General features: G+C 42.6%; 49 protein-coding genes and 4 tRNA genes (1 of these 53 running past the window's edge). 41 read left to right on the forward strand and 12 right to left on the reverse strand.

Translation table 11 applies throughout. From position 1 onward, the window contains the following. Window positions 1-135 precede the first annotated feature (135 nt). Window positions 136-666, forward strand: a complete 531-nt coding sequence (locus WCG05_03000) for a hypothetical protein (protein MEI8320963.1) — start codon at window positions 136-138, stop codon at window positions 664-666. Here the strand turns inward: WCG05_03000 and WCG05_03005 are convergent. Then, the gene (locus WCG05_03005) at window positions 663-1,631 is read right to left on the reverse strand and encodes a hypothetical protein (protein ID MEI8320964.1); all 969 of its coding nucleotides are present in this window, start codon (window positions 1,629-1,631) and stop codon (window positions 663-665) included. The genes WCG05_03000 and WCG05_03005 overlap by 4 nt on opposite strands. 193 nt (window positions 1,632-1,824) lie before the next feature. Next, window positions 1,825-3,495 (reverse strand): POTRA domain-containing protein, encoded by a 1,671-nt coding sequence (locus WCG05_03010; GenBank protein ID MEI8320965.1) that lies wholly within the window; start codon window positions 3,493-3,495, stop codon window positions 1,825-1,827. Between the two features lie 204 nt (window positions 3,496-3,699). Here WCG05_03010 and WCG05_03015 point away from each other — a divergent pair, with 204 nt between their 5' ends. From WCG05_03015 to rpoD, 3 genes are read left to right on the forward strand one after another with little or no spacing between them, the layout of a single operon-like run. Then, window positions 3,700-4,161, forward strand: coding sequence for a GatB/YqeY domain-containing protein (locus WCG05_03015; protein ID MEI8320966.1), 462 nt, complete (start codon window positions 3,700-3,702; stop codon window positions 4,159-4,161). An 11-nt stretch (window positions 4,162-4,172) separates the two neighbouring features. Further along, entirely contained in the window at window positions 4,173-5,954 is a 1,782-nt protein-coding gene (gene dnaG / locus WCG05_03020; GenBank protein ID MEI8320967.1) for a DNA primase, read from the forward strand. A gap of 44 nt (window positions 5,955-5,998) precedes the next feature. After that, window positions 5,999-8,023 (forward strand): RNA polymerase sigma factor RpoD, encoded by a 2,025-nt coding sequence (gene rpoD / locus WCG05_03025; GenBank protein ID MEI8320968.1) that lies wholly within the window; start codon window positions 5,999-6,001, stop codon window positions 8,021-8,023. A gap of 100 nt (window positions 8,024-8,123) precedes the next feature. Here the strand turns inward: rpoD and alr are convergent, their stop codons facing one another. After that, window positions 8,124-9,200: an alanine racemase gene (alr, locus tag WCG05_03030; protein ID MEI8320969.1), complete on the reverse strand. Its 1,077-nt coding sequence runs from the start codon at window positions 9,198-9,200 to the stop codon at window positions 8,124-8,126. Window positions 9,201-9,297: 97 nt separating this feature from the next. On the opposite strand from alr, the gene addA reads away from it, so the two are divergent. From addA to WCG05_03085, 11 genes are all read left to right on the forward strand, one after another. After that, the gene (gene addA / locus WCG05_03035; protein MEI8320970.1) at window positions 9,298-12,519 is read left to right on the forward strand and encodes a double-strand break repair helicase AddA; all 3,222 of its coding nucleotides are present in this window, start codon (window positions 9,298-9,300) and stop codon (window positions 12,517-12,519) included. Then, complete coding sequence (locus WCG05_03040; GenBank protein MEI8320971.1) at window positions 12,516-13,544, forward strand: aminoglycoside phosphotransferase family protein; 1,029 nt, start codon at window positions 12,516-12,518, stop codon at window positions 13,542-13,544. The genes addA and WCG05_03040 overlap by 4 nt, the downstream gene beginning before the upstream one ends. 75 nt (window positions 13,545-13,619) lie before the next feature. Continuing rightward, window positions 13,620-14,807 carry an ATP-binding protein gene (locus tag WCG05_03045; GenBank protein ID MEI8320972.1) on the forward strand — a complete coding sequence of 396 codons (1,188 nt, stop codon included), beginning with the start codon at window positions 13,620-13,622 and terminating at the stop codon, window positions 14,805-14,807. A gap of 97 nt (window positions 14,808-14,904) precedes the next feature. Further along, window positions 14,905-15,489, forward strand: a complete 585-nt coding sequence (locus WCG05_03050) for a hypothetical protein (protein ID MEI8320973.1) — start codon at window positions 14,905-14,907, stop codon at window positions 15,487-15,489. Window positions 15,490-15,544: 55 nt separating this feature from the next. Then, a complete protein-coding gene (locus tag WCG05_03055) occupies window positions 15,545-16,312 on the forward strand; it encodes a VacJ family lipoprotein (GenBank protein MEI8320974.1) in 768 nt (255 codons plus the stop codon). Next, window positions 16,305-17,222, forward strand: a complete 918-nt coding sequence (locus WCG05_03060) for an ABC transporter substrate-binding protein (GenBank protein ID MEI8320975.1) — start codon at window positions 16,305-16,307, stop codon at window positions 17,220-17,222. Before WCG05_03055 ends, WCG05_03060 begins: the two co-directional genes overlap by 8 nt. A gap of 101 nt (window positions 17,223-17,323) precedes the next feature. Next, entirely contained in the window at window positions 17,324-18,910 is a 1,587-nt protein-coding gene (gene murJ, locus WCG05_03065) for a murein biosynthesis integral membrane protein MurJ (protein ID MEI8320976.1), read from the forward strand. Then, the gene (trpS, locus tag WCG05_03070; GenBank protein ID MEI8320977.1) at window positions 18,907-19,902 is read left to right on the forward strand and encodes a tryptophan--tRNA ligase; all 996 of its coding nucleotides are present in this window, start codon (window positions 18,907-18,909) and stop codon (window positions 19,900-19,902) included. Before murJ ends, trpS begins: the two co-directional genes overlap by 4 nt. Window positions 19,903-19,965: 63 nt before the next feature. Next, window positions 19,966-20,721 carry a hypothetical protein gene (locus WCG05_03075; GenBank protein MEI8320978.1) on the forward strand — a complete coding sequence of 252 codons (756 nt, stop codon included), beginning with the start codon at window positions 19,966-19,968 and terminating at the stop codon, window positions 20,719-20,721. Window positions 20,722-20,733: 12 nt separating this feature from the next. Continuing rightward, window positions 20,734-21,558 (forward strand): ABC transporter substrate-binding protein, encoded by an 825-nt coding sequence (locus WCG05_03080; protein MEI8320979.1) that lies wholly within the window; start codon window positions 20,734-20,736, stop codon window positions 21,556-21,558. 2 nt (window positions 21,559-21,560) lie between these two features. Beyond that, window positions 21,561-22,808: a cation:dicarboxylase symporter family transporter gene (locus WCG05_03085; protein MEI8320980.1), complete on the forward strand. Its 1,248-nt coding sequence runs from the start codon at window positions 21,561-21,563 to the stop codon at window positions 22,806-22,808. Window positions 22,809-22,813: 5 nt separating this feature from the next. On the opposite strand, the gene WCG05_03090 is transcribed toward WCG05_03085, so the two are convergent. Then, a complete protein-coding gene (locus WCG05_03090; protein ID MEI8320981.1) occupies window positions 22,814-23,593 on the reverse strand; it encodes a BPL-N domain-containing protein in 780 nt (259 codons plus the stop codon). A 278-nt stretch (window positions 23,594-23,871) separates the two neighbouring features. Here WCG05_03090 and WCG05_03095 point away from each other — a divergent pair. From WCG05_03095 to WCG05_03145, 11 genes are all read left to right on the forward strand, one after another. Continuing rightward, window positions 23,872-23,945: transfer RNA gene (locus WCG05_03095), tRNA-Gln, on the forward strand. Window positions 23,946-23,965: 20 nt separating this feature from the next. Beyond that, window positions 23,966-24,535: a biotin transporter BioY gene (locus WCG05_03100; protein MEI8320982.1), complete on the forward strand. Its 570-nt coding sequence runs from the start codon at window positions 23,966-23,968 to the stop codon at window positions 24,533-24,535. Then, window positions 24,519-24,749, forward strand: a complete 231-nt coding sequence (locus tag WCG05_03105) for a BolA/IbaG family iron-sulfur metabolism protein (GenBank protein MEI8320983.1) — start codon at window positions 24,519-24,521, stop codon at window positions 24,747-24,749. Before WCG05_03100 ends, WCG05_03105 begins: the two co-directional genes overlap by 17 nt. 9 nt (window positions 24,750-24,758) lie before the next feature. Then, the gene (gene grxD / locus WCG05_03110; GenBank protein ID MEI8320984.1) at window positions 24,759-25,088 is read left to right on the forward strand and encodes a Grx4 family monothiol glutaredoxin; all 330 of its coding nucleotides are present in this window, start codon (window positions 24,759-24,761) and stop codon (window positions 25,086-25,088) included. Between the two features lie 16 nt (window positions 25,089-25,104). Then, the gene (gene lysS / locus WCG05_03115; GenBank protein MEI8320985.1) at window positions 25,105-26,592 is read left to right on the forward strand and encodes a lysine--tRNA ligase; all 1,488 of its coding nucleotides are present in this window, start codon (window positions 25,105-25,107) and stop codon (window positions 26,590-26,592) included. Window positions 26,593-26,609: 17 nt separating this feature from the next. Continuing rightward, window positions 26,610-28,274, forward strand: a complete 1,665-nt coding sequence (locus WCG05_03120; protein MEI8320986.1) for a phospholipid carrier-dependent glycosyltransferase — start codon at window positions 26,610-26,612, stop codon at window positions 28,272-28,274. An 8-nt stretch (window positions 28,275-28,282) separates the two neighbouring features. After that, the gene (locus WCG05_03125) at window positions 28,283-29,458 is read left to right on the forward strand and encodes a DegT/DnrJ/EryC1/StrS family aminotransferase (protein MEI8320987.1); all 1,176 of its coding nucleotides are present in this window, start codon (window positions 28,283-28,285) and stop codon (window positions 29,456-29,458) included. Next, window positions 29,455-30,417 carry a glycosyltransferase gene (locus tag WCG05_03130; protein ID MEI8320988.1) on the forward strand — a complete coding sequence of 321 codons (963 nt, stop codon included), beginning with the start codon at window positions 29,455-29,457 and terminating at the stop codon, window positions 30,415-30,417. Before WCG05_03125 ends, WCG05_03130 begins: the two co-directional genes overlap by 4 nt. Next, window positions 30,414-31,457 (forward strand): bifunctional UDP-4-keto-pentose/UDP-xylose synthase, encoded by a 1,044-nt coding sequence (locus tag WCG05_03135; GenBank protein ID MEI8320989.1) that lies wholly within the window; start codon window positions 30,414-30,416, stop codon window positions 31,455-31,457. The genes WCG05_03130 and WCG05_03135 overlap by 4 nt, the downstream gene beginning before the upstream one ends. After that, complete coding sequence (locus WCG05_03140; protein ID MEI8320990.1) at window positions 31,450-32,352, forward strand: DMT family transporter; 903 nt, start codon at window positions 31,450-31,452, stop codon at window positions 32,350-32,352. Before WCG05_03135 ends, WCG05_03140 begins: the two co-directional genes overlap by 8 nt. Window positions 32,353-32,398: 46 nt before the next feature. After that, window positions 32,399-33,586 (forward strand): TraB/GumN family protein, encoded by a 1,188-nt coding sequence (locus WCG05_03145; protein ID MEI8320991.1) that lies wholly within the window; start codon window positions 32,399-32,401, stop codon window positions 33,584-33,586. Between the two features lie 218 nt (window positions 33,587-33,804). Here WCG05_03145 and WCG05_03150 read toward each other — a convergent pair. From WCG05_03150 to WCG05_03160, 3 genes are all read right to left on the reverse strand, one after another. Beyond that, a tRNA-Asp gene (locus WCG05_03150) sits at window positions 33,805-33,881 on the reverse strand. A 17-nt stretch (window positions 33,882-33,898) separates the two neighbouring features. Then, a tRNA-Val gene (locus WCG05_03155) sits at window positions 33,899-33,973 on the reverse strand. A 58-nt stretch (window positions 33,974-34,031) separates the two neighbouring features. Beyond that, window positions 34,032-34,307, reverse strand: a complete 276-nt coding sequence (locus WCG05_03160; protein MEI8320992.1) for an HU family DNA-binding protein — start codon at window positions 34,305-34,307, stop codon at window positions 34,032-34,034. A 401-nt stretch (window positions 34,308-34,708) separates the two neighbouring features. Between WCG05_03160 and WCG05_03165 the strand changes: the two genes are divergently transcribed. The 3 genes from WCG05_03165 to WCG05_03175 all read left to right on the forward strand — a co-directional run bounded on the left by WCG05_03165 (window position 34,709) and on the right by WCG05_03175 (window position 36,704). Next, window positions 34,709-34,783 (forward strand) — tRNA-Gln (locus WCG05_03165). 38 nt (window positions 34,784-34,821) lie between these two features. Beyond that, window positions 34,822-36,072, forward strand: a complete 1,251-nt coding sequence (locus WCG05_03170; protein MEI8320993.1) for a cation:proton antiporter — start codon at window positions 34,822-34,824, stop codon at window positions 36,070-36,072. Beyond that, window positions 36,051-36,704, forward strand: coding sequence for a ribonuclease HII (locus WCG05_03175; protein MEI8320994.1), 654 nt, complete (start codon window positions 36,051-36,053; stop codon window positions 36,702-36,704). Before WCG05_03170 ends, WCG05_03175 begins: the two co-directional genes overlap by 22 nt. A gap of 83 nt (window positions 36,705-36,787) precedes the next feature. Here the strand turns inward: WCG05_03175 and grxC are convergent, their stop codons facing one another. Genes grxC through WCG05_03195 form a run of 4 tightly spaced genes read right to left on the reverse strand, consistent with a single transcriptional unit; the run spans window position 36,788 to window position 41,237 of the window. Continuing rightward, the gene (gene grxC, locus WCG05_03180) at window positions 36,788-37,045 is read right to left on the reverse strand and encodes a glutaredoxin 3 (GenBank protein ID MEI8320995.1); all 258 of its coding nucleotides are present in this window, start codon (window positions 37,043-37,045) and stop codon (window positions 36,788-36,790) included. A 9-nt stretch (window positions 37,046-37,054) separates the two neighbouring features. Next, on the reverse strand, window positions 37,055-37,765 hold the full coding sequence (locus WCG05_03185) for a ComF family protein (GenBank protein ID MEI8320996.1): 711 nt from the start codon (window positions 37,763-37,765) through the stop codon (window positions 37,055-37,057). Beyond that, entirely contained in the window at window positions 37,765-39,036 is a 1,272-nt protein-coding gene (locus WCG05_03190) for a CNNM domain-containing protein (GenBank protein ID MEI8320997.1), read from the reverse strand. The genes WCG05_03185 and WCG05_03190 overlap by 1 nt, the downstream gene beginning before the upstream one ends. A gap of 20 nt (window positions 39,037-39,056) precedes the next feature. Next, a complete protein-coding gene (locus WCG05_03195) occupies window positions 39,057-41,237 on the reverse strand; it encodes a ribonuclease E/G (GenBank protein ID MEI8320998.1) in 2,181 nt (726 codons plus the stop codon). 259 nt (window positions 41,238-41,496) lie between these two features. Between WCG05_03195 and WCG05_03200 the strand changes: the two genes are divergently transcribed. The 6 genes from WCG05_03200 (at window position 41,497) to gatB (ending at window position 50,832) form a co-directional block, all read left to right on the forward strand. Further along, window positions 41,497-42,675, forward strand: coding sequence for an N-acetylmuramoyl-L-alanine amidase (locus WCG05_03200; GenBank protein ID MEI8320999.1), 1,179 nt, complete (start codon window positions 41,497-41,499; stop codon window positions 42,673-42,675). Next, a complete protein-coding gene (locus WCG05_03205; protein MEI8321000.1) occupies window positions 42,668-45,013 on the forward strand; it encodes a PBP1A family penicillin-binding protein in 2,346 nt (781 codons plus the stop codon). The genes WCG05_03200 and WCG05_03205 overlap by 8 nt, the downstream gene beginning before the upstream one ends. Window positions 45,014-45,097: 84 nt before the next feature. Beyond that, on the forward strand, window positions 45,098-47,497 hold the full coding sequence (locus WCG05_03210; GenBank protein ID MEI8321001.1) for a hypothetical protein: 2,400 nt from the start codon (window positions 45,098-45,100) through the stop codon (window positions 47,495-47,497). A gap of 62 nt (window positions 47,498-47,559) precedes the next feature. Next, window positions 47,560-47,856, forward strand: coding sequence for an Asp-tRNA(Asn)/Glu-tRNA(Gln) amidotransferase subunit GatC (gatC, locus tag WCG05_03215; GenBank protein ID MEI8321002.1), 297 nt, complete (start codon window positions 47,560-47,562; stop codon window positions 47,854-47,856). 8 nt (window positions 47,857-47,864) lie between these two features. Next, window positions 47,865-49,340, forward strand: a complete 1,476-nt coding sequence (gene gatA / locus WCG05_03220; protein ID MEI8321003.1) for an Asp-tRNA(Asn)/Glu-tRNA(Gln) amidotransferase subunit GatA — start codon at window positions 47,865-47,867, stop codon at window positions 49,338-49,340. Between the two features lies 1 nt (window position 49,341). Next, window positions 49,342-50,832 (forward strand): Asp-tRNA(Asn)/Glu-tRNA(Gln) amidotransferase subunit GatB, encoded by a 1,491-nt coding sequence (gene gatB / locus WCG05_03225; protein ID MEI8321004.1) that lies wholly within the window; start codon window positions 49,342-49,344, stop codon window positions 50,830-50,832. An 8-nt stretch (window positions 50,833-50,840) separates the two neighbouring features. Here gatB and WCG05_03230 read toward each other — a convergent pair whose 3' ends face one another. Then, window positions 50,841-51,563 carry a hypothetical protein gene (locus WCG05_03230; GenBank protein ID MEI8321005.1) on the reverse strand — a complete coding sequence of 241 codons (723 nt, stop codon included), beginning with the start codon at window positions 51,561-51,563 and terminating at the stop codon, window positions 50,841-50,843. A 131-nt stretch (window positions 51,564-51,694) separates the two neighbouring features. Here WCG05_03230 and WCG05_03235 point away from each other — a divergent pair, with 131 nt between their 5' ends. From WCG05_03235 to WCG05_03260, 6 genes are all read left to right on the forward strand, one after another. After that, window positions 51,695-52,819, forward strand: a complete 1,125-nt coding sequence (locus tag WCG05_03235; GenBank protein ID MEI8321006.1) for a putative peptidoglycan glycosyltransferase FtsW — start codon at window positions 51,695-51,697, stop codon at window positions 52,817-52,819. Then, entirely contained in the window at window positions 52,803-53,900 is a 1,098-nt protein-coding gene (murG, locus tag WCG05_03240; protein ID MEI8321007.1) for an undecaprenyldiphospho-muramoylpentapeptide beta-N-acetylglucosaminyltransferase, read from the forward strand. Before WCG05_03235 ends, murG begins: the two co-directional genes overlap by 17 nt. A gap of 74 nt (window positions 53,901-53,974) precedes the next feature. After that, window positions 53,975-55,363, forward strand: a complete 1,389-nt coding sequence (gene murC / locus WCG05_03245) for a UDP-N-acetylmuramate--L-alanine ligase (protein ID MEI8321008.1) — start codon at window positions 53,975-53,977, stop codon at window positions 55,361-55,363. A 3-nt stretch (window positions 55,364-55,366) separates the two neighbouring features. Further along, the gene (gene murB / locus WCG05_03250; GenBank protein ID MEI8321009.1) at window positions 55,367-56,272 is read left to right on the forward strand and encodes a UDP-N-acetylmuramate dehydrogenase; all 906 of its coding nucleotides are present in this window, start codon (window positions 55,367-55,369) and stop codon (window positions 56,270-56,272) included. Beyond that, window positions 56,269-57,213, forward strand: a complete 945-nt coding sequence (locus WCG05_03255; protein MEI8321010.1) for a D-alanine--D-alanine ligase — start codon at window positions 56,269-56,271, stop codon at window positions 57,211-57,213. Before murB ends, WCG05_03255 begins: the two co-directional genes overlap by 4 nt. Further along, on the forward strand, window positions 57,192-57,671 hold the 5' portion of the coding sequence (locus WCG05_03260) for an FtsQ-type POTRA domain-containing protein (protein ID MEI8321011.1). 303 nt of this gene lie beyond the right edge of the window; only the first 480 of its 783 coding nucleotides appear in the window; the start codon lies at window positions 57,192-57,194; its stop codon lies beyond the right edge, outside the window. Before WCG05_03255 ends, WCG05_03260 begins: the two co-directional genes overlap by 22 nt.

Raw genomic sequence — 57,671 nt, forward strand, 5'->3', positions numbered from 1 at the left:
AAATCCTGGTATAAATCATCTAAACATTAATCCTTAGCTACTTCAGCCCCTAAATCTTTAAGTGACAGCGGTTTCAGAAAAAACCACTGGGATCTTTCCGAGAGTGCTCATTTAACTGTTGCTGTAAACGATAGCATGAGAAAAGTGTGTCTTGCTTATCATGGAATTCCAGGGCCAATTGATGTCCATGCTGGAGTGACACTTGGAAATTTATATAAGGCGTTAAGAATAGACCAACATGTTTATCAAAATTTTTTGACATTGAAAAAAGTCCCCTCTATGTGGAATGATCGCCTTCTTTTTCCGCTCATCAGAGTTCAAGAGTTTATGCATTTGGATCAAGGAATTTTTACCTTTATAGATTCCCCTGAGGGCTTTACAAAAGTCTGGGTAACAGCCGGTATTGGCAACGTCCCTGCTTTGCTAGCACTAAAGGCTTTTATCTTGGGATGCACCAAAACTCACTCTCCATATTTTCCCGTAAGTTGTGTTTTATTTGGACGTCTAACTCATGATGCTGAAGAGTTTTTTACTAGAATTGGTTTGAATTTTTCTATGTTTGATCATACGAAAGAATCAGTCGACCATACTTTGTTACATCACTTTCCTGTGCTTCATACGACACTGCTCGCAGAACGGAAAATGGTGCAGGCTTCTCATCACTAGAACGCGTTAGGGTCAAGAGTTCCCTGATCTATTTGCTGTTGCCTCTGATAATCAAGATCAGCCTGACTTAATCCCTGGCTATTACTATTCTGACTATTCTTCTGCGTCTTCGGGTCGATCGCAATACAATAGGCCTGGGTGGGGTCGGTATAGCAGTTGAGCTGCTGATGCAGATAAGTCATAATCTGCTGGGCGCGGGGGTATTTTGAATCCAATCCCACCAGCTCGTCGGGCAGGTTTTGAATCAAATTGGGACTACTGTTCAGCAAATTACTAAACCCAGACAGCAAGTTTTGCAGCTGTTTCAATTTCGCCATAATCCAATCCCGATTAATGATAATATTCGGTGACGACCCACTGGACATTTTTACGCTAGGGTCCTCATTCGTTTGGCTGGAGGTCAAAGCAAAAATTAGGTTCGGCAAACTGGTCTTTTGGGCCGATTCAACCTCTTGAATCACCACTTTCATTTCAACCAAATTCAGCAGCTGCTGTACTTTTTGGGCATTTGTAGGGTCAGCTGTTTGGCTGTTAATGAACTTTGTCAAAATATCCCGGTCTTTTTTGATGGCTGCATAGGATGCTGTAAAGTCAGTGACTGCATCATCTTGAGTTTTGTTATTTTCCCAGCGAGCAATGACCTTATTGGCCTCAGTCACCAAGAAATTGTTTTGGCTTGAGGGATCAACCATAGGCCCGCCCCCTTGGCCATAGTTGCCGCCCTGACCGTATCCACCTTGACCATAGCCTCCACCCATTCCCATGCCACCACCTGGGTAGCTATAACTGGGGGGCATCATTCCGGGTTGGTTCATATTCATGCCCATCGTATAGCCAGGAGGCGCATACATGCCAGGACCTCGCACAACGCCGTAGCCTCCGCCATAAACACCAGGCATGATCATAGCCGCACTGTTCAAGGCAATTGCCGTTATGAATAAGAATACGATGTAAGTTTTAGACACGGACGTTTCCTCCCTTTGGTATTTTTTGGTTTATCTATCCAGTATAATCTACTTTTTTCAAAAAACCATAGAAAAAATTATGGGGAAGGCGTTGGTCCTCGGGTCAAGCCCGAGGAAAGCAAAAAAAAAGAGCCCAAGGGATTCAATTGGGACGAAGCCGTTTCATGAAATACTCGGCCAAAAAGCTAGGTTTTTAAATGGTGTAGTTAATCCCGAAGTAGAACTTATCCTTCACCGGACTTCCCACAAGCATATGCCGCATAGGACGACCGTAAATTAAGTACATGCTGCCCCTAGCCCCCAGGCTTACACGCACACCACCACCCAGACCTTTAGCGCTGTCTGTTGAGGATTCATCCGTGCTGGGAGCCCGATTCCAAATGTGCGAATTGCTATAAAAGGCCAAAAACATTATATCCCTAAAGAAGGAATCAAAGGGAATACGGTACTGCAGCTCAAGCCGCCCTTGCAAGCCGCTATCTCCAGTTAATGCTCCTGGTGCATAGGCCCGGTTTTCAGAGCCCCCTACCCCGAACCGTTGGGCTGATAAAAGAGTTGCCCCTGCATATTGCCCCTGCATGGAAAAGAGTAAGGCCAGGTTATCCATCAGGAAATTAAGCTGTTGCAGCCTGTCGAAAGAAAAAGTCAACCGCGTATAGTTGGCCGTTCCATTCAGGCGTGATCGTAAAGGCCCCTGATCACTGGCCCCTATGGCATTCAACCCATAGGAAAATTCAGCGTCCAACTGGTTGCTGCCTAAAAAGGCATCACTTAGCTCGTACCGCATGCCAAATAACAAAGACCTTGTTTTATCTGTGTACCTTGAAATACCGGTAGCTGACATTGACTTAACGTTTTGCGCCCCCATTCCCCCTTGGAAAGATAACATCTGATCCCGTTCTAAGATCACTGGTTTTCTAAAAACTACCTTGCCATCCATTTCTCTGCTGACAATATCGTTAGGCGCCAGGGTACCACTAGGGTTCGACCGAGCTTGGTTTCCTTGAATCTTAACTGTTTCTCCGCCATACCCTACAGGCACCTCATACTTCGCGAAAAGCGCATGAAAGTCTGTGGTATTGGGGGAACTTGCCCCCCCTGCCTCAAGATAATCATGATGGTTGGTTACGTTGTTGATCCGACTTTGCGCAATGCCCATCCAGGGCCCTAAACTGTTGACCTGATCATTGTTCGCAGCCACTGTGATTGTAGTTTTTTGCCGGGAAAGCTTCACAATCAAATCCGTGGCATTTAAGGCTTTAGTCGATGGCGTAAAGGTTGTTTGAACCTCAACCCCGAACAGATGCCGAATCAACAAAAGATTATGTTCTAAAACATCTTGATGCAATGGCTTGGAACGAAGGATTTGATTCAAATAATACTTAATCTTTTCGTCGCAAACTTTTTGAGGATCATCGAGTACATACTGGGCAACATATCCTTCCACCACCTTGATAACAATAATCCCCCTTTCAACCTCTTGCTTAGGGACCATGGCATAGGATAACACATACCCATTTTTGCGATATTTTTTCGTAATTTTTTGGGTGACTTCGTTTAGGTCAGAGAAAGAGATATCTTTATTGATATATTTTTTATAAAAAGGAAGAAATTCTGCGTCAGAATACAGGGTGTTCCCTGTTAAAATAATAGACTTTAAGGTAAAGCGAACAGAACTTGCTTTTTGCGCCTCTGTCAGGCCCGATTCCTCTGATTCTTTGGGTCGGGGAACTGTTTCAAACTTCAGGGGTTCGGCCTCTAGAGTATCCAAAACCTGGGTAATCTTTGTTTGCTCTATGTCCGCAAAGGCCACAGACTGAAAAAACAGCAAAAAGACAACCAACCGAAATCCGCGAACTTTCACGAAACCTTCCCTTATTTTTCTTTAAGTCTACCTATAATGGAACAGAATGACAAGTTTGTTGTCAGACCTGCGGTAATTAGACGGTATTTAGTTGCCTTTGCGGTGATTAGGACATATAATCTCCCTATAATTTGCGGAGATTATAGTGGTCTTATTTCACTCTCCAGCAGAGATCTCATATAAGATTTAAAAGAAAGGTCCCTTATGTTACGCGAACAACTTACCCATGCCATGAAAGAGTCCATGAAAAGCAATGACAAGGAAAAACTTGGCACTGTTAGAATGATTTTAGCCGCTATTAAACAAAAAGACATTGATGCCCGCCCAAAAGGTTTAGTTGATGGTATTCCAGAAGATCAAATTGTTCAGCTGATGCAAACCATGATCAAGCAGCGCAGAGAAAGCATTGCCATGTTTACCCAAGCGAATCGCATGGATTTGGTTGAAAAAGAAGAAAGCGAAATCAGCATTATTTTCTCTTTCCTGCCGAAACAATTAGATGATACAGAGCTGAAAGAAGCTGTCACAAAAGCAATCCACCAGGCCGATGCAAAATCTCCCAAAGATATGGGGGCCGTAATGACTATTTTGCGTGAAGAATATGCGGGTCAAATGGATTTTGGTAAAGCCTCAACCTTTTTAAAAGACAAACTATCAAGCCTTTAGAAAGTTTTTTCATGATGAATGATTCCGTGCTGGAACAAATAAAGGCACGCCTAACCCTTTCTGAATTCATCAGCAAATCGGTCCCCCTGAAAAAACGAGGACACGAGTTCGTTGGGTGCTGCCCTTTTCACCAGGAAAAAACTGCCTCCTTCACGGTCAATGACTCAAAGGGTTTTTATCATTGTTTTGGCTGTGGGGTTCATGGATCCATCTTTGATTTCTTGATGTTTCAGCAACACATTGACTTTGGGGAAGCTCTTCGGCAGGCCGCCCAGATTGCTGGTGTTGAGCTGCCCAAATTCACAAAAGAACCAGAAAGCGTTCTGTCTGGACGGGAAGCTCTGCTGAAAATTCTGGAAGAGGCCGCCCAGTATTTTCAAAAACAACTCAACCTGGCCGAGGGCACAGAAGCACGAGATTACTTACACCACAACCGTCAATTAACTCCCCAAGTCATTAAGTCTTTCCGCATAGGGTATGCTCCATCTCAAGGATCCCCCCTCAAGGAACATCTGTTAAAGGAAGGCTTTGCCCTGCCCCTGATTCAAGAAGCAGGCCTGCTTAGCACAACAGACCGGGGCGATTCCTATGACAAATTCCGCAATCGCATTATGTTTCCCATTTTGGACAGAGCCAGCAAAGTTATTGGGTTTGGCGGGCGCATTTTGGGCCCTGGCGAGCCTAAATACTTGAACTCTCCGGAAACACCTGTATTTGACAAGGGGCGCACCCTTTTTAATATCGATAAAGCTTTCAAATCCCTTCAAAGGGACCAGCCCGTTTTCGTGGTTGAAGGATATATGGACGTTATCCGCCTGGTTCAACATGGCTATGAACGGGTCGTTGCCCCCATGGGAACAGCCCTGACAGAAGATCAAATCCAGCTTTTGTGGAAGGTTTACCCGGAACCCCTTGTGTGTTTTGACGGAGATAACGCGGGCCACAAAGCAGCTGAACGGGCCGCAGAAAAAGTATTACCCCTTTTGAAAGCTGGACACTCTTTAAATTTTATCATGCTGCCCGATGGGGAAGACCCAGACACCTTGCTTCAAAGAAAGGGCAAAACGGCCTGGACTCAAGCAACAACCGCCGCAACCCCGCTGAATGAGTTTTTGTGGCAGTCATTGGTCACAGATTTTCCTAAAAAAACCCCAGAAAAGAAAGCTCTGCTTCAAAAAAGAATTGATCAGGCCTTACAAAAAATAACAGATTCCCAAGTGCGAACTTTCTATAGCTATGACTTAAAAGACAAATTCTTTGCCTGGAGCCGCGAACTCAAGAAAAATAAATTGAGCTCCTCCCCCACTCATTCCCTAACAAAACTAAATTCAAAAGCCCTGCAAGAACGCATCATTATGGCTTGTATCCTGCAACATCCAGATCTTTTGGACCATGTCCACGAAGAATTTGGTTGTATTGTTTTTGACGATAAAAACTATACTATTTTGCAGCAAATCATTCTTTTTTATTTTCATGAACAAAAACCCCTTGAAATATCTTCGCTCCATCTCTATCTAACAGAAAGGAAGTTGGATGCTCTATGTGAGCAAGTACGATCTGTTGACTTGAAAGTACATGCTCCCTTCATATGGCAAAGCAATAAAGACGAGCTGCTGGATTTTTGGAAAGCAACTTTATCGGCGTATCAAACAAAACAGCAAGATACGCTTGATTTAGAGCAAGCTAAAGAGAATCTGACCCAGGATTTTTCGCAAGAATCTTGGAATCGCTTTAAAATACTAAAAGAAATGCGCTATGCACTTCCTGAAGACGAAAAAGACGAGTTGATTTAACTGTACAATGTGGTACGATCTATTGCTAAAAAAAGAGGGCGAAAATGACAAAAGAACTAGATAATACTGGCTTTTCTGAAGAACAAGAACGGGAAGACCTTGCCCCTGTAGACAAAAAACAAATGTCTGTAGATATCCAAAAGCTATTGGCTGAAGCCAAGCAAAAAGGGTTTGTCACCAAAGACGAAATTAAACAGGCTATTTCAAGCGCTAAAAATGCGGAAGAACTCAATGAAATGATTTTGGAAACTTTCGCTGATATGAATATTGATGTGACAGATGGGGAAGAAACAGAAACCTCTTTTCCCACTGCCGCAACAGAAGAAGACGAACCAGAAACTCTTGATTTAACGCCCGATTCATCTGGTCGTACTGACGACCCTGTGCGCATGTACTTACGTGAAATGGGTAGCGTTGAACTGCTTTCCCGTGAAGGCGAAATTGAAATTGCAAAACGCATAGAAAGCGGCCGGGAAATGATGACCCGCGCTTTGTATTCAAGCCCACGAACAATAGACGCTGTACTCGCCTGGGGCGCAGCCCTTAAAGAAGGTAAAATTCTTTTAAGAGACATTGCTTTATTGGAAACCCCCTATGAAGAAGATATTCCTTTTGATGAAGTTGCTGCTGATGTCACCTTTGTTGATGAAATTCCTTTAGCCCCCACTAAGGAAACAACTGGTGAACCAACTCTTTCAGAAGTCGAAAAAAAACCCTCTTCAGAAGATGAGGAGTCGTTGGATCCTATCGTCCTTGCGCCTGAGGAAGAAGCTGAAGAGGTTGAAGCAGAATCTGAGGTCATTTCTCTTGCTTTGTTAGAAGCCACAGCCATGCCTAAAATTTTGGAGGGCTTAGCCAAGGTAGAAACGTTAAACGAACAGTTAAAAAAGACACGCCTATCCAAACTATCTTACACCCTGAAAAATGCCACTGTACCTGTCAAGATACTAGATGAGCATCATGCATTGGAAGAAGAAATTGTTGATACAATCCGCGATTTGCGTTTGAACAATCATCGCATTGAAGAGCTTACAACCGAGCTTAGCGAATACAACAAAACCATCACAAATTGCGAACTTGAATTGTTAAAAAAGGCAGAATCTTTTGGTGTTGACCGAACTGCGTATATTCAAGCCTATACAAACCAAGAGCTCAGCGCTTCTTGGTTAAAAGGCCTTGAATCAAAGGGCGACGAATGGAAAAGCTTTGCAACTGCCAAAAAAGTCAAAGACATTATGACTGAACTGCAGGCCATACCAGCCCCATTTGATCTGTCTCTTTTAGATTTTAAAAACCTGATCAGCGTTGTTCAACGGGGTACCCGTCAGTCAAACAAAGCAAAAACAGAAATGATTGAGGCCAACTTGCGTCTGGTTATTTCTATTGCTAAAAAATATACCAACCGAGGACTTCAGTTCTTGGATCTGATTCAAGAAGGCAACATTGGCCTTATGAAGGCCGTTGATAAGTTTGAATACCGTCGGGGTTATAAGTTTTCAACCTATGCTACATGGTGGATTCGTCAGGCTATTACTCGGTCTATTGCAGACCAAGCCCGCACCATCCGTATTCCTGTGCACATGATTGAAACCATCAACAAGTTGGTGCGTACATCGCGGCAAATGCTCCATGAAATTGGCCGCGAACCAACCCCTGAGGAATTGGCAGAAAAGCTTTCTATGCCTTTAGATAAAATTCGCAAAGTGCTGAAGATTGCTAAAGAACCTATCAGCCTTGAGACTCCCGTGGGGGATGAGGATGACAGTCACTTAGGAGACTTCATTGAGGATAAAAACTCAGTTGTTCCTTTGGATGCGGCCATTCATTCGAATCTGCGGGAAGCTACAACACGGGTGCTATCAACCCTGACCGCTCGTGAAGAGCGCGTTCTGAGAATGCGGTTTGGTATTGGAATGAATACAGACCACACCCTGGAAGAAGTTGGCCAGCAGTTTTCTGTAACCCGGGAACGCATTCGACAAATCGAAGCCAAAGCTTTGCGTAAGCTCAAGCACCCCAGTCGTTCACGGAAGCTCCGCAGCTTTATTGACGGGACGACTGTTAATTAGTTCTGCCTTACCTCTCCTGCTGACTTCCTAGGGCTTCGACCCTAGGGAATCATTCGGTGATGGAATTTAAGATCTCTTCGCGATAGAGGGGGCCAAAAATCTAGGTTTTATCATAAATTCTGGCATAGCGGTTCCCCAACCGCGTCACCAACTCATAGATACCTGAATTGCTGTCTGCGGCTTGCTTATAGAAAGTCCTTCGGTCCCGGATTAAGTCCACCCAGGTTTCCGTGGAAATCAATTCCGACGGAATGTGTGACACATCAATCACTGTCAAATCCATCGAAACCCGCCCTAAAATGGGGGCCTCATGATCGCCCACATACACAACCCCTTGATTGCTGCACGCACGGGGCAACCCATCCGCGAATCCGACCCCAATAGTGGCTATATTTTTAGATTCTGGCGCCACGTAAGTAGCCCCATACCCAATGGAGTCGCCTTTTTGCAGGATTCTGGTTTGTAAAATACGCGCCTGAGTTTTAAAGGTAAATTTCAGATTTTCTGTCACCTTACCAGGAAATGGTTGAATGCTGCCGTACAGAGCCTTACCAATACGCAACATATGAAAGAAATAATCATCGGGTAGATTTAGGGATTCAGATGCCGCAAGCGAATACTGAGCCCCAGGAAAATGTTGAATAATAGATTTGAAACGAGCCAACTGTCGAGCATTATGAGGGTCATCCGGATGTTCAGCACAGGCCATATGGGACATAACATAGTCAACCCGTGCACCCTTTAAATTTTCAAGAACTTCCCCGACTTCATCTTCATTCAGCCCCAGCCGATTCATACCTGTATCAAAATGCAAGATAATCGGCGCGTCTGAATGAGCGCGCCACAATTTAAGCTGCTCGACCGAACAAATAACTGGTCGCAACTGAGCCTGATCAAAATAGAGTAAATCATTCCTATGAAAAGCATTCAGAACAAAAATAGTCACACCAGTCCCCACAAGCTGGCGCAGGGCTACCCCCTCACAAACCGTTGCTACAAAGATAGTGCCCGCACCTGCTTCAACCAAGGGGCCTGCCAAAGCGCCCATCCCCAAACCATAGGCATTTGCTTTCAAGACAACAGCCACATCCCGCTTTGTGAAACTTTTTATTTTTTCATAGTTCTCACAAATCGTCTTCAAAGAAACGTGTAGCTTTAAATTGTTATTAAAAATCATATTTTTACTATAGAAGAAGCCTTAGGCAAGATCAATCACACCTTTCACAAAAACCCCTTTAAACTTTCCCTCCATTCCTTTATCGTAAATAAAATCAATGATACAATTATCTACATCACAAACAAAAGCCGTTGATCCCCAACTATCCTGTTGGGTTGAGGCTTCGGCCGGCACGGGCAAAACCAAGGTGTTGGTTGACCGGGTTCTTTCTTTGCTGCTTCATGGGGCCCCAGCCAAAAAGATTTTATGCCTGACTTTTACCAAAGCCGCAGCGGCAGAAATGAGCGAACGAATCCAGCAAAAGCTAGCCTTTTGGTCCCGATGTGAATCCTATGAACTTCGCAAAGATTTGGCGGCTTTATTGGGGACAAACCCAGAAGAAACCCACTTGAAATTATCCAGATCTTTGTTTGCGCAGTTGATCAAAGGCGAAAACATCAAGATTCAGACGGTCCACGCTTTTTGCCAGTTTTTGTTGAAGACTTTCCCGCTTGAGATCGGCCTGATGCCCCATTTCCAAATTATGGATGACTCCTATACTCAAAAAGTAAAAAAAGAAGTCTTTCATCAAATCCTGAAACAAACGTCGGAACAGGATATGGATTTAATCTCCACCTATGTTTCACTGACAACTCTAGAAGATATTTTTTTGCAAAGCAAAGAACAGGACGTCCTAAAATTTTTGTTGTCCGAAAACCTGTCCCGACTACAAGAAAATCTTGTGAAATTGTTGGGCGTTAACCTTGCCAAAGCTGAGCAAGACCTAAAAAAAGAATTTTTAAACCAGCACCTCCTTGAAAAGATACCCTCTGATCTAGGCGCCCCTGACATTCTGAATAAATCGGTGGAAGAAAAACTAAAAGACTGGAATGCCTATGAAGTTTTCTTTCTAACAGAAAAAAGAACCGTCCGACAAAAATTAAGGGGCAAGGATTTTAAAGAGCAATTCCAAGACTATGCTCCTGCCCTTGCGGACCATGCAGATCACCTTTATGATTTTGTTCAAACCCTGAAAAGACAAACCGTTGCAAACCTAACAATCTGTTTTTATCAGTTAGGAAAAACTTATGCCCATCTGTATGCCACCTTTAAGGAAAAAAATTCAAAGGTAGACTATGACGACCTGATTGATAAATCCATTCATTTGTTGAAAGAAGGCACCAACAAACCCTGGATTTTTTATAAGCTTGATGGGGGCATTGATCACGTTTTGATTGATGAAGCGCAAGATACCAGCCATGCACAATGGACTTTTATTAAACACTTGGTTGAGGAATTTTTCTCACCCCATTCGGAAGCTTCCCACCATCGAACCCTGTTTGTGGTAGGAGATTCAAAACAATCCATTTATAGCTTCCAGGGGGCCAGCCCCCTCACCTTCCAACAAATGAAAGAACTCTTCGGCGATCTAGTTCAAAAGGCCGGCCGAAAGTGGGAAGTTGTTGATTTATCAACCTCTTACCGCTCAACAGAGGCCATTCTGAAGTTTGTGGATACGGTGTTCACAGGAACTCCACTATTGCAGAAATACAAAGAACATATCCTCCACCGAGAAGGCCACGGAGGCCGGGTTGAAGTGTGGCCCCTGCTTGTGGGAGACGACAACCAAAATGCCCACGACCCCTGGAATATCCCTTCCCCTACAAAGCTGCCCGAAACGGCCCGCTATAAAATGGCCAACTCCATTGCCATTACAATCGGTCAGTGGCTTGCGGATAAAAAATGGCTACACTCTAGAAACCGGCCCATTGAACCCCAAGACATCATGATCCTAGTACGCCATCGGGATTCGTTTTTGCATGATTTGGTGCGAGCGCTGAAGCATAACAACATCCCGGTATCTGGAGTAGACCGCATGGTTTTGAAAGATGAGATTGCCATACAGGACCTGCTAGCTTTGGGAGATTTTTGTTTGCTACCCACAGACGACTTAACTCTCGCCACAGTTTTGAAGGGGCCATTTTTTAACTGGACGGAAGAACAGTTGTTTGACCTTGCGTCCAACCGAGAAGATTCCTGTCTATGGGAAGCCCTGCAAAGCAATGAACTTTTAAAGGCCACCTATGATCATCTTTCTGAGATAAAAACTTTGGCAAAATCCCACGGCCCCGCAATTTTTTACGGGACCATCTTAAGTTACTTTAAAGGACGGCAAAAACTTACAAGCCAATTGGGTGCTGATGTTGAAGATGCTTTAGAAGAATTCTTAAACCTTTGTTTTCATTTTGAATCCCAACAGGGAATGTCCCTGCAAAAGTTTCAATTCTGGATGCAACAGAATGATGCTGAGATCAAAAGATCTTTGCAGAAAAATTCGAGCAATCAAGTGCGCCTGATGACCATCCATGGGTCCAAGGGTTTGCAAGCGCCTATTGTGTTTCTGCCTGACACCACCCAGTTGCCCACAAACTCTTCTCGTTTTTACTGGACGCAGGGATCGAGCTCTTTGCCCCTTTGGGTGCCGAAAAGTGAGCTCAAAAGCGGTGTAGAATCTTATGTTCAAGAAGTAGATGCTCTGGATGAATATTACAGGCTTCTTTACGTTGCCATGACCCGGGCAGAAGACGAACTATATGTGGGCGGGTGGGCCCCAAAAAGAAATCTGGATGAAAAAAGCTGGTACACACTGCTCGCCAAATCCATAGAAATCTTTGGAGCTCCTGCCCCCACAGGCTGGTCCTATGAAACACTAGATACGTTGAATATAAGGAAGAAATTGGTTGAGAAAAAAGAATCCGATCAACTAGAGCTAACTTTGGTACCTGAATGGGTTCATGCCGCCTTTTCTTATGAGGAACCAAAAAAAATAACCCCCTCAACCGACACAACAAAGGAATCAACGCCAAGTTCTTCCTATGCTCAAGAAAAAGGTACCTTGGTTCATCAAATTCTCCAGTGGATTTTTAAGGCCCCAAAGGCTGATCAACAAAATCTAATCACCGAATATTTAGACAAAATTGACTGGCCCACAAAAGAAAAAAAAGATCTTGAAAACTCCATCCATCAATTGCTTTCCAACAAAGACTGGGACCGTTACATCAATGCTGACAGCCTAAAAGAAGTCCCGATTGAGGGATGGAAACAGGGGCAAAAAATCCGGGGCATTATTGACGTACTCACGATTCATGAAGATACGAAGCAAATTTTTATCGTAGATTATAAAACAGGTCGTTTTCTGGAAAACTATGCTAGAACACCCCCACCTGAATACACCGAACAATTGGCCTTGTATGAATCTGTCCTGCAAGATATTTATCCAGACTATATAATTAAAAAAATACTCTTATGGACAGAGCCCGGAATTATGCAGGTTTTATGAGAGAAAAATTCTTCATCTTCACCCTTCTACTCACGACTCCCTCCCTGTGGGCCTCGAACTGCAGAACTCTTTCTCCAAAGCTCGCCGATTACCTTCCTGCAAAAAGCATTAAGAAATGTCACTCTATCGAGGAAGGACTTAGCTTTGATCAAATCTACGCCCTAGACATTACACAAAATGGTGAAAAGAAGAAGGTAGCGGTGAAAGTGCTAAACCCCTTACGCCATCTGCAAAACAGAAAAACCATTATCCGGGTCAGTCAATTGATAGGCCAAGAAAAATGGGGACCAGAAATTCTGTGGCATTCAGAAAACGAGCTGATCTTTGTCATGGATTTTCTAAAGGGAAAATCCATGACAACCCTTGAAGGGAACGAAAAAAAAATGGGAAAAGCTCTTAGAGAAATTCATGAACTGCTGATTAAAGACAACCTGGGCCCTATAGTTCAACGATATTCCATGTATGACCGCTCAAAGAAACGTCTGGGGGAACTAGTGCAACTAAAACTATTATCTGAGGCTCAGCACACCGCCATTGAAAAATATCTGGAAGGTTTAAAACCGACTTTAGATGAAACCCATAAAATCATTATTCATAATGATCTAAAACCAAGCAACATTTTTGATGTAAATGGAGAGTTCCTGTTTTTAGACTGGGCTGAAACCAGCGTTGCCAGCATTTATGATGAGTTGGGGTCCCTGAGTTTTTACTTTGATCTATCTGATTTTCAAGAAAAAGAATTACTGACTGGGTATTTTGGCCCCCCCCCCAGAGCCATTGATTTAAAATATTTGGATATCCACAAAAATCTAACAGCCCTCCATTTTGGCTTATGGACCCTACGCATGGGCAATAAACCCTTGGATGCAGTGGTCCTACCCACGGCACAGGAATACGCTGCGCTGCAAAAAAGCCTGCTGGATCAGAATTCTAAGACAACCTCCCCCACAACTTTCCAAAAAGTCGGTGCTTTTTTATTGTCTAATTTTCAGAAGATGCAACCGGGCAAAAACCTTGCAAATTGAAACGCAAGTTTTCAAATTGCAGACTTTTATAAGAAAATTCTTGCAAATTGAAAATCTGGACGTAAACTAGTCCTTATGATTGTACGAAATTTAGAAAAAATATTGCTTGCAGCGGTTATGGATATGCCCGTGGTTGCGCTTCTTGGACCTCGACAGGTTGGAAAAACAACCCTGGCTTTTGATTTACTGAAAAAAATACAAAACAAGGAAGTTGTTTATCTGGACTTAGAGCTCGATTCAGATTTAGCTCAGCTCGACGACCCAGAGGCATATTTCCGGCGTTTTAGTGACAAATTTTTTGTTATTGATGAAGTCCAAAGAAAGCCTGATTTGTTTAGTCCTTTAAGAGGACTCGTTGACGCCAATAAAAGAAAAGACAATCGGGTTCAACAATTTTTATTATTGGGGTCGGCCTCTCGTGATTTATTGCAACATTCCTCTGAAAGCCTTGCAGGTCGCATTAGGTACCTTGAGTTATCCCCCTTTTCCATCACTGAAATCGCGCATGCAGAAAACTTAGGATTTAATCCAGAAAAACTGTGGTTTAGAGGGGGGTTTCCAGATAGTTATTTGGCTAAAACAGAAGAACAAAGTTGGATGTGGCGCAATGATTTTATCTCAACTTACCTAGAGCGGGATATTCCCTTCATGGGACCACAGGTGTCGGCCACACACATGAGGCGATTTTGGACTATGCTGGCCCATTATCACGGACAACAAATGCACTTTTCTGAAATTGGAAAAAGTTTAGAACTAAGCCATACAACGGTCAGAAATTATCTGGATATACTGACAGATTTCTATATGGTGCGCCAGCTTCAGCCCTGGTCTGGTAATACAAAAAAAAGAATTGTTAAAGCCCCAAAAGTGTATTTAAGAGACTCTGGTTTGCTACATTGTCTTCTTAAAATATCTAGTTTTTCAGATTTGTTAGGGAACCCTTTATCAGGCAGCAGTTGGGAAGGGTTCGTCATAGAAAATATTGTAAATTCTTTAAATAATAAGTGGAGATATAGCTATTATCGAACTTCTGATTCCGCAGAGATTGACTTAATTTTAGAAGGCCCCAACAACGAAATTTGGGCCATCGAAATAAAGAAATCAAGTGCCCCAAAACTGCAGAAAGGATTTCATGTAGCTGCAACAGATATCAAGGCCACTCAAAAATTCGTTATCCATGGCAGCACTGACAGATTCCCCATGTCAGACAATGTGGAAGCCATCGGAATTTTAGACTTTTTAAAACTGTTGACATCATTCTAAAACTCCACAACCCATATTGCATTTTTTCCCGTCATTACGAAGAATTTCTGTGGCAATCCAGCTTTCTTTTCGTATTTTTTTATGTTAGACAGTTCACATGAAAATCCAACTTATTATTTCCACTATTCTTATTTTTTTGAGCCTGAATTTTTCTGGTGCCTACGGCGCTGCAGCCGCGAATGAGGATCAACTATTAAAATATGTAGGTATCGATCAATTTCCCATTACAGGTCAGGACTTTTTAGTAAAGAAAAATGGAGATCGATTAGTGCAGGGGAAGGATATCCCACTGTATGCTGAATGGTCTATAGCACAAAATAAAATTGTTAGGACATATTGGATTGGCTGCCCAAGGATGGGGGGAGACGTATATACACATTCTTCGATATTGTCTGCAGATGAGACATTTTTATGTGTCATCTGCAGACAAGGCCCTCTGATGGTTTTCCAAAAAATTAATCTTCAAACAAGAAATGATCATTTGGTGGGCCTGGGTGAAGCTCACACAGGGGATGACTGGAAAATTCTAATGGTGTCCCCAGAAATCAGACTGCTTCACAATAGCATTTGCACAGGGGAAAGTAGAATTTTAGATGAACATGGAGAGCAAATTGAGCCTTCATGGTATCTTCCACGGGTCAAGTCCGTAGAAGACAGCAGAGAGTTCATGAAGACCATTTAACCCGACCATTTAACCCGCATTGCAATCTTCATCAGATTCCTATAAATTAAATCTTATGAGAATCTTCTTCGCTTTATTTCTGCTTTCTTTTTTTGCGTGGTCTCCCTGTGTTGAAGCCAAGGATTCCACGGCAACTCAAGCCAGCTATGATGAAGACGACCTAGACAGCGACCCCCTTGAATTTATGAACCGACCCGTTTTTGAATTTAACCGGGTGGTTGATGGCATTTTGATTGACCCCTTTGCCGCCATGTATAAAAGTGCTGTGCCCATAGTCGCCCAAAACAGAGTCACTAACTTTTTGGACAACCTGGTCGAACCCATCACAATGGTCAATGACAGCTTACAGGCAAAACCGGATAAGGTTGTCGAAAGCTTTTGCCGCTTTCTTCTGAATACGGTTTTTGGAGTATTGGGTCTTTTTGATGTGGCAGAAAAGCTAGGGCTACCAGCGCACAAGGAAAGCTTTAACACAACCCTAAAGTATTGGGGCGTTCCCCAGGGGCCCTATATTGTGTTGCCTGTCCTAGGGCCCGCCTCCCCCAGATTTATTCTGGGACTGGGTGTTGACTACTTCACAGATCCATTCAACTATTACATGATCCAGAACAATGAGACTGGCCTAATGTATACCCGCACAGTGGCTCGCTTCATGATTACCCGTGCTGATATGGTAGATGATATTAAGAACTTCCGTGAAACATCTATTGACTTTTACGCGGCAATGCGTAGCTTCTATAAACAGTATATGAATGCAAACCGGGAAGGCGATACAGTTCAATATAATAGCCCATCCCTAAAGGAGTTTATGTTTGATGATTAGAATTTTTTTAATAATTTCTTTGTTTTTTGGCACTTTAACGGTGGGAATTTCTGCTGAGTGTAAGGATAATGACTCAGATAGCAGTTTTCTAGAAAAGCTGGAAAAAGACGCTGCGAGTTTTATGAAAAATAATACAAGCATCAAATCAGAAAAAAAGAAGAAATCAACTAAAGAAGTCGAAAAAAAGGAAACTACGGAAAACTTAACTACAGCCCCAGCTGTAGATGAATCTAAGAAAGATGCTGTTAAATCTGATGAAAACCCTAAAAAGAAGAAAAAATCACAGAGCAGCTCTCCAGAAGATGTGGGGAAAGGCGCTGAAGATTTTATTCAAGACTTGGGTAACAAAGCCATTGAAAAACTAACGGGAAAGCAGCTAACTCGGGAAGAACGCAATAAAAAATTTGAAAAGATGTTTGTTTCCGCTTTTGATTATGAAAAAATTGGAAAATTTGTTCTGGGTCGATACCGCCGTGACGCAAAACCCACAGATATGGATGAATATATTGAGCTTTTCAAAAAAACTATCGTCAGCACCTATGCGTCGCGATTTGGAGAGTATCATGGGGAAAAATTCAAGGTCATTGGCAATAAAATCGTCGACAAGGATGTTTCTACAATCGTTGTACAAAGCCAAATTTTACGGCCCAATGGTACAAAAATTTCCATTGAATGGCATTTGTTTCAAAACGACAATAAAGAATATAAAATCTTCGATGTGGTGGTTGAAGGTGTTAGCATGAGTTTAACTCAACGGTCTGAATTCAACGCAATCCTTCAAAAAGAAGGCAGTTTGCATGGACTGAATGAAGTTTTAAAGAATCGGCAAAGCTCTCCCAAAACATCAGAGAAAGACTCTGACAAAGGTGCTGATAAGGAATCACCCCAAGATTCAGATAGCGCTTCTTAGGGATTGATTGTTGGGGAATGTGCTCCCCAAATCGCCCCCTTACTGAATCCACGGGTCAAGCCTGTTGAGGATATTGTGGTGGGGAGAAGAAATAGTATGGTATGAGTATGTTCAAATCTGTAGCTGCCGTAGGAAGTTTGACTTTTGTCAGTCGCATTTTTGGATATATCCGAGATGTATTGATTGGATCCATATTTGGCGACAGTGGTATTTCGGATGTTTTCTTTCAGGCTTTTCGCCTTCCTAACATTTTTCGAAGCCTGTTTGCGGAAGGCGCCCTTAATTCAGCCTTTGTTCCTATTTTTTCACGCATTCATCATCAAGAAGGATCAAAGTCAGCCTTAGATTTTGCGCGGGACGTTTTTACTTTTCTGGCCATTCTGTTAACCATCTTAATTGTGATTTTTGAAGTGTTTATGCCCACAGTCATCGGTGTATTAGCCCCAGGATTTAAATCGAACCCAGAAAAATTCCAGATGGCCATTGAATTCGGTCACATTGTTTTTCCTTATATTTTATTCATTTCTTTGTCCGCCCTGTGTGCGGGTATTTTAAATTCCTTAAATCAGTTTGCGGCTGCAACTGCTGCCCCGATTTTGCTGAATCTTTTCTGCATCTTTGCTCTTATGTTCTTTGCTGCCCATCAAGACACCGCGGGATATGCCCTAAGCTGGGGTTGTATGTTCGCTGGAATCGCCCAGCTTGCCTGGGTTATGATAGCTTGTCGGCGTATCAACATGCCGCTAAAACTTAGAAAAATTGAATTCACCCCTCAACTCAAAACCCTTTTAAAGAAAATGGGACCAGGCATTGCAAGTTCAGGAGTTTATCAAATCAACCTAGTCGTTTCTACCATGATTGCATCCTATGTGCCCCTGGCTGTTTCTTACTTGGCCTGGGCTGATCGCATCAATCAATTTCCCCTGAGCATTATCGGCATTGCCATTGGAACTGTGTTGCTTCCCTTGCTAACTCGACAACTAGCCTCAGGCAAACATGAACGAGCTTCCCACGTCCAAAATAGAGTTTTGCAGTTTAGCTTTTCTTTAACACTCCCCGCCGCCATTGCCTTTTACACCATTTCCCTGCCCATTGTGATCACCCTATTTCAGCACGGACATTTCACAGCAGCCATGTCAAAGGAAGTTGCCTGCGTTCTATCCATTTACTCCCTATGCCTACCATCCAACGTGATGGTCAAAATTTTTGCTACAAGCTTTTTTTCTCGTGGCAATACAGAGACGCCTATGAAAGTTGCCCTAATTTCCATTGGAACAAATCTGGTATTCACCCTTATTCTATTCCAATTTTTCAGCTATTACGGCATTGCCTGGGCAGCTGTTATTTCCTCCTGGACAAATAGTTTAAGTCTAGGGTTTTTGTTGCACAAAAAAGGTTTTTTCACCCCTGACCAAGGTCTTAGGAAAAAATTACCCCGTATTGTACTGGCGGCTTTCATGATGGGAGGATTTTTGCATTTTATCACATCCTATGTGGTGCCTTATTTGGGACGCAGCATTCTGGTTGATTTCTTGTTGCTTGTTGCCCTAATGATAACGGGATTTTCTATTTATCTTTTTTTGGTTGTGATGTTCAAGGGTTTCGTTTATCAAGAATTTAAAAAGGAACTGAAAGATAGTTCAGACGAACAACTTATTGATGAACTCATAAAAGTAGAACTAAAATGAAAAGAATAATTTCTGGCATTCAACCCACAGGCAACATCCATTTAGGCAACTATTTGGGAGCTCTTAGAAACTGGGTCAACCTGCAGCATATGGTTGAATCCTATTTCTTTGTTGTAGACCTGCATGCCATTACAATTCACCAAGACCCGGTCCTATTAAAAAAGCACAATCTGCAGGTGGCAGCCCTTTATATCGCCGCGGGTATTGACCCAACAAAAAGCCCCATTTTTATTCAAAGCGATGTGCCTGCCCACACAGAGGTTATGTGGATTCTATCCTGTCATGCGCCTCTGGGCTGGCTTAATCGAATGACTCAATACAAGGACAAAACCAGCACAGACAAAGAGCGTGAGAAGCTAGGACTTTTCGCCTATCCTGTTCTAATGGCCGCTGATATTCTGTTGTATCAGGTGTCCCATGTGCCCACGGGAGAAGACCAAAAGCAACATCTGGAATTAACCCGCGATTTGGCCCTATCTTTTAATCAGAAATATGGCGTGAATGTATTTACAGTGCCAGAACCCCACATTATCGGCGCGGCCACTCGCGTGATGAGTTTGAAGGATGGCACGAAAAAGATGAGCAAATCTGATCCGGCTGAAGGATCTCGCTTAAATCTTTTGGATGATGACGACACAATTCGATCTAAACTCAAGAAAGCAAAAACCGATTCCCTCCCCTTCCCCATGGACAAGGACGAACTTCAGGGGCGGCCAGACATTGCAAATTTGCTAACAATCTATTCTGCCTTGACTGAGCTTCCTTTTGAAAAAATATTTCAAGAGTTTGGGGGCAGAAATTTCTCTCCCTTTAAGGAAAAATTGGCAGATATTTGTATTGCTGAGCTTTCCCCCATTCGGCATAAGTATGAAAAGTTAATGGAAAACCCAGATTATTTGAAGGGGATTTTGAAAGAGGGCGCGCAAAAAGCCTCAACCATTGCAGAAAAAACTCTTCAAAAAACGAAAGAGACCCTGGGCTTAGGCGTTTAGGCTTGACCACTCCAAAAGTCTTACCTATAGTAAATGGATAAGATATAAACTCAGGAGGATATTATGACAACACAGCCATCACTTTTAACAACATTGAAGGAAACGTTTTCTTTCACATTTACCCTTAAACATTTCAAAGAACTTGTTAAAATCAGTTTGCTACCTATTGCTATTTTAATAGGTATTGAATTCTTTAATATTTATGAAAACATTGCCCTTGAGCCCAAATGGATGGCCCTTTTGATGGTAGCCATTGGCTCTCTGGTTCAAGCTTTTTGGGCGCCTAAGTGGATTCAGTACTGTCATGCTCCTAACACCCATGTAAAACTTTTTGAAGTATCGAAAGATAACTTGGAATTCTTTGGATATCGCTTTTTAATTGGGGCCTTTGTTTTATTGTGGGCTATTCTGTTTTCCCCTGTTATGCAGGTTTTGGAATTTACAGCCACCTTGGTCGACCACAATCCCTTTGTAAAATACTCACTTAAAACCATTGTTATTTTATTGGGTCTGACCTTAATAATTGTTCTTTATGCTCGATACTCTTTCAAGTTTGTGGCCATCAGTTTGTCTAAAAAAATGTCCTTAAATTCCGCTTGGAAACATACGGCACCTTTTGCTTTACAGCTTTATCTAATTCAGATTTTAAGCGAAACAAAGTTGGGTTATAGCTTAGGATACTTTGGATTTTTTGAATCCTTCCTGGCTGGACATGGAATGTTTTGGTTGCAACTGTTTACTCTTGCCTTTTCTGGCATAGTCAGTGCCCTTTATTTCTGTGCTGTAACAAAGCTTTACAAGCACTCATCTCATAAATAGCCCACGCAAACCATGTGGAAATTTATTGGCTTTCTCTGTGTTTTTATTAGTTTTTTCCAAACCTATGGAAACACAGAGAAGTCAAAAATTTCTGAAATTAAGAAAAAAGGCTACTTAACTGTCGCCATGTTGGGGGAAGATTGCCTTCCCTATGTTTTTAAAAAGAAAAACGGAGATATAGACGGCATCGATGTTAAGTTAGCCCGTTTACTGGCAGAAGCCTTAGATGTTTCCATAAAATTTGACAGAACTGCAAAAACTTTTGATGATATTGTTGATGTTGTTTCACAGGGAAAAGCAGATATAGGTTTATCTGGCCTTAGCATTACAACAAAGCGGGCAGAAAAAGTAAGCTACTCTAATCCTTATGTTACCCTTAGAAAAGCTTTTCTATTAAGCCGAGAAGCCTTTTTAAAAAAAAGAAAAAAACCAGACGACAGTTTGCAGGATTTTTTTTCTAATGGAAACAAGATAGGGGTCATGAAAGGCAACGCCTATGAATTTTATGCACGCACCATGTTCCCAGAAGCAGTTTTAGTTTTTTATGACAATAAAGACATTGATACGCTTGCTGTAACAGACCTGGAAAAAGGAAAAACAGATGCTCTTTTCCGTGACGCCTTTGAAGTTCAAAAACTGATCAAAACAAGATATCATGGCGTTTTAAACTACATGGCAATTTCTCTTGAAGATACTTTTGATCCTTTTGGAATTATTGTGCCACAAAATACCCCTGACCTTTTAAATTGGATCAACATTTTTCTACAAGTACAGAACATTTCCTACACTGTAGATGACTTAATGAAAATTTTTGATCAACAAAAAAATATGAGATAATTATGTTTGAAATGTTTTCAAAAAAAATCTTACTTAGCAATATTCTGTATCTTATTGCCTTTTTTGGTGGCGCTTTTGTTGGGGCTAGATTTTCTGAAGTTGCCCCTTATATGGAAAATTTTTCAAATCTTCTGCAAAATCTATTTCAAATGTGCGTTTTGCCTATTATCGTTTGTTCTATTACCGTAGGGGTTTATACCCTTGTCAATAGCGGACAAAAGATTCAACTTCACCGCCTTATGGGGGTTATTCTATTAATTTGTTTTGTGATCTGCTCTGTTGGTATGGGAATTGGCTTCATAGGACACCCCGGATTTGAAATTGATCTGTTTTCAAATCCTGAAATTGCCAGCACTATTACAAAAGCATCCATTATGAAAAAACATGTTTGGGAGGCAATTGAACAGGCCTCTCCCAATAGCTTTATAGATCTGCTTAAAAAATCTATTCCAGAAAATGTTTTCTTTTCCTTGGCTGAAAATAAGGTTCTTCAGGTCATCGTATTTTCAATCATTTTTGGTCTTAGCTTATCAAAGGTTAAAGGCAGAGAAGTTGTGACTGAGAACTTTTCAGTTCTTTATGAAGCCTTTAAGAAAATATTTAGCTGGGTTTTGTTGCTTTTGCCGTTGTCTATTTTTTGTTCTGCTGCGGCCGCTATTTCCAAAATTGGACTGCCTTTGTTCATCAAACTATTCCCTTTCTTGAAATATCTATTTTTGTGCATTTTTATTATTTTCACACTTAATCTTTTAGCCTTAAAATACATGCATAAGACAAGCTTCTACAAACTGTTAAAAGATTTAAAATTAAGTCTTGTTGTGGGGTTTGTAAGCTCCCCCCTCGCAGCAACTTTGCCCGTGACAGATTTTTTGAAAAAGTATAAATCCTCGGGGCAAGTGATGCATACTCTGACCCCCATTTTTTTGTTTATGGGAACCTTTGGGAATGTCTTATACTTCGTTTTTACCAGTATGGTTATTACTCAGATTTATGGACATAATTTTGGAGTTGTAGAAAGTCTATTTCTAGACCTGTTTTCTATTATTGCCGCTATTTCCAGCATTGGTGTTGAATTAGACCCCAGCGTATTTTTGGAATCGGTTTTAAGTCAATTAGGCGTACCTTTAGGATCTATTGTTGTTTTATTAACTAATCTAAGCTTTATTGTTATTCCTTTTTTAAATATTCTAAGCACCCAAACAACCATCGTTCTGCTTTCTTGGTTTACGAAAGAGCAGAAACACAGTTAAACTACTTAAACTTCTAAGTCCAACATATGCACAAGATGTTTGCCTAATAGGATACGTTTCTGCTCATATTCAGATAAATCGGCAATAATGGGTTTTAGATACGTATCGTTACCATCTAATAATGCCGGATCATATTCCCAATGTACTCCACTTAAAATTACTTTCCCTTTGCCGTAATTAATCTGAACAATAGCAGCTGCTGGTTTTTGGTTGTCAGAAACATCATAATCTGCAATCACATTGACGTCCGAATACTCTTGTGCATTGACGAAATAACCCCCGCCATTGTAATACACTTTCAAGAAATTTAAGGAGTTCAATATAGGGGTGTGGATACTGGCTGCGCAAGCTCCACTGTAAGAATTATATTCATATGGTTTTAATAAGGGGCCTTTTACTGTGTCCGGAAAAAAGATAAGTTTTCGTTCACCCAATACCTCTAAATCTGTATCTTTGGCAAAATCTACATTTTTCCCACTGTAGTAAGATCCTGCGCAAATTCCTAAGAACGCCCCTCCCTCAAAAACATACTTCTTAAGAAGATCATTCCCATAGGGGCTTAGTTCTTTAACGTAGGAAAGATCTGCGCCCCCAGGCAGCACAAAAAGAGCTGCATCCCTGACCCATAATCCCTGAATAACTTCTTTTGGCCCAATATTTTGAATACTATATTTTGTATGTAAGATTTTCTTGAGTGTTTGAGCCGTATGCTCCACAGATTCCGAACATACCCCGGGTCCATTATAGATATACACTACAGTCTTTGATGAGGAACTTTCGGTCATTTTACCATTTTTAAAAATTAACAGCTAGCTTGCGAATAGATAAAAAACGTCTTACCTTATCCACACTATATAGCGTGCCACCATGCTTGTGTCAAAAAGCTGGATCGCCCCGCCCCTATGGGACTAGCGAAGACGGTTAATTGCACCCGGACAATAACATATCTTTACAAAACTCTGCAGTTCCACAAAAAAACCCTATACATCTAGGGCAAAAAAAAGAACCTATTTGACTAATCCTTCAAAGTTGACTATTTTGCAAGCATTATAGACCTGTGAATTGGGGGATAGTTTAGCGGTAGAACTCTCGACTCTGACTCGAGCAACCAAGGTTCGAATCCTTGTCCCCCAGCCATACAACAGAAAGGAAACATTATGTACGCTGTTTTAAGAAATTCATTGTTGACCGATTCAAAATCTTTTTATGCTGCAAAAATCTTGCTAGGTAGCTTTTTTATTGCCCTGTGCGCCCAAATATCCGTCCCCTTTTACCCTGTACCTATGGTTTTATCCGTAGATGCTGTTTTGATAATTGGCTTGTTCTGCAGTCCTCGTGTTGCTTTTGGGGCAACAGCTACTTATCTGATTGAAGCCCTTATGGGATTACCCGTTCTACAAGGATTTAGTGGGGGACCTGTTACGTTTGGTCCTACAGGCGGATACATTATAGGCTTTATCGCCATGGCGACGATCATCAGCCTTTTGACACACGGCAAATCTGGATTAATACGAAAATTGTTTGCATGTTTGGTAGGAACAATTGCTCTATACGCTTTAGGACTTGCCTGGCTCTCACAATTTACTGGTTTTGAGAAAGCTTTAGAGCTGGGTCTATACCCCTTTGCCCTAAAAGCCGCCCTGTCGATTATTGGCAGCGTTTTCGCAACAGAATTAATGCAAAACTTGAAAAACAGATGGAACAAAACCCATGGCAATGGAATCTAAAGACATTCTGTTGTTATTGGAAAAAGCTTTTTCAGATGCAGAAATAACACTGAAAGACTTAAAGGGTGATCAAGATCACTACTTACTTCAGATAAAATCTGCTTCTTTTCAGGGCAAAAACCGTGTACAACAACATCAGCTTGTTTACGCCGCTTTGAAAGACAAAATTGGAACGGACTTACATGCCCTTGCATTGCAAACAGAACCAAAGTAGAATTAAAAGATGACAAAAAACCCTATTTTTGAACAGATTCAAGAAATTATACAAGAGACCCCTGTAGTTCTTTTTATGAAGGGAACTGCCGCTATGCCTATGTGCGGGTTTTCTTCAGCCGTTGTGCAGATTCTGAAAAACTTGGATATTTCTTTTAAGGATGTGAATGTGCTATCTGACACTGCCTTGCGTCAGGCCATTAAAGACTTCACCAATTGGCCAACTATTCCCCAACTTTACATAGATAAAGAGTTTGTGGGAGGCTGTGACATTGTACGCGAAATGTTCCAGTCAGGCGAATTGCAAGAACTGCTCAAAACAAAGAAAATTTTAAACTAATCGGACTATAGAAATCATGTCACACACACATCTAGAAGACAATGAACAGCGCGGTATTCGCTTACAAAAGGCGGAAACTCTTAGATCAAAAGGGATTAACCCTTATCCTTATTCATACACACGCTCTGCAACAGCTAAAGACCTTCAAGATCTCTATAAAGACCTGCCTATAGAAACACTGACGGAAGATCAAGTTTCCGTCGCAGGCCGCATCCACTCTATTCGAAATAGTGGTATGTTTATTGATTTGCGCGATGAAACTGGGTCCATCCAGGTTTTTTCTTCCCTTCAAGAATCCACCCCCGAAGTTTTGGAATTGCTGAGTTTGCTAGATCTTGGCGATTGGATTGGGGTTGAGGGAATTATCCGTCGCACAAAAAGAGGCGAACTCACGATCAACACAGGAAAGTTAGAGCTTTTAAGCAAAACTTTGTTGCCTCCCCCTGAAAAATATCACGGCCTATTGGATGTTGAAACCAAGTATCGTCAACGGTACATTGACCTAATCGCGAACGAAGAAAGCCGAGACCGCCTTAGGAAAAGAAGCCAAATTCTATCTTCTATTCGTCAATTTTTGACCAACAAGGGATTTTTAGAAGTTGAAACCCCTATGCTTCATTCTATTCCCGGAGGTGCAGCAGCAAAACCTTTCACCACCCATCACAATGCTTTAGACCAGACCATGTATCTTCGCATTGCGCCTGAACTACATTTGAAACGTCTGGTAGTTGGGGGGCTGTGGGATAAAGTCTTTGAAATGAACCGCTGCTTCAGAAATGAAGGAATTTCGATCAAACATAATCCTGAATTTACATCGATTGAACTTTATCAAGCTTATGCGGATTATTTTGATATGATGACCTTAACGGAAGATCTGATTGGGTACGTGTTAGATAATGTTTTGGGAACCCGCCAGGTAACCTATAACGGTAAAACAATTGACTTTTCAAGCCCTTGGGAACGCAAATCTATGATTGATATGGTGCGGGAAGAAACAGGGTTAGATTTTGACAAAACCAATACTCCCGCAGAAGCGCAAGCGCTGGCCACCAAAGCAGGCATTCACGTCAAGAAAACAGATTCCTGGGGTAAGGTTATTGAAACAGTCTTTGGGGAAAAGGTTGAAGCCAAAATCACCAACCCTGTCCATGTTATTGATTTGCCCTTGGATATTTCTCCGCTCGCCAAAGTTCATAGAACGGATCCTCGTCTAACCGAGCGGTTTGAAACCTATGTGAATAGCTGGGAATTAGCCAATGCTTTCTCGGAATTGACAGACCCTATCGATCAATATGAACGGTTTCAAGCCCAAATGGCAGAACGGGATGCTGGCGATGACGAAGCCCATCAGATGGATCAAGATTTCGTAACAGCTTTGGAGTATGGCTTACCCCCAACAGGGGGACTAGGGATCGGCATTGACCGATTGGTGATGTTGTTAACAGATGCGCACAGCATCCGCGACGTAATTGCCTTCCCCACCATGCGATTAATAAAAGAATAATAAAAAAGAGGGAAAATATGGAAAGAAAAAACTGGAAAGACCTAGGCTTACTAACGCTAACCTTGGGCCTTTTGTTTTTTTCTTTTTTGGGGAATCGCCCTCTTTCAAGCCCTGATGAAGGGCGTTATGTAGAAATCCCCCGGGAAATGGCACAAACCGGCGAATGGATGACTCCTCATCTAAATGGTCTAAAGTATTTTGAAAAACCACCTTTAGTTTATTGGGTGGAGGCCGCAACCATAAGCCTATCTGGCGTTAACGAATACTTCTTACGACTGCCCATTGCCTTTTTTGCCTTGCTCGGATGCTTGGCCGTTTATGCCTTTTCCTGCCGATTTTACAGCCGAAAGACCGGCATCTGGTCGGCCATTGTTCTGGCAACATCTCTGCTCTATTTTTCCCTATCTCGCATTATCATACTAGATATGGTGCTGACAGTTCTGATCAGCTCTGCCCTATTTTCCCTTTTAGCGGGCCTTAAAACACCTCTGTCGAAAAGCCCAAGTCGCCGCATGTTCATTTATTTAGCCGCCGGCTTATTTGCACTGGCCCTTCTGTGCAAAGGCCTGATCTCTATTGCCCTGCCCGGTTTGGTGGTGCTGGTATGGATGGCCCTAAGCCAAAGTCTTGATAAAATAAAACCTCTTTACCTGCCCACAAGTATCACTATTTTCCTGGCCATCGCCCTGCCCTGGCATGTTTGGATGATTTGGGAAAACCCCTCTTTTTTTGATTTTTATTTTATTCACGAGCATTTTGAACGCTATTTCACCACCGTTCATCGCCGTTATCAACCCTTTTGGTTCTTTATTCCCGTTGTGATTCTGGGCTTTTTTCCCTGGATTGGATTTATTCCAAAAGCCCTGAAAGATTTCTTCCCCTTGAAACTTAAACAACTTAAAACCTATGATGTTGAGCTATTTTTGGTTCTGTGGATTGCATTATTCTTTATGGTCTTTAGTTTTTCCCAATCTAGTTTGATTCCCTATATGCTGCCTATTTTTCCCCCACTAGCTGTAATAGTTGGTCGTTATCTAAGTTACGTCTGGAAAAACAGTCTTTCTTTAAGGAGTGAAGGGATTTTTTATTCTCTATTTGTTTTTGCCCTTGCTGGTGCTGCTTACTATGCCTCAGAAAATGGTTTGATTGACACCGCCCTATTTCAAGAAACCCAATTGGCCCAAAACATTTTGATAGGCACAGGAGTTCTTGTTTTGGGACTTTCTTTCCTGAAAAACGTACGCCCCATGATTATTGCGCTGGTTGCGGGACAAGTGCTGTTTCTATTCGCTCTGAATGACGTAGCCTATCTTTTGCAAAGACCTTCCACAAAGCCCTTGGCCGAAAAAATTAAAAGCTTATATGGCGACTCTGCCCAAGTCGTTAGTTATGGGCGCTACTACCAAGACTTGCCACCCTACTTGAATCAAACCGTGAAAATTGTATCCTGGAGCGGTGAGTTGGATTTCGGAAAAAATCTTGAACCCAATAATACAGTCTTCATGACCCCTGAAGATTTGGCCACTCTGTGGGCTGGTCCAGCGCCTGTCTGCGTTGTAACGCCTCGTTCTCGAGTAGCGGAGCTTCAAAACAGCCTGGTCCCTGAGCCTCAAGAAATCGCCAGCGTTGAAAGTTCTATTTACCCGGACGCAACCGTTTTAATATGTTCTAACCAACAATAGGAACTCTCATGAAAGAACCCGCTTTAAAAGAATTTTTGCCCTTTGCAAAGCCTGAATTTACCCCAGAAACAATTGCAGAAGTATCCCAGTGTTTAGAATCTGGGTGGATCACAACAGGCCCTCGCGTTAAAAAATTTGAAGAGCTTTTAAAGCGCTATCACCAGGCACCTCACGCCATCACTGTAGCTTCTGCCACGGCGGGTCTGCATGTGGCCCTGTTGGCCCTAGACCTGCAGCCCGAGGATGAAGTTATCACAACTTCTTTCACCTTTGTTGCCACGCTAAATACTATTGTTCTAGCCGGCGCCAAACCCGTTCTGGTTGATGTTGACCCCCTAACTTACAATCTAGATCTCAATCTGCTTGAAAAAGCGATCACTAAAAACACAAAAGCTATTGTCCCCGTACACTTTGCCGGCGCCCCCGTTGATATGGACCATCTGTATGCAATAGCCCGCAAACACAATCTACGCATCATTGAAGATGCTGCCCATGCCATTGGAACTGAATACAAAGGCAAAAAAATAGGATCCTTTGGGGATACGCAAGTTTTCAGCTTTCATCCCAATAAAAACATGACCACCGGGGAAGGCGGCTGTGTCCTAACATCAGATGAAACCCTGGCCAAAAAAGTCACATCTTTGAAATTTCATGGCATTGATCGGGAAGCTTGGAATCGCTTTTCAAAAGAAGGCAGCCAATTTTATGACGTCATCGCCCCAGGCTTTAAATACAATATGACGGATATGTCTGCTGCTTTAGGCATTCATCAGTTGCCTCATTTGGATACATTCATTGAAAAACGCACGAAAATTGCCCACACTTATGAGCACGCCTTTAAGGGCTGGGATGAACTGATTGTGCGAAAAAGCCCCACCTATTCCCACCGCCACGCTTGGAATTTATTCAATGTTCTGATTAATCCGCAGGCCACAAAAATAACCCGTGACGAATTCGTTCAACTGCTTAAAGAGGAAAATATTGGAACAGGAGTGCATTGGCAGGTCCCTCACCTATTCAGCTTTTACAAAGAAACTTATGGGTATAAAAAAGGGGATTTTCCTCACTCCGAATTCATTGCGGACCATGTGGTTAGCTTGCCCTTATTTCCCGGATTGACGGCTGACCAGCAAAATATAATTATTCACACAATTGGCAAAATTTTTGGTAAAACAGTATCATGAAATCATCTGTATACTTATCTGTTGTTATTCCAGTTTATAACGAGCAAGAAAGCCTGCAAAGCCTTTCTGATCGGTTAATGCCCGTTTTGGAAAATACAAAAAAATCCTATGAGGTCATTTATACCAATGACGGCAGTAAGGATAATTCCTTAGGCATTTTGAAAAAACTGCAAAAGGATTTCCCCAAGCATGTGCGTGTCATTGATTTTGGCGGCAATTACGGCCAACATATGGCTATCATGGCGGCTTTTGAGCACTCTCGCGGGGATGTGATTATTAATCTGGATGCGGATCTTCAAAACCCTCCTGAGGAAATTCCCAAGTTACTGGAAAAGTTTGAACAGGGTCATGATGTGGTGGGCAGTTATCGCCTGGATCGTAAAGACCATTTATGGCGCCATTGGGGTTCCCGCTTTGCCAATAATGTGCGAGGAATGATTACGGATGCTCACATGAAAGACCAGGGCTGTATGTTCCGGTCTTATTCTCGCTCTATCGTTAAGCAGATTGTGGATGGGGGGGAAACTTCTACCTTCATTCCCGTTTTGGCTTGGCGTTTGGCCGAAAACCCCTGTGAGGTTGGTTTGCGCCATGACCCCAGGGAAGAAGGCGAATCAAAGTATGGGATTTACGAACTGATTCGCGTTGCCATTGACTTGGCTACCAACTTTTCTATGGTTCCCATTCAATTCTTTACCTTTTTTGGCATGATTGTGTCGGGACTAAGTTTCTGCTTGGTTGTCTACATGTTTGCCCGTCGTTTGCTTATTGGTCCCGAAGCAGAAGGTCTTTTTACTCTGATTGCCATCGTTATTTTCTTGATTAGTGTGGCTATCATGGGTATAGGAATTGTGGGTGAATATGTGGGGCGCACTTACCAAGCCTTGTGCCGCAGAAGGTACAGTGTTCGCCAAATAATTCAGGATAAAAGCATATCAACAACAAAGGATGAAGAATGAGCTTAAAAGTTTTAATTTTAGGAATTAACGGATTTATTGGAAGCGCCCTCACTCGGTCTATTTTAAATACGACGGATTGGGAAGTTTATGGCATGGATTTAGACAATCATAAACTGTCTGAATGTCTAAGCAATCCAAACCTTCATTTTTCCAAGCGTAATATTCTGACCGATCAAGAATGGATTGAAGATCACGTTCAAAAATGTGATGTAGTATTGCCTTTGGTTGCTATTGCGAACCCTATGCTGTATGTGCAAAAACCCTTGCAGGTTTTTGAATTAGATTTTGAATCTAACTTAAGTGTCGTGCGCTATTGCGTGAAACATAAAAAGCGGATCATTTTCCCTTCAACCTCAGAAGTATACGGCATGTGCCCCGATAAGGAATTTGATGAAGAAACCTCTAACTTAGTCCTGGGGCCCATCCATAAACAACGGTGGATTTATTCCTGTGCTAAGCAAATGATGGACCGCGTGATTTTTGCCTATGGCATTCATGAAGATTTAGACTATACCCTTTTCCGTCCCTTCAACTGGTTGGGGCCTCGCATGGATGATGTTTATGCCGCAAAAGCGAACTCGTCCCGCGCTGCTATCCAGTTCATCAGTAATGTGCTCTATGGCCGCCCTATCCAGCTTATGGATGGTGGGTCACAAAAGCGCTGCTTCACCTACGTAGAAGAAGGCGTTGATGCCCTTATGCGCATGATTCGAAACAAAGACGGCAAAGCATCCCAACGGATTTTCAACGTGGGCAATCCAAAAAACAACCACTCCATGAAGGAAGTTGCTGAAATGATCGTAGAAACCTTTAAAGAACTTCCCGATTTCAAGCATTTGGGAGAAAACGCTGTTATTGAAAGCCTGTCCGCCGCTGAACATTTTGGGAAGCACTATGAAGATGTTCCCAATCGCGTTCCCGCCATCAAGAATGCACAAGAATACTTAGGATGGAATCCCGAAGTGACATTGAAAGAAATTCTGCAAAGAACCCTAGATTATCATTTGGTCCAACATCCCCAGGAAATTGTTCATGATTAAGAATCTTTCCGCTCATAAAAAAACTGTTTTTCTGGGCTGTTTTTATATGGTGCTGACTGTATTTATGTTTGGCCTGGGGAATGCCCTGGTTAAAGTCATCGCCGCGGAAATTCCCGTGATTCAGATTCTTTTCTTCCGGGCTATTTTGGCTGTTGCCATGTTGTGGGGGTATTTTAAGGTGACGAATAAACCTCACCTGATGAAAAGCCAAAACATAAAACTGCAGCTGGGACGTGGGGCTATTGGGTTTTTCAGTCTTTACACCCTGTTTTTGTCCTTCCAATTGCTCCCCATTACAGACGCTACGGCTCTAAGCTTTGCAACCCCCTTGTTCATAACCATGCTTTCTGTCCCTCTTTTGAAAGAAAAAGTAAGCATGCCCTGTTGGATTGCCGTCATCATAGGATTTCTTGGCGTATCTTATATGGCTGACCCTACAGGGAACGTGACTTTGCTTGGGTCTGCGGCTGCCATTGTGTCGGCCTTTTTAGAGGGCACTGTCATGATTTTATCGCGCACTCTTTCTAAAAAAGACCACCCATTGACCTCAGTCTTTTATCATGTGGTGGTTATCTCTCTGTTTGCCGCCTGTTTCATGCCCTTTTATTGGGAGCCAGTTTCTTGGTCGTTGTTTTTATTATTAGTGTTGCTGACTTTTATCAGCAACTTGGGGCAAATTTTCGTGGTATTTGCCTATAGCAAAGCCCCCGCCGTGGTCATTGCCCCTATCTTGTATACATTAATTATATGGGGTGGCTTGTTTGGTTATTTCTTTTGGGGAGAACGCCTCAACGAACATCTTCTCCTCGGCCTACCCGTCGTGATTTTGAGCGGCCTTTATATTATTTATCAAGAATTCAAAGCTCACAAGGAGCATACGCCCGAGATGGGGTGATGTTACAAAATTAGTTATCTATTCCAAGTAATTTTTAGGAGTTAAAATGTACCCAAAATTCTTATATACAATTATTTTCGGACTAGTTGCAATTCAACACGCCCATTCTTCTATTATCGATGCAGATGAAAAACCCGTTACTATTGTTTGCATCTATGGAAAAGAACACCCCCTAACACAAGAGTTCGTTTTTGAAGACTCTTTCAAAACACAGTTTAGAGATCTTCGCCTGGTTGATGACTCAATCGGCTTTGGAAAATTAATGGGGCGGATTGATGAGTTTTTTGAATCTGAACGCATTCGAAAAAATCTCAAAAGAAAAGAAGATGCTATAAACCCCCTGTTTTTTAAACTTACAAAAGAAAATCGTAGTTTTTTCATACTAGGAACCATACATTGTTTGCCTCTAGACATACTTCCCCAAGCGGTGAAAGATATGATCTTTAAATGCAATATTCTTGTGACAGAAAGAACTGTAGATAGTACGCACAATGTTGACCACTTAGAACAAACATTAAACTATTATTTTGATGCAGATTCTAATTGGTTTGATCGGTTAACCCCCGAAGAGCAAAAACATCTTCATACGATTTCTCCGATATCTCCTGAATATCTTATAAACAGGTCAGACAATAAACCACGGGCTAAAGAGATAATAGAATCTTTTTCAAAACATACTGAAATCAGCATAGAAAAAATTAGGTTAGATATAATTGTAAAAAATTATCTAGCGCTCCACTACGAAAATGGTATGGATTTGAAACTTTCTGATCGTTTTCAAGAATTATCACGTTCTGTATTCTCTCTTGAGTCTGCAGAAGAAACTATTAATAGACCACTGTGGTATCCAAGCCCCGAAGAACAGTTTCAAGGGCTCAAAGAGGTCCTTGGCGTTGAAGGAGGATTTCTGTCTGATGAAGATATATGGAAAATATCACATGCTTATTTGTCTTGTGTTGAGAGTTTTTTGGATTCATCTGATAAAAGTGATGACGACGATGACGACGACGACGATGATGAACAAGTTATTAAAGATAATAATCTTTGGTGGCCTCGCATTATAGAGACAGCAAAAGTAGTGTCCTCAGAAACAATGCTTGTAGGTGTAGGCTTATCTCATTTAGATGGGCCCAATGGAATCTTATATAAGCTTATAACAGAAGGTTGTTTTGCTGTAGAGCTTTACACTCCACTCCAGGGATGGATTGATGTAACAGAATTGATTAAGAAATAACCCTAAATGATATAACTGGATTACTTTAAGGATATTCGGCATGAGAAACCACACCTAGTAAGACCTAGATGAGCCAAGTAACGACTTGCTCCTTTTTAAGGAATTATCTCTAACTAAATAATGTCTTCTCTTGGGAAACTAGGAGAAAGTACGTAAGACCATGATGAAAGGCCATCCTACGCACCACAAGAACCAAAAATAGGAAATACAAAGAAAAATGGCGGGAGTGACGGGACTTGAACCCGCGACCTCCGGCGTGACAGGCCGGCGCTCTAACCAACTGAGCTACACACCCCCATAAATGGAAGTAGGTGGTGGGCGATGACGGGATTGAACCGCCGACCCTCTCGGTGTAAACGAGACGCTCTACCGCTGAGCTAATCGCCCTGCCCACATTGGTTTATATAGCAAACTTTCTAAGTAGCTTCAATAGCTGAAGCTAAATTTATTTTGCAACTTGTTGTTTCAAGCCTTTACCTGCACGGAACTTAGGCAAACGTGCTGCAGCAATCTTAATTTTCGCACCAGTACGTGGGTTGCGACCTTCTGTTGCTTTACGGTGAACGCAGCAGAATGTTCCAAAGCCAACCAAACGTACGTCATGTCCGCTCTTCAAAGCTTTTGTTATGGATTCCAAAATTCCATCTACAGCTTTTGCTGCGGAAACTTTAGAAAGACCTGCGTGGTGTGCAACTTGTGCAATCAGTTCATTTTTATTCATTTTAATACCCTTTGTTTTGTTAAGTTAATACGTAAGTAATATATTTATCTAAAACTTCTTTTTTTCATTAGTCAATTGCTTTTATTATAAAAAACTGAGGAAATCTGTCAAAAGGTCCGCATTTTTTTGTTTTTCTTGGAGTTTTTTATGCTCAAGAAAAAAATCATTTTTTTCCATTCAGTCCTGACGTTCCGCCACTCATATCTTCTGCACCCCTTTTAAACCCTTACTTTTTTCTGTTTTCTTCTTAATTTTAAGCCCTTACAGACTTTTTTTGGTTTTTTCGTTCAAAATATATTTTTATGCAAAATTTTATGCAAAACATTCTTGCGTTTTTGAGGGTTTCTTATTAATGTGCAAAAGTTAGATATCGTTCCAAACCAATGGATGATATCAGCTGTTGGGGTGTCGCCAAGTGGTAAGGCAGCGGTTTTTGGTACCGCCATTCGTGGGTTCGAATCCTTCCACCCCAGCCATTTTTATTATTCCGAAATTAAAAACCCTTGGAGCTTATGTGCACACCGTTATCCCCTTAACCGAAATTGTTACCATTGTTCTATGCGCCCTGGTGTGTGGAATGATCTTAACACGCCTTAAGCAACCCGCTGTTTTAGGATATGTGCTGGCAGGGGTTATTTTGGGACCGTCTCTACTTGAAGGGGCTGACATACAGACTATTATTAAGGCCTTAGCCGAGTTAGGTGTCTTTATGCTGCTGTTTACCCTGGGGGTTGATATGAACCTTCGCTTTTTTAAAAGCAACTGGGTCATTACGGTGGGATGCGTTTTGCTGCAGTTTTTATTCAGCATTGCAGCCGTTTACGGCATTTCTGTCTTTTTTAACTGGTCGTTTGGCCTTGTGTTTGTGATTGGGTCCATGATTTGCCTTAGCAGTACAGCCGTTGCTATTAAAATGCTGGAAAGCATGGGAGAGCTAAAAACTGACATCGGTCACTTGACCATTAGCATTTTGATTGCCCAAGACTTGGCCTTCGTCCCCATGGCGTTGGCTGTACATGGTCTGGGGGATATGGGATTTAGCATTGGGACCCTACTGGCAAAGATATGCATTTCCGTTGGCATTTTGGTGGCCCTGATCTGGTATTTAAGCCGCACAGAACGCGTACGCATTCCCTATTTGAATCAGATTTCTCATTCGGGGGAACTGCTCCCTTTGATGACTCTAAGCTTTTGCTTTGGGTTAGCAGCCATTACAGGTGCTCTGGGGCTTTCGGCTTCTTATGGAGCTTTTTTGGCAGGCCTTGTACTGGGAAACACAGCGGAACGCCATGAAATTATTAAGACTACTCATCCCATTCAAAGCACTCTGCTGATGGTTTTCTTCTTATCCATTGGTCTTTTGATTGATCTGAAATTTATTTGGAGCAATATAACCTTAATCAGCATCCTGATGGTTGTGATTGCTGTGGGAAAAACCGCCCTAAATGCCGGCATTCTGCATATGTTCAAGCAAAAATGGACCGTATCCTTTATCAGTAGCTTAGTTTTGGCCCAGATTGGAGAGTTTTCATTCGTGCTGGCCGATTCAGGGGTATCAAGTCATCTGTTGGGCCCAAACGAACATAAGTTGGTGATTTCTCTAACTGTCCTTTCTTTAATATTCAGCCCTTTCTGGATGTCAATTGCCCGAAAGTTCCAAGGGCTTGAAAAAATTAATAGTGTGTATCAAGCCTCTTTAAATACACCAAAAGGTATCAAGAATAAGATTGCAGATTTCTTTTCATGGAAAAAAGACGACCTATAAAATACGAACCCTCTTTTGAGTTCGAGCATGCCTATCCCTCCCCCGTTGTAGGGTTGGACGAAGCAGGTTGTGGTGCATGGGTTGGTCCTGTAGTCGCTGGCGCGGCCTTTATTTTACCCGCCTGCCCTCATGATTTACTACACGCCTTGAATGATTCCAAACGTCTAACGGAAAAAGTACGGGAAAGTTTGTTTCAAACCTTTCAAGAAAACCCCGCCTACATTAAAATAGCTACGGGCCTGGCAACGACCGAAGAAATCGAATCTTTGAACATTCGAAATGCAGCCTTGTTAGCTATGAGCCGCGCTTATGAGTTGCTGGAAATACCAGCCCTTATGGCTTTGGTAGATGGGACAGGAAAACCGAGACTTCCCTGTCCCAGCCGATCTATCATTAAAGGCGATCAGCGAAGTTATTCCATTGCAGCAGCCTCAATTGCCGCCAAAGTAACCCGCGACCACTTGATGAAAGCTCTTGCAGAAGAATTCCCTTCCTATGGCTGGGCAACGAATGCAGGTTACGGAACTCAAGAGCATCAGAGAGCCCTGAAAGAACATGGGGTTACACCATACCATCGCAGAAGCTACAAACCCATTCAGGCCTTGTTGGGGACTCTTTTCTCGTCCTTGTGAGAAACACCATAGGCCGACGAAGCAATACAGCTCTGTTTTTTTGCGATGAAGTGTCCCAAAAAGTTAGGTTTTGTGCTAGTTTTTTACTTAAGGAGTTGGTCTAGTTCACCCATATCTTCCTTTTCATAAAGATCATCACATCCACCCACATGCATCTCCCCTATGAAAATCTGAGGCACGGTTTTGCGGCCTTGGGCTTTTACAACCAGCTTTTCTCGCTCTTCTGACTTATTCGTCACATCAATTTCTTCGTAAGAGAGCCCCTTACGGTCTAAAAGCATTTTTGCCTTCACGCAATAGGGGCAATAACTTGCCGTATAAATTCTAATTTTCTTGCTCATATCATTTCCTTATAAAACCCGGGCAGCAACAAGGGTTCTCACCTCTTGAGCACCTGCCCTTAGCAAGGCTTTCGCACAGGCATTCAGAGTTGCCCCCGTTGTCATCACATCATCAACTAAAATGACGACCTTACCCTGAACCAATTTTTCATGTTGGTCAAGCACTTGAAAAACATTTGCAACATTTTTTTCGCGTTCTTGCACAGTTAAATCACCCTGAGAAGGCGTCCTTTTTATTCTTTTTAAAATAGTCATTTTGGCGGGAATCTGTGATTTTTTCTCTAGCCTTTTTGCTAAAACGGCAGCCTGGTTAAAACCTCGTTTTAAAAGGCGCGTCCAATGCAAAGGCACTGGCACAAACAGATCCGCATCCTGCAGAATATCCTTACCAGCCCGCTGCATCCAATCCCCCAGCAGGGGCGCAAAATGAATGGCCTTATTATGTTTAAAAGGCAGAATAAGATTTTTGGAAAAATGATCGTATTTGAAAACCGCTCGGGTTTTAGAAAAACTTGGGGGCGCATCTAGGCAAGCCCCACACTTTAATTGGTGTCCGTGTTCTCCAAAACTAAAGGGGTAGGCACAGCTTTCGCAAAAAGGGTCTGTAATGAAATCAATTTCCTCCCAACACTTGGCGCAAACAGCCGTGTTATCTTGAAGTAAATCGCGACACATTAAACAAACAGGGGGCAGAAAGAAGTTTATGGCAGCGGTGTACATTACCCCTCTTGAGCTGCCGGAAACTTAATCTTCACCAAAGTAATCTGATTATCTTCCCGGCGTAAAATTTTAAATTCAACGTCGTAAAAAAGATAAGTCTGCCCTACTTTAGGAATATCTTGGCTCTCATAAATCAAAAGCCCCCCGATGGTGGCGGCTTCTTCATCAGGCAACTCTAGCCCAAAGTGGCGGTTAAAGTCACGAATAGTCACAATACCGTCTACCCAAAAACATCCGTTCTTGGCGGGTCGAATGTGTACATTTTCCAAGTCATATTCGTCATCAATTTGCCCCACAATTTCTTCCAGAATATCTTCTAGCGTCACAATGCCTGAAAAGCTACCGTATTCATCAACCACCAAAGCCAAATGGGTTCGTTGATCGCGGAAAGCGTGCATCTGATGAAGCAAGGGCGTAACACCCGGCACAAACCAGGGGCGGTCTACTATTTTACGCAGATCAACCGCTTTTTTCCTGCCTTTTAGTTTTGAATATTCCTTCAGAAAAGTTTTGGTGTGCAATACGCCCACAATATTTTCAGATTCCTTTTCCCACAAGGGAAGCCGGCTATAGCGACTGGCCACAATCTGTTCATAGACCTTGTCCATGCTGGCATCCAGGTGAATCATTTCAACATCAGATCGATGCACCATAATTTCTTCCACAGTTACAGAGGCCAGATCTAGAATGCTATGCAACATAGAGCTTTCTTTTTTTAAGCGTTCTTTTCCATGCAAATCAATCACACTGCGAAGTTCTTCAAGAGAAGAAGACCATCCATCCCCCTTGTCCGTTTTCACCCCCAGCAGGCCTAAGCATTTTTCAGAAATAATCTGAACCAGATACATAAGAGGGCTTAGAATTTTTATAAAAACCTTCAGAAAAGAGCCTATTTTCAAAACAAAGTTTTCAGGATGGTTAATGGCATAGGTTTTCGGTAAAACCTCTAAAAAAATAATGATGAATAGGGCTAAACAGATACTGGATAAAATCACGCCTTTTTCATCAAACAACTGAATAAAGACACTTGTGGCCAAGGAAGTAGCCAGCGTATTGGTGGCATTGTTCCCAATCAGAACCGTGCCCAAGACATGGTTCATTTTTTGGGACAGCTCTTCAATTATTTTAGCTTTAGCGTTCCCCTTTTGGGAAAGTCTATGAATGCGTGGCCGGGAGAAAGCCCCCAAAGACGTTTCAGTTGCAGAAAGAAAAGACGCCAGCAGAAATAAAAATATGGCCCCAATTCCAGAAATCCAAATCATTAATTCCATAGATTTCCTTTATTCACGAACTAGTTATCCAGAAGTTTTTTCCACCAACCCCCTTGACCTTTCCCCCCCTGCCCTTTACCTCTAGGTGCCCGAGCAGGCACGTCTAGTTGAATAGAAGACTGCAAGAAAGAATCAGGCGAAAGATTGCCGTTCACATCATCTGGGTGTTCATCAGGTTCAGTCGCCCCTTTGGATTGTTGTTGGGGATTATTTTCCCGAGGTCTACGATCCCGGCGGCGATTTCTGTTGCGACGCTTTTCAGTGCGTACCGGTTCAACATCTGCGTTAGACAGGGGAACATCTGTTGCCTCTACCTCTTCATCTGTCTGTTCAATGGGGGCTTTTTGTCCCTCACCTTCAACTGGCGCTTCAGGACTAGGGGCTCCATTAGCGTTTTGATTGGGATTACCCTTCCGTCGCCGTCTGTCAGATCTTCTAGCACGATCATTCTTGTTGGCTCCCGCTTTTTCTTGGGATTCCTTATGCTCCCCCTTGGTCCCAACAGAGTCCACCAAGAAATTTCCTGAAGAATCTTCAATCCGGAAACCTGTTGCCCCCAAAGCTTCGTCTTGTTCAACCGTAAAGAATAAACCTCGTCTGGCTTCTAAATCGAACAATTCTTTCCTTTTTTCGCTCAGCAAATAGAAGCCAAGTTCAGCAGAAATTTTAACTTTAAGAATTTCTTCTTCTTTTTTGTTAAAGAAAACTTCTTCCAACACCCTCAACAGCTGCAAGCACAAAGATTCTTTTGATCTGATAAACCCTGCCCCTGAGCAATAAGAACACCGTACAGAAACAGATTCCGTCACACTGGGCCTAAGCCGTTGGCGCGACATTTCCAAAAGCCCAAATTGACTGATACGCCCCACTTGAATCCTGGCTCTGTCTGAGGCCAAACATTCCTTAAGTTTGCGTTCAACAGCAATATTGTGTTTCAGATCACTCATATCGATGAAGTCAATGACCAAAAGACCAGCCAAATCTCGCAAGCGCAGTTGGCGGGAAATTTCTTCCGCCGCTTCCAAGTTTGTTTTTAAAGCCGTACTGTCAATATGTCGTTCACGGGTTGCCTGGCCCGAGTTCACATCAATAGCTACCAAAGCTTCCGTCACGTTCATAACAATGTATCCTCCCGAAGGCAACTTGACCTCAGGCGAATATATTTGCTCAATTTGCTGTTCAATCTTATATTTTTGGAACAAGGGAATCTTCGCAGAATCCTTATAGTGGTTAATGCGTTTTACCTGGCTAGGAATAATCGTTTTAATGAAGTCTCTGGCTTCCTTAAAGGCTTCCTCGCCTTCAATCCAGACTTCTTCCACATCAGGGGTATAAACATCCCGCAAAGATCTGCGAATAAGGGCTGCTTCCTCGTGTACCAAGGCCGGCGCATTAGCCTTTAGGGTTTCTTCTCTAATATCAGCCCACAACTTAATAAGATATCCATAGTCTCGCTTGATTTCTGCTTTACTTCTATCAAGGCCTGCCGTTCTAATGATCAAGGACATTCCCTCAGGAACACCCAAGTCTTTCATTAATTCTTTCAATCGTTTGCGATGTTGCACATCCGTAATTTTTCTGGAAACACCCCCTGCATTTAAGGCATTGGGCATCAGAACGCTATAACGGCCAGCCAAAGACACGAATGTTGTAAGCGCTGCCCCCTTGTTGCCCCGTTCTTCCTTAACAACCTGAACCAGAACAACCTGACGGCTATTAATAACTTCCTGAATTTTATAATTCCGATAAAGAGCAAATTTCTTGCGAAGACTTTCTTCATCTGCACTTGTATCATCTGTAGATTCTTCTGTAGGCGTTTCTTCTGAGTTTTCCATCACTTCAGAACTATCCTCAGAGTGCCCGTTCTGCTCATCTAGAGGCGTTTCATGATGGTGAACACCCTCTTCAGCTGGCTTTTCTTCCTGTTCGATAATTTCTTCCCTATCCGCAACAGGAATGCGGAAATAATCGGGGTGAATTTCTGTAAAAGCCAGAAACCCATGTCTGTTTCTACCGTAATCCACGAAAGCCGCCTGTAAAGAGGGCTCTATGCGAACGATTTTTCCTAGATAGATATTGCCCTTAAGGGGTTTTTTTGAAACATGTTCAAAATCGAAATCCACCAGCTGCGAATCCTGTAAAACAGCGACCCGTATTTCTTCCTGATGAGATGCATCAATAAGCATACACTTTTTAACCATTTGTATTGTAACTCCGTTATTTGTCTAAAATTTGTAAAAAAAATGAGATTCATTTCTTAAAATTTGTTTTTAAATTGTGTGGAACTCGCTTTCATTTCATATCAAAGAAAGCTATTCTCCTAAAACTTCTGCGGATAACCATCAACACATTGACCGGTTACCGTCCTACGTATAGGATACATAGGCAGGGAAATACCCTGAAATCACTATAACGACTTATTATAATTTTTGAAAGCGATAATATAAGAGACCTCTAAAAATGCTTGGAATCTCACAATGGAAAAAAAGATCAAAAACCCTGATCATTAGAAGGGCCGGATCTGCGTGCCTTGTTTTTCTGTTTGCCCTCTTCATTTTTTGCACAACTCAGTCAGCTCAGCTGAAAAAAATACGGGTGGGAAGCCATCCCACTTTCACCCGAATTGTCTTTGATTTTGATCAAAAACCGCAATTTGAAGCCCCTAGAAATTTAGAAACTCCCGATTATTTAGAACTTTTCTTCCCCAGTGACGGCCTCATTGAAAGCGCCACTCAACCGGCTGAAGGCCTGGTCGCAACCTATCACGTTCAGAAAGCCCGAAAAAAAATACTGTTTCGCTTTAAAGAGCCCAGCAAAATCAAGAATTCCTTTTTGATTGCCGCCAACGCTGAAATGCCCACCTATCGCTATGTCATCGACATTGAAAAAGGGCCCATAGAAATTGGGCCTGTTTCCCCTGTCCCAGACAAGGCACCACCCCCACCCCCTATCGAAAAAAGAATTATCATTATTGATGCAGGTCATGGAGGCATTGATACGGGGGCCGTTAGTCGCTCTAAAAAAATACAAGAAAAAACAATTACCCTAAGCGTCGCTAAATTATTATCAGAAAAATTGAACAAAACTGGCAATTACAATTGTATCTTGACCCGAGATAAAGATGCCTTTCTAAAATTGGGACAGCGCCTGAAAAAAGCACATACTTTAAAAGGAGATTTGTTCATTTCCTTGCATGCCGATAGCAACCCCCAATCTGATGTCCGAGGACTTGCGGTTTACACTCTGTCTGCTGTTGCCTCTGACCGTGAAGCTGCACGACTTGCAAAAAAGGAAAATGAAGCTGATTTACTAGGCCCTGCCTCAGATGAGTCTGAAGACCCTGAAGTTGCAAACATTCTTATTGATCTGGTGAAACGAGAAACCATGAACTTATCCACCCTTTTGGCCAGATCCCTTACTAAAAAGGCTGGAGAACAAGTTTTCTTGCTTAGAAAACCTCATCGCTTTGCTGATTTTTATGTGTTAAGGTCTCCCAAAATTCCCTCTGTCTTAGTTGAGCTTGGATATATCTCGAACCGGGAAGATGAGAAATTATTATCTTCCTCTCATCATCAAGATAAGATTTGTGAAGGATTATTAGAAGGTATTAACACGTATTTTAAAGAGCACTATGCATAAACAACCTCCCCGCAAGCTATCTTTCTATTTTTTCGTGTTCTTGTGTGGAACAGGATTGATCTGTTTGTTCACTTACTTTTATTTTCTGGAAGACCTTCCCAACTATAAAAGCCTTGAAAAATATGAACCCCCCGTTGTGACCCGCATTTATTCTGCAGATGACAAACTATTTGCTGAATATGCAACGGAAAAAAGAATTTTTGTGCCAATTCAGGAAATTCCACCCCTTGTGGTCAATGCATTTTTAGCGGTAGAAGATAAAAATTTTTATAAACACAAAGGCCTTGATTATATGGGTATTTTTAGAGCCCTATTAAGCAACATTCATGGTCATTTAATGGGGAAAAAATCCTTGGCAGGCGGATCAACGATTACCCAACAGGTTGCGAAAAACTTCCTGCTTTCAAATGAAAAAACCTTGTCCCGTAAAATAAAAGAAGCGTTACTCGCCTTCCGTATTGAAAGAAATTTTTCTAAAAAGAAAATCTTAGAACTTTATCTGAATGAAATTTATTTGGGTAATCACGCCTATGGGGTCGCCAGCGCTGCCCAACAATATTTCAGCAAAACACTAGATGAACTAACTGTTGCAGAAGCCGCCTATCTAGCAACTCTTCCCAAGGCCCCAAACCTCTACAGTGTGCAAAAGCATCCGGAAGCTGCCCTTGCGCGCCGCAATTGGGTTATTCAACGGATGTTAGAGGAGCACTTTATTTCCCTGAAAAGCTCCCAAAAAGCCCTTACCACTCCCCTTGTCTGCAAAGACTATAGCCCCACAGATGTGATTCGGGCAGACCACTGCGCCGAACTTGTTCGCCAACATCTTTATAAACATTATGGGGAAGACAGTCTTTACAAGGGCGGCCTTGTCATTAAAACCACCTTGGATTCAACCCTACAATCCTATGCCCGCCAAAGCTTAAGAGATGGCCTTATTTCCTATGACCGGGAAGCGGGCTGGCGAGGCCCCGTCAAAAGAATTTCAACAACTAATTGGAAGGAAGAGCTCAACAAAATATCTATTCCCCTGGGCGTTCCTTTCTGGACCTTGGCTGTTGTCTTAAAAGTTGAATCTCATCAAGTCATTATTGGCCTTAAGAAAGGTGATTTTGGGGCGATCCCCTTTGATCAAATCAAATGGGCTCGCAAGTATATTCCCGCAAGACCGGACAATGAAGAATCCAAATATCCTTCTGTAGGTTATGCCCCTAAACAGCCCTCTGATGTGCTTAACGAAGGCGATGTTATCGTTGTCAAAAATATTGGCAAAACCATCTATTCCTTAGAACAAATCCCCGAAGTAAACGGAGCCATCATCGCCATGAATCCCCACACAGGGCGTATTTTAGCTATGGAGGGGGGGTTTTCCTTTGCCCGCAGCCAATACAATTGGGTTACCCAAGCCAAACGGCAAACGGGATCTGCCTTCAAACCCTTTGTTTACTTAGCAGCCCTTCAAAGTGGATTTACCCCCAGTTCTCTACTGCAGGATGAACCCATTGAAGTTGATATGGGACCAAACCTGGGGAGTTGGAAACCTGGCAACATAACAGAACGAACCTTTGGAACGGTGACCTTGCGTACGGCACTAGAGCAATCCTTGAATCTAGCAACCGTATGGCTAACCATGCAAATGGGGCTTGACCCCGTTCGAGAGGTAGCTCAAAAATTTGCCATTTATGATAAAATTCCCCATGAAATGTCAATTGTTTTAGGCAGCCTTGAAACCACCCTGCTTCGTTTAACGCGAGCTTATGCCATGCTAGCTAATGGGGGACACCCGATTACGCCCACCTTTATTGATCATATTCAAGATCGCCATGGGCAAACCCTGTTTGAATCCCTGCCTATGCCCTCTTTAGAGTTTCTGCAAGATGAAACGCCCATAGATCCTGATAGTCTTACCTTACCGCAACCCATCGTTGATCCAGTGGCCATTTACCAAGTTCTTTCTATTTTACAAGGGGGGGTTGAGCGCGGCGCCGCCAAAAACGGAAAAGTTCCTGGCTATGCCATTGCGGGAAAAACAGGCACAAGCAACGACTATAATGATGCATGGTTTATTGGCACCACCCCCACCCTAACTGTTGGTATTTTAATTGGATTTGATAAACCCAAAAGCCTGGGACGCTATCAAACCGGGGGACGTGTCGCCGCCCCCATTTTTGCTTCTTTTATGCGACAAGCCCTAAAAGGCAAACCTAATGCCGCCTATCCCTTTCCGGAAAATACAAAAATGGCCTGGGCAAGCTTAAAAACAGGCAAAGTCGTCCCTCCTGGAACTCCCCACTCAACCTTAGAGATATTTAGAAACGCACCACCTACAATGACTAAGTAATTTTTTTCAAAACCCCGCCTACAATTTATTGTTTGCAAATAATAAGTTTAGCTTTTATCATAAAAGAAAAAGAACAGGGTAAATATGATTAGGTATTTTCTTCTAATTTTCTTTGTTATTACTTGTTTTTTGTCTGTGTCCAGAAGTGGAATTGACGATCCATTTGATGTTGCCTACAAAACCGGAAATCCTAAAAATTTACTGACAGAAGAAAATAAGAACAAATGGTTCAACTCAACAAGTTCTGTTGTCGAGCAGGCAAAAAAATTTCTAGGACTGGTTATTATTGAATCTAGAATTCCAAATAGAGTTTTCAGAAATCCCGCCCTTATGAACCAAGCAACTTCAATGCTTGACATAAAAGTCTACGGAAGACCTATAAACGATCTCTTGGATAGTCCTCTGATGAATTATCTTATAAATAAAATGCTCGTAACGATACGAGAAACAGCCGTACAAAGCATAGATCCTTTATCTTTGCTGGAAGACCCTGACGAAGATTTTTATGACTCCCAAATAGGGACTTTTCGCGAAACAAAAGAACTTCTACAACGCCTAAAGGAACCTCTTTCTTTGCTTATCTTTGGTCTTTTCCACCTGAATTTGTTAGACAAAAAGAACTCTGGACTTTCTGCAAAGCTCTTACCAAGTCTTGCGCCTGAGGGACCAAAGGGGCTTAATATTTTATTATTACTCGCAACCACAGAAACGCCCGCAACTATCCACGCAAGTTACTGGTTATCCCAATACTATTCTAATATTGGTTTGATGGCAGAAGCCTCTAAGTACAATACCATCGCAATGCTTGGTGGCCATGCATTAGCCCGCAATAGTGCACAAAAATTCATCGCAAAACTTTACGTAGATCAACAATCTCGATGTTATGATACGTATTCCTGTTGGTGTGTGATGCCCAAGCATTGCCATTTGGATTACAACACTTGGTCACTGCAAAATTTTCTATTTTGTGGCACCCGAGAAGACAGTTGGTGCTGGTGTAATGCCTGTTTACTAGGCTGCGGAACCCCTTTATCCCCCACACAAGTGTTTTCAGACTGCGCTTATTGTGTCAATTTAGTCAAAACAAAACATATTGTCTCAGGAACATTTATTGGGGACCTCGGCGCTGCTGCTGCAGTTTTGCTGGCCCATAATCCGAATTATGCTATTATCAGTATTATTCTAAACGTCCTCGGTGGAGGAGGAGCTCTTGCGAGAAATCACCAAGAAACTAAGGATTCTGCTGATATCCCTCCTTCTCCTGCCCGAGAAGCGGCCCTCTCTCCAACATCCCCTCGAGGACGTTCAGCGGCCTTCAATGCATCCGTATACCCAAGAGGCACATCAACCCTTGACTCACTTGATGATTTTAGAGGCAGCCCAAAACTGCGCAGCAGAGGCCGCGACCGCGAAAGAGAAAGAGAAGTTTATTTTAGAGACAAACCAAACAGAGAAAGAAATAGGGAAAGAGGTGCATACAGAGAATCTGCCATAGAAGAAGAGCCCTATTCCCCCACACGGCAGGACTCTGAACCAAATTCGGCTGAACAAGAATCTTCAGATGCCTCTAAAGAAGTTATTACAACACAGCCCCTTCCTACAAAGAAAAAACAGCCTTGGGACGATATTTCGGCATCAGAAATCCCCATCGAACATCGAAACGTAGTTTTCATAGATCGCCCGGTTCATAGTGTTCGATCAAGTCCTGTGATATTTGTGGAACAACAACCACGGTCAGACTCTGCCTCTCTTCATCCTATTAAGTCTGTGCCTGCCATGTTTGCGCCAGCACCACAACATCGCCCACGCATTAACCCTCCACTACAGGCGCATGCCCCTAAAAAATCCATCGCTCCACAACTAAATGTACCTGCACCATTAACTAAAGTGCATCCCGCCATACGAAGACAGAGTTCCAGTAGCAGCCCATCTAATAGTGAGTCCAAACTTGAAAAACATGGCTTTCAAAGACAGCGCTCAGATAGCACGCCTCCAGTCCTTCACCTCTCTAAAGACCCTGGATTGACCAATCTGAAAGTTACTCGCCAAAACTTGTCTCAATCTTCTCAATTTTTGTCTCCACCCCATGACGCAAATCAAGAATCAAGAGATCGCGCTAATTCCCATACAAGCACAATACCGAAAACACCGTCCCCTCTTCCTTCTGGAAGCAGTAAATTGCTGCCTTCTTTTTCTGCGTCTCCTTCTATGTTCACCCCCCCCAAAGGCCCAGTGCGCAAACTGCCTATAGTCCCAGACTTACATAGACCAATCCCCGTGTCACAATCAACACCTCCTTTTGGGAAGGCATCAACAGCATTTTCCCCTCCTAGAAAAGGCGCAACTACTTCCCCTGGAAAAAACACACCTTCTTCCCCTACTAGAAGAAGCGCACCTACTTCTCCAAGCCCTTTAAGTCACCCTAGCTTCTTCCCTCCAGACGCCCCCTCGACAACTGCAGAAGAAGATGAGTTTATGGTGTAAGAAAAAAGAAACACATTTTTCTAGACATTTCGATGATCTGCTTGTATTTTGTCCTCTAGAAAATGACAATTTGTAAAGAAGACATCGAACGCATTGAACGTCTAGCCAGACTTAGCTTAGATCCTGATGATTTAACTGAGTTTTCTGAGCGCCTTGCCAAAGTTTTTAATTGGATTGACCAATTAAAAGAGGTAGACGTATCTGACACAGCTCCTATGATCAGCCCCGTTATTGACCTGATCCCCAACACCCCTCTGCGGGAAGATAAAGTGAACAAACCCAATACAGATCTTGATGTATTGTCAAATGCACCCCACAAAGAATTCAACTATTTCCTTGTGCCAAAAATTGTAGAGTAAGTCACCGTATGGAAAAACTTGTAAAATTTACTTTTAAAGATCTCAAAAATTTACTTCAGAAAAAAGAAGTGTCTGTCAAGGAAGTGGTCACCGCTTATATTGCTGAGGCTGAAAAAAACAGACACCTTAATATTTATATTACCGAAACATTTGACCAGGCCCTCGAAAAAGCAAAAGAATCGGACTTGCGTTATAAAAAAAATGAAGCACGCCCCCTAGAGGGACTTCCTTTGGCTATCAAAGACCTTTTTTGCACAAAAGGGGTAAAAACAACTGCGGCTTCTAAGATACTTGATGGATTTATTCCCCCCTATGATTCAACCGTGACAGAGAAATTATTTCATGCCGGCGTTGTGAGCATGGGAAAAACGAACACGGATGAGTTTGCTATGGGATCGTCCACTATTACAAGTTGCTATGGCCCCTCTATAAATCCTTGGAGATCATCAAGCGAACCTGATGCCGATCTTACCTCTGGGGGATCTTCTGGCGGTTCTGCCTCTGCAGTAGCCGCAGGAACAGCTTTGGCCGGCATTGGAACCGATACTGGAGGATCCATTCGTCAACCAGCTTCCCTATGTGGCCTTGTCGGTATAAAGCCAACTTATGGGCTTTGTTCTCGATTTGGAGTTGTTGCCTTCGCTTCATCCCTTGATCACCCCTCTCCTATTGGTCGTACGGTTTATGATACGGCAATGCTCTTGGAATATATGGCCGGCCACGACCCAAAAGATTCAACATCTTTGAATATTCCCGTGCCCCAGTATACAAAAACTCTAACAGGCAATGTAAAGGGCTTGAAAATTGGGATCCCCAAAGAATATGATATGCCCGGCATTGATCCTGAAATAAAAAGTTTATGGGAAAAATCTGCTCTATGGTTTCAAGAAATGGGGGCTGAAATTATTCCTATTTCCTTGCCTCACACAAAATATGGTCTGCCTACTTATTACATCATTGCTCCAGCTGAAGCATCCTCTAACCTAGCTCGCTATGACGGCGTCCGGTATGGACTGCGCGCTGATGGCAAATCGATGGAACAAATTTACAGCAACACCCGCACACGAGGCTTTGGTGACGAAGTAACGCGCCGTATTTTAATTGGAACCTATGTTTTGTCTTCTGGAAGCTATGAAGACTATTATGTTCGGGCCCAACGGGTACGTCGTAAAGTAGCAGATGATTTCGTTGAAGCCTTTAAAACGGTTGATCTAATTTTAACCCCAACCACCTCAGGGGAAGCCTTTAAACTGGGGGAAAATATTAAAGATCCTATTGCCATGTATCTGCAAGATATCTTTACCGTGACAAGTAATTTGGCTGGCGTTCCTGCCATTTCCCTGCCTGCCGGTCTTTCTAAGAATAATCTTCCTTTGGGTATGCAACTGATCGGGCCCGCTTTAAGCGAAAGCCTTTTATTTAATGCAGCCTACGCTTTGGAAACCTTTGTAAACTTTGAAATTCAGCCCATAAAGGAAATCTAAGATGTCATCACCCTACTGGCTTTCTACAAACACTGGTGATTGGGAAGTAGTGATTGGGCTTGAGGTCCATGCGCAGGTTGCCTCCCACTCAAAACTTTTTTCAGGGGCAGCCACTAATTTTAATGCTGAACCTAACTCTAACGTTGCGTTAGTTGATGCGGCATTTCCAGGCATGCTTCCTGTTCTGAACAAACACTGTGTTGAACAAGCGGTTAAGACAGGTCTGGGCATTCATGCTCAAATCAATAAATTTTCCATGTTTGATCGAAAAAACTATTTTTACCCAGATTTGCCACAGGGGTACCAAATTAGTCAATTTTATTACCCCATCGTCGGAGAAGGACATTTGGATATTACCCTGGACAAGGGAATCATTAAAAAAGTACGCATCGAACGCATCCACTTAGAACAAGACGCCGGCAAAAGCATTCATGATTTGCACGTGAAAAATACCTGCATTGATTTGAATCGATCTGGCATTGCATTAATGGAAATTGTAACAAAACCTGATATGCGCTCTCCTGAAGAGGCCATGGCCTTTGTGAAAGCTTTGCGTTTGTTGCTTCGTTATTTAGGAACAAGTGATGGCAATATGGAAGAAGGCAGCCTGCGCGCTGATGTGAACGTATCCGTAAATCGACCAGGAAAACCCTTGGGAACTCGGGCAGAAATTAAGAACGTGAATTCGATTCGCTTTATTGGGCAGGCCATTGAAGTTGAGGCTTTAAGACAAACAAAACTCATAGAATCCGGTGAAGGCGTCTTACAAGAAACCCGCCTCTATGACCATAACAAACAAGAAACAAGATCCTTGCGGTCTAAAGAAGATGCGCCCGACTATCGCTATTTCCCAGATCCAGACCTGTTGCCCATACATCTAGCCCCTGAATACATTGAATCCCTTCGTTTGGGCATGCCGGAATTACCAGATGCAAAGCGCCAACGATTTATGGAAGAATATGGTTTGCCCCTGTATGATGCCACATTGATGGTAGATGACCTAGAAACAACTCACTATTATGAAAATACCGTAAAAGAAACAGCTGGTTGGAAAAAATATAAAGATAAAAACACCGCCAAACTGGTATCAAACTGGCTAACGGGAGATTTATTTGGGCTTCTGAACAAGGAAAATAAAACTGTTTTAGAATCCCCCATTTCTAGCACCCATCTAGCGGAACTTGTCGACTTGATGCAGGACAATGTGATCTCTGGTCGCATCGCAAAAGAAGTATTTTTGGATATGTGGAATACTCATAAAGCCCCCAAGTCCATTGTTGATGAAAAAGGCCTGGTGCAAATTACAGATACTTCCGCCCTGGAATCTATGATTGCCGACACTCTGAAAGAGAATCCTAAAATGCTTGCTGACTACAAGGCTGGCAAAGAACAACTATTCGGGTTCTTTGTAGGGCAAATCATGAAAAAATCCGCTGGAAAGGCGAATCCCCAAATGGTAAATGATTTATTGAAAGCAGCGCTTTCGCAGTAGATCCCCTGCTATTTTTTCTTTACTTTCAGAAAATCTGCCACCAACTCATCCACATCATATTCTTCCGGTTCCCCCCTAAAAAGGTTCTCTTCTTTTAAAATCTTCAAGACATTAACAAGAAGTTCCTGAGAAGTTTTGTAACATTCTTCGATCATTCCTTTATCTGTTTTTGAAGGAATTTTAATTTCTTTATTTAAAGTATGTCCAGCAGATCGAAAACAAGATGCTCCATAAAACAACTCATTAAATGTGGCTGTTCTATCCATTCTTAAATACTCTCTGATAACCTCTAAAGATTGGTGTTGCTGACGATAGGTTAGATAAGGCTCAAGATCTTGCTCTGCTGATTTATAATACGTCGTATAGGCCCCTGCCCTTCCATTATCCAAAATTTTTAAAAGTTTAGGGTCAGAGCATATAACTCCACACGCAACGAATGGTTGATGATAGGAAATATGAGAGGTTCCAAGTAAGTAATTGGTAGACATAAATCTGGGCAGAGCCAACAATTCCTTATAAGAAATATTTTCCCTAGGTTTACAGAATTGGCTTTTACAATAGGAAAGAGCGCATTTTTGATTACCCGAAACACATCCCCGCTTTAACTCTGTAATAAAAACTCCAAATCTTTCGCACTCGGAAGATGATTTCAAATAGCACCCCAAGGGTCTTAGCGCAAAGGCTGAAAACCCCACCAACCATATTCCCAAAGCAATTAAAAATAATCGCATTCTACCTGCCCCATTTCCTGTTATTTTAAATCCTGTCCTTTTATCATAGCAAAATTTTCAAGAATTTTGAAAAAAAGTTTGGCCTTGTAAAAGCTCTTCCAAATTCCCCCCCATTCCTTTATCTTAGAACTATGCTTGAGCATCTTCTTTCGCGCACGGATCGCAGCTTATTGGGCCGGTGGTGGTGGACCATCGACCGATGGACTTTTCTGTGCATTTTTACCCTTTTCATCGTGGGGATTTTTCTAAGCTTTTCTGCAAGCCCTTCAGTTGCCCACACTATCCATTTACCAACCTTTTACTTTGTGCAACGCCACGTCATTTTTACGTTTCTTTCTTTATTTTTGATGGTTGGGGTTTCCCTTAACAATCCAAATCTTATAAGATTATTGTGTTGGCTTATTTTAGGCACCTGCATTGTCATGTTAATGCTAACGCCCATTATTGGGATGGAGATCAAAGGGGCCCGTCGCTGGATCAATCTGTTCGGTTTTTCTCTACAAGCCTCAGAATTCGTGAAGCCAACCTTTGCCGTTGCCACAGCCTGGCTGCTCAGCAAACACATTGATGGTCCCTTAAGCGGCAGAATGCTGTCTGTTCTTTTGTATGCCTCTATTTTACTGTTGATCATTATTCAGCCCGATTTTGGCATGGCCTTTGTCATTACGGGCATATGGTTTTTTCAGTTTTTTCTGGCAGGCTTGCCCCTGATGTGGGTTTCTGTACTTTCTAGCGTTGGGTTGGCTGGGTCTATTGGCGCTTACTTTTTATTCCCCCATGTGGCTAGCCGTGTTGACCGTTTCCTCAATCCCGCCGCAGGAGATCATTTTCAAATTGAGAGATCCTTACAAGCTTTCCGAAATGGCGGATGGTTTGGCCGTGGCCCAGGGGAAGGCCTTGTTAAAAAAAATCTACCCGATGCCCATGCTGACTTCGTCTTTTCTGTAGCGGGAGAAGAGTTTGGCCTATTTGCATGCCTTTTTATTTTAGGTTTGTTCTTGTTCTTTATTTTACGGGGCTTCTACTTTGCCCACAAAGAACATAATAGTTTTCTGTCTTTAGCCATTAGTGGCTTGTTTTTTCAAATTGCCCTGCAGGCAATTGTAAACATATCATCCAGCTTACATTTGATTCCCACTAAGGGCATGACTCTGCCCTTTTTAAGTTATGGAGGATCCTCTCTTCTATCCATCGGTTTAAGTGCAGGCATTTTGCTTAGTTTTACAAAGAAACGCCTTGATGACAAACACATCTAAATCTTCTCTATTTTTGATTACAACCGGCGGCACGGGGGGGCACATATTTCCCGCTCAAGCCTTAGCAGAAACTCTTAGAAAACGGGGTCATCCGGTTATTGAAGTCATTGACCAACGGGCCCTTCAGTATACCCCTAGCAAAGAATCTTTTATTCTGCACCTAACATCTGGAAATACTCTGCTTAAAAAAATAAGACTAGCCTTTGAGTTGCCTTGGGCCTTTGCCAGAACTTTTCATCTTATTCTTAAAACAAAACCCCAGGGCATCATTGGCTTTGGCGGCTACACCACCTTCCCTTTGATCTTGGCTGCAACACTTTTAAGGAAACCTTTTATACTTCACGAACAAAACGCCTTTGTAGGGCGCGTCAGCAAATGGTTTTGCCCCTTTGCTAAGCATATATCCAGCTGCTTCCCCACCCTTTATGGATTGGCTGAAAAATACCAGAATAAAGTGGTGGTGACAGGAAATCCTATCCGGGAAAAAATCAGATCTATTTCACCCTCCCCTTATAAAGTCTTCACAAAAACAGGGGCCATTAATCTTCTTATTATTGGAGGGAGTCAAGGGGCCAGAAGTTTTTCAACCCTGATTCCTGAAGCATTAAATCTTTTGCCCTCACCCCTAAAAAAAAGGCTACATCTGGTTCAACAAGCCCAGCCACAAACCTTAGAAACAACGCAACTTTTATATAAAGACGTGGGTATTGCCGCTGACTTAAAACCCTTTTTTACTGATATTCATACACAGTACCAAAAAGCTCATTTGATCATCACGCGATCAGGAGCATCCACTGTTATGGAGCTAGAAGCCGTTGGCCGCCCAGCCATTTTTATTCCCTTTCCCTATGCCATGGACGACCACCAAACCTATAACGCCCTAAATTTAACTCAGCGAGAAGCTGGCTGGATGATAAAGGAATCCCCTGCCCTTCCCCATGAATTATGCGTCCTATTAGAAAACCTGTTTTCCCATCCAAAATTGCTTGAAAACACCGCCACAACCATTCATCATCTGGCCAAATTAGATGCTAATGACAAGTTAGCTGATATTTTAGAAAGCTTTCCCAAAAACATTTGATCCCAAAAGTTTTTGCAGTTAGTATAATATTCAGGGCAGCAGGTTCTGCCTAATTTTATTAAGGAATATTTTAGATGAAAATTGCGCCCCTTTCTGTTGGAACCATTCACCTTATTGGGATTGGCGGTATTGGTATTAGCGGCATTGCGGAAATTCTGCATAGCATGGGGTACAAAGTCCAGGGCAGCGATCAGGTTGAAAACAGCAACACAGAACGCCTTAGAAAAGATGGCATTCCCGTGTTTATTGGCCACAAGGCTGAAAATGTAAAGGGCGTTAACGCTGTTGTCCATTCAACAGCCATTCACTTTGATAACCCAGAAATTATACAGGCCCGAAAAGAAGGCATTCCGGTTATGCATCGATCTGAGATGATGGCCGAAATCATGCGTTTTAAATCATCCATTTGCATTTCAGGGTCCCATGGCAAAACCACAACAACTTCCCTCATTGGCTCAATCTTAAAAGCCGCTCACTTAAAACCAACCATTATCAATGGGGGCATTATTAACTCTTTAAAAACCAATGCAATTATTGGAACGGGCGATTGGATGGTGGTTGAAGCTGACGAATCAGACAGCACCTTTATCAAAATCCCTTCAACCATTTCCGTTATTACCAATATTGACCCAGAACATTTGGACCACTACAAAACTTTTGAAATTCTTAAAGAAAGCTTCCTAAGCTTTGCCAAACAGGTTCCATTCTATGGATTTGCCTTGTTGTGCACAGATCACCCCGTCGTCAATAGTCTAACGCCCCATATTACAAATCGTCGTTTTATTTCTTATGGGGTCAAACAGAAAGCTGACTGTATGGGCCATAACGTAAAGGCAACGCCCGAGGGTATGGTCTTTGACGTGACCTATAAAAATCATCACCTAAAAGGCGTCCACCTGAATCTCCATGGAGATCACAATGTGTTGAATGCTCTGGCGGCCATTGCTATTGCTTTTGAATTCAAAGTTGATGACCAAACCATCCACGAAAGTTTAAGCAGTTTTCAGGGCGTCAAGCGCCGCTTCACAAAAGTAGGCGAATGGAACGGGGTAAGTATTATTGATGACTACGCCCATCATCCCTCGGAAATCAAAGCGGTTCTAAGTGCTGCCAAGGGCGTTGCTGCAAAAAAAATCATTGTGGTGATGCAACCCCATCGTTATAGCCGCCTTCATAATCTTTTTGAAGACTTTTCAACCTGTTTCCAGGGTGTTGATCATTTGATTCTAGCGCCCGTTTATGCGGCAGGAGAATCTGCCGTTCCTGGCGCAGACCATATCGCTTTGGCTAAAGCTGTTGCCCTTCATCTGAAATTCCCCGTTGATATCATCCAATCCCCTGGAGAGATTCCTGAAAAAATCAAAGCTATTGCCCACCCAGGTGACTACGTCATTTTCATGGGGGCTGGGTCCATCACTCAATGGGCCTATGCCTTGGAAGATGACCTAAAAAAACTTGATTGATCCATGCTTGCCTTGCTAGAAAAACTTCCTGCTGTTCGGGGAAAATATGTTCCCAATGCTGATCTTAAATCACAGGTTTGGTTTCGCGTTGGCGGACAAGCTGAGGTTTTGTTCAAACCCGCTGATGAAAAAGACCTAGAACATTTCCTGCGAAACCTTTCCAAAGACATTCCCTGGCAAGTCATTGGTGTTGGATCGAACCTGTTGATCCGTGATGGAGGCCTTCCCGGAGTTGTTATTAAACTGGGAAAAGGCTTTAACCATATTACTTTTGTAAACGATACTGTAACTGCAGGGGCCGCAGCTTTAGATCGCACTATGGCTTTAGAGGCCGCCCAACAAGGCATCGGCGGCCTTGAGTTTTTAGTTGGGATTCCAGGTACCATTGGCGGCGCCATAAAAATGAATGCCGGGGCTTACGGAAGCGAAGTTAAGGACCGGCTTATCTCTTGCAAGGTCTTGGATGCCGCAGGAAAGATACATGTTCTGAAACCCCAAAATCTAGAACTCACCTATCGCCACAGCAATCTGCCTGATATATCAGTTGTCTTAGAGGCCACCTTTCAGGGAATAAAAGATACCCCTTCTGCCATTCTGGAAAAGCTAGAAACGATTATGAAAACGCGGGAAGAAACTCAGCCCATTCGGGCAAAGACGGGAGGAAGCACTTTTAAGAACCCCCCGCACGAAAAAGCTTGGCAGTTGATTGATCGGGCTGGATGCCGGGGGCTTGTCCTTGGTGGCGCCCAAGTTTCAGAAAAACACTGTAATTTTTTGATCAACACGGGCACGGCCACAGCTAGTGATTTAGAAGAACTTGGAGATACTGTTCAACAAAAAGTCTTAGAAAAATTCGGAATTATGCTAGAATGGGAAATAAAGCGCCTAGGAGAAAGGAACAAGAAATGACAACCCGCAAAGCACATAATCCAAAAGAAACGAAAGTTGCCCTATTAATGGGCGGCTGGAACACGGAACGGGAAGTCTCTTTAAGCTCGGGCAAAGCTATGTTGGAATCTTTACAGCGTCAAGGATACCAAGTAAAAGCTTTGGATCTTACGCACAACTTAGAAGAATTGCTTCATTTCTTAACCCCTAAACCCGATATTGTTTTCAATGGCCTTCATGGCATGTATGTGGAAGATGGCCGTCTTCAAGGCATCCTGGATATTTTAGAAATTCCCTATACTCACTCAGGCGCGCGCGCGTCTGCCATTGCCATGCACAAGCCAACAGCCAAAGTATTCTTTGAATTGGCCGGGATTCCCTGCGCCAAAGGGGGTGTTTTTAATTGGGATGATATTCAAGATAGGCATCCTATGCATACCCCCTATGTGATAAAACCCCTAGATGAAGGGTCCAGCGTTGGTGTACACATTATTCATGAAGAAGATGGGCCTATTAACAATAGGCTTTCGTGGTCCTTCCAAAAGGAAGTACTGGTTGAAGAGTACATCCCCGGGTATGAACTTTCCTGTGTTGTCATGGGAGATAAATCCCTTGGGGTTATTGAGTTAAGAGCTAAGCAAGGTTTTTACGACTATCGGGCAAAGTATACAGACGGCGTGACAGACCATATTTTCCCTGCTCCTGTTCCCAAACCAGTTTACGATAACATTATGGACTATGCTTTAAAGGCCCATAAAATCATTGGATGTGCCGGAGTCAGCCGATCTGATTTTCGGTATGACCCTAAAACGGGTCGAGTGTGCATTTTGGAAATTAATACCCAACCTGGTTGTACAACTTTATCCATTGTGCCAGATGTGGCATCCCACGTTGGAATTAGTTTTGATAAGTTAGTGAGTTGGTTGATTGAGGATGGTTTATGTCAAGGATTAAGACGTTAAAAACAAAGGGACGCTATCGCTCGTCTGCGAGTCCTTTTGCCCTGCGTTTTAAGATCATCCTTTTGGTGCTTGCTCTGTTTGGGATTGTGACCGGCTGGGCCTGGCACGCAGGACACATCACAAGAGCCACGGATGCTATTCAAGAGTCAATCCATCAAACCGGTGCTAGCTATGGTTTAGTCGTTGAAAATATCGTAATTGAAGGCCATAAACGCACCCCCCAAGAAGATATTTTTGAAATCCTGCAGGTAGGCGTTGGAGATCCCTTTCTCAAGTTTGATCCAGAAAGCAGTTACCAAAAACTTTCTGTGCTTCCTTGGGTCAGAAAAGTACACGTGGAACGCCATTGGCCTAATACCTTAAAGATTGTGTTAGATGAGCGCACCCCAATCGCCCTGTGGCAACACAAAAAAGTTTTGCATGTCATTGATGAGACCGGCAACCCAATCCCTCACATT

Source organism: Alphaproteobacteria bacterium, assembly GCA_037146715.1.
Taxonomy (GTDB): domain Bacteria; phylum Pseudomonadota; class Alphaproteobacteria; order UBA7879; family UBA5542; genus JBAWWO01.

Coding starts and splice junctions, on each gene's coding strand:
- WCG05_03000 (MEI8320963.1), top strand. CDS start 136: ATGAGAAAAGTGTGTCTTGCTTATCATGGAATTCCAGGGCCAATTGAT.
- WCG05_03015 (MEI8320966.1), top strand. CDS start 3,700: ATGTTACGCGAACAACTTACCCATGCCATGAAAGAGTCCATGAAAAGC.
- dnaG (MEI8320967.1), top strand. CDS start 4,173: ATGATGAATGATTCCGTGCTGGAACAAATAAAGGCACGCCTAACCCTT.
- rpoD (MEI8320968.1), top strand. CDS start 5,999: ATGACAAAAGAACTAGATAATACTGGCTTTTCTGAAGAACAAGAACGG.
- alr (MEI8320969.1), bottom strand. CDS start 9,200: ATGATTTTTAATAACAATTTAAAGCTACACGTTTCTTTGAAGACGATT.
- addA (MEI8320970.1), top strand. CDS start 9,298: ATGATACAATTATCTACATCACAAACAAAAGCCGTTGATCCCCAACTA.
- WCG05_03040 (MEI8320971.1), top strand. CDS start 12,516: ATGAGAGAAAAATTCTTCATCTTCACCCTTCTACTCACGACTCCCTCC.
- WCG05_03045 (MEI8320972.1), top strand. CDS start 13,620: ATGATTGTACGAAATTTAGAAAAAATATTGCTTGCAGCGGTTATGGAT.
- WCG05_03050 (MEI8320973.1), top strand. CDS start 14,905: ATGAAAATCCAACTTATTATTTCCACTATTCTTATTTTTTTGAGCCTG.
- WCG05_03055 (MEI8320974.1), top strand. CDS start 15,545: ATGAGAATCTTCTTCGCTTTATTTCTGCTTTCTTTTTTTGCGTGGTCT.
- WCG05_03060 (MEI8320975.1), top strand. CDS start 16,305: ATGATTAGAATTTTTTTAATAATTTCTTTGTTTTTTGGCACTTTAACG.
- murJ (MEI8320976.1), top strand. CDS start 17,324: ATGAGTATGTTCAAATCTGTAGCTGCCGTAGGAAGTTTGACTTTTGTC.
- trpS (MEI8320977.1), top strand. CDS start 18,907: ATGAAAAGAATAATTTCTGGCATTCAACCCACAGGCAACATCCATTTA.
- WCG05_03075 (MEI8320978.1), top strand. CDS start 19,966: ATGACAACACAGCCATCACTTTTAACAACATTGAAGGAAACGTTTTCT.
- WCG05_03080 (MEI8320979.1), top strand. CDS start 20,734: ATGTGGAAATTTATTGGCTTTCTCTGTGTTTTTATTAGTTTTTTCCAA.
- WCG05_03085 (MEI8320980.1), top strand. CDS start 21,561: ATGTTTGAAATGTTTTCAAAAAAAATCTTACTTAGCAATATTCTGTAT.
- WCG05_03090 (MEI8320981.1), bottom strand. CDS start 23,593: ATGACCGAAAGTTCCTCATCAAAGACTGTAGTGTATATCTATAATGGA.
- WCG05_03100 (MEI8320982.1), top strand. CDS start 23,966: ATGTACGCTGTTTTAAGAAATTCATTGTTGACCGATTCAAAATCTTTT.
- WCG05_03105 (MEI8320983.1), top strand. CDS start 24,519: ATGGCAATGGAATCTAAAGACATTCTGTTGTTATTGGAAAAAGCTTTT.
- grxD (MEI8320984.1), top strand. CDS start 24,759: ATGACAAAAAACCCTATTTTTGAACAGATTCAAGAAATTATACAAGAG.
- lysS (MEI8320985.1), top strand. CDS start 25,105: ATGTCACACACACATCTAGAAGACAATGAACAGCGCGGTATTCGCTTA.
- WCG05_03120 (MEI8320986.1), top strand. CDS start 26,610: ATGGAAAGAAAAAACTGGAAAGACCTAGGCTTACTAACGCTAACCTTG.
- WCG05_03125 (MEI8320987.1), top strand. CDS start 28,283: ATGAAAGAACCCGCTTTAAAAGAATTTTTGCCCTTTGCAAAGCCTGAA.
- WCG05_03130 (MEI8320988.1), top strand. CDS start 29,455: ATGAAATCATCTGTATACTTATCTGTTGTTATTCCAGTTTATAACGAG.
- WCG05_03135 (MEI8320989.1), top strand. CDS start 30,414: ATGAGCTTAAAAGTTTTAATTTTAGGAATTAACGGATTTATTGGAAGC.
- WCG05_03140 (MEI8320990.1), top strand. CDS start 31,450: ATGATTAAGAATCTTTCCGCTCATAAAAAAACTGTTTTTCTGGGCTGT.
- WCG05_03145 (MEI8320991.1), top strand. CDS start 32,399: ATGTACCCAAAATTCTTATATACAATTATTTTCGGACTAGTTGCAATT.
- WCG05_03160 (MEI8320992.1), bottom strand. CDS start 34,307: ATGAATAAAAATGAACTGATTGCACAAGTTGCACACCACGCAGGTCTT.
- WCG05_03175 (MEI8320994.1), top strand. CDS start 36,051: ATGGAAAAAAGACGACCTATAAAATACGAACCCTCTTTTGAGTTCGAG.
- grxC (MEI8320995.1), bottom strand. CDS start 37,045: ATGAGCAAGAAAATTAGAATTTATACGGCAAGTTATTGCCCCTATTGC.
- WCG05_03185 (MEI8320996.1), bottom strand. CDS start 37,765: ATGTACACCGCTGCCATAAACTTCTTTCTGCCCCCTGTTTGTTTAATG.
- WCG05_03190 (MEI8320997.1), bottom strand. CDS start 39,036: ATGGAATTAATGATTTGGATTTCTGGAATTGGGGCCATATTTTTATTT.
- WCG05_03195 (MEI8320998.1), bottom strand. CDS start 41,237: ATGGTTAAAAAGTGTATGCTTATTGATGCATCTCATCAGGAAGAAATA.
- WCG05_03200 (MEI8320999.1), top strand. CDS start 41,497: ATGCTTGGAATCTCACAATGGAAAAAAAGATCAAAAACCCTGATCATT.
- WCG05_03205 (MEI8321000.1), top strand. CDS start 42,668: ATGCATAAACAACCTCCCCGCAAGCTATCTTTCTATTTTTTCGTGTTC.
- WCG05_03210 (MEI8321001.1), top strand. CDS start 45,098: ATGATTAGGTATTTTCTTCTAATTTTCTTTGTTATTACTTGTTTTTTG.
- gatC (MEI8321002.1), top strand. CDS start 47,560: ATGACAATTTGTAAAGAAGACATCGAACGCATTGAACGTCTAGCCAGA.
- gatA (MEI8321003.1), top strand. CDS start 47,865: ATGGAAAAACTTGTAAAATTTACTTTTAAAGATCTCAAAAATTTACTT.
- gatB (MEI8321004.1), top strand. CDS start 49,342: ATGTCATCACCCTACTGGCTTTCTACAAACACTGGTGATTGGGAAGTA.
- WCG05_03230 (MEI8321005.1), bottom strand. CDS start 51,563: ATGCGATTATTTTTAATTGCTTTGGGAATATGGTTGGTGGGGTTTTCA.
- WCG05_03235 (MEI8321006.1), top strand. CDS start 51,695: ATGCTTGAGCATCTTCTTTCGCGCACGGATCGCAGCTTATTGGGCCGG.
- murG (MEI8321007.1), top strand. CDS start 52,803: ATGACAAACACATCTAAATCTTCTCTATTTTTGATTACAACCGGCGGC.
- murC (MEI8321008.1), top strand. CDS start 53,975: ATGAAAATTGCGCCCCTTTCTGTTGGAACCATTCACCTTATTGGGATT.
- murB (MEI8321009.1), top strand. CDS start 55,367: ATGCTTGCCTTGCTAGAAAAACTTCCTGCTGTTCGGGGAAAATATGTT.
- WCG05_03255 (MEI8321010.1), top strand. CDS start 56,269: ATGACAACCCGCAAAGCACATAATCCAAAAGAAACGAAAGTTGCCCTA.